Annotated in this window: 51 protein-coding genes and 3 riboswitches (1 of these 54 running past the window's edge); of the genes, 7 read left to right on the forward strand and 44 right to left on the reverse strand. The window is 39.9% G+C overall.

The features are described 5' to 3' along the window. The 9 genes from HNQ80_RS02070 to HNQ80_RS02110 form a co-directional block, all read right to left on the reverse strand. The coding region (locus tag HNQ80_RS02070) for a hypothetical protein (RefSeq protein ID WP_456298206.1) at positions 1-1,314 on the reverse strand (1,314 nt) is incomplete at its 3' end. 27 nt (positions 1,315-1,341) lie between these two features. Continuing rightward, the gene (locus HNQ80_RS02075) at positions 1,342-2,541 is read right to left on the reverse strand and encodes an S-layer homology domain-containing protein (RefSeq protein WP_184307696.1); all 1,200 of its coding nucleotides are present in this window, start codon (positions 2,539-2,541) and stop codon (positions 1,342-1,344) included. A 118-nt stretch (positions 2,542-2,659) separates the two neighbouring features. Next, the gene (locus HNQ80_RS02080; RefSeq protein WP_184307698.1) at positions 2,660-3,535 is read right to left on the reverse strand and encodes a SipW-dependent-type signal peptide-containing protein; all 876 of its coding nucleotides are present in this window, start codon (positions 3,533-3,535) and stop codon (positions 2,660-2,662) included. Between the two features lie 208 nt (positions 3,536-3,743). Then, positions 3,744-4,313: a signal peptidase I gene (locus tag HNQ80_RS02085; protein ID WP_184307700.1), complete on the reverse strand. Its 570-nt coding sequence runs from the start codon at positions 4,311-4,313 to the stop codon at positions 3,744-3,746. Between the two features lie 167 nt (positions 4,314-4,480). Further along, a riboswitch (cyclic di-GMP riboswitch) is annotated at positions 4,481-4,565 on the reverse strand. A gap of 164 nt (positions 4,566-4,729) precedes the next feature. Next, positions 4,730-5,578, reverse strand: coding sequence for a transglutaminase-like domain-containing protein (locus HNQ80_RS02090; RefSeq protein ID WP_184307702.1), 849 nt, complete (start codon positions 5,576-5,578; stop codon positions 4,730-4,732). Positions 5,579-5,593: 15 nt separating this feature from the next. Further along, positions 5,594-5,681: riboswitch (cyclic di-GMP riboswitch) on the reverse strand. A gap of 101 nt (positions 5,682-5,782) precedes the next feature. Continuing rightward, positions 5,783-5,868: riboswitch (cyclic di-GMP riboswitch) on the reverse strand. 109 nt (positions 5,869-5,977) lie between these two features. Continuing rightward, on the reverse strand, positions 5,978-7,987 hold the full coding sequence (locus tag HNQ80_RS02095) for a sensor histidine kinase (protein ID WP_184307704.1): 2,010 nt from the start codon (positions 7,985-7,987) through the stop codon (positions 5,978-5,980). A gap of 201 nt (positions 7,988-8,188) precedes the next feature. Beyond that, complete coding sequence (locus tag HNQ80_RS02100; RefSeq protein WP_184307705.1) at positions 8,189-9,256, reverse strand: toxic anion resistance protein; 1,068 nt, start codon at positions 9,254-9,256, stop codon at positions 8,189-8,191. Positions 9,257-9,407: 151 nt separating this feature from the next. Further along, a complete protein-coding gene (locus tag HNQ80_RS02105) occupies positions 9,408-11,015 on the reverse strand; it encodes an S-layer homology domain-containing protein (protein WP_207726821.1) in 1,608 nt (535 codons plus the stop codon). Between the two features lie 140 nt (positions 11,016-11,155). After that, positions 11,156-11,533, reverse strand: a complete 378-nt coding sequence (locus HNQ80_RS02110; RefSeq protein ID WP_184307710.1) for a DUF2500 domain-containing protein — start codon at positions 11,531-11,533, stop codon at positions 11,156-11,158. Between the two features lie 279 nt (positions 11,534-11,812). Between HNQ80_RS02110 and HNQ80_RS02115 the strand changes: the two genes are divergently transcribed. Beyond that, positions 11,813-13,159, forward strand: a complete 1,347-nt coding sequence (locus tag HNQ80_RS02115; RefSeq protein ID WP_184307712.1) for an S-layer homology domain-containing protein — start codon at positions 11,813-11,815, stop codon at positions 13,157-13,159. Positions 13,160-13,210: 51 nt separating this feature from the next. On the opposite strand, the gene HNQ80_RS02120 is transcribed toward HNQ80_RS02115, so the two are convergent. Continuing rightward, positions 13,211-13,516 (reverse strand): hypothetical protein, encoded by a 306-nt coding sequence (locus HNQ80_RS02120; RefSeq protein WP_184307714.1) that lies wholly within the window; start codon positions 13,514-13,516, stop codon positions 13,211-13,213. Between the two features lie 174 nt (positions 13,517-13,690). Here HNQ80_RS02120 and HNQ80_RS02125 point away from each other — a divergent pair, with 174 nt between their 5' ends. After that, on the forward strand, positions 13,691-14,059 hold the full coding sequence (locus HNQ80_RS02125; protein WP_184307716.1) for a hypothetical protein: 369 nt from the start codon (positions 13,691-13,693) through the stop codon (positions 14,057-14,059). A 105-nt stretch (positions 14,060-14,164) separates the two neighbouring features. On the opposite strand, the gene HNQ80_RS02130 is transcribed toward HNQ80_RS02125, so the two are convergent. The 3 genes from HNQ80_RS02130 to HNQ80_RS02140 all read right to left on the reverse strand — a co-directional run bounded on the left by HNQ80_RS02130 (position 14,165) and on the right by HNQ80_RS02140 (position 16,716). After that, positions 14,165-15,064 carry a hypothetical protein gene (locus HNQ80_RS02130; RefSeq protein ID WP_184307718.1) on the reverse strand — a complete coding sequence of 300 codons (900 nt, stop codon included), beginning with the start codon at positions 15,062-15,064 and terminating at the stop codon, positions 14,165-14,167. Positions 15,065-15,093: 29 nt separating this feature from the next. Next, complete coding sequence (locus HNQ80_RS02135; protein ID WP_184307720.1) at positions 15,094-15,468, reverse strand: VOC family protein; 375 nt, start codon at positions 15,466-15,468, stop codon at positions 15,094-15,096. A gap of 309 nt (positions 15,469-15,777) precedes the next feature. After that, positions 15,778-16,716: a M15 family metallopeptidase gene (locus tag HNQ80_RS02140; RefSeq protein WP_184307722.1), complete on the reverse strand. Its 939-nt coding sequence runs from the start codon at positions 16,714-16,716 to the stop codon at positions 15,778-15,780. Between the two features lie 213 nt (positions 16,717-16,929). Here HNQ80_RS02140 and HNQ80_RS02145 point away from each other — a divergent pair, with 213 nt between their 5' ends. Then, positions 16,930-17,541, forward strand: coding sequence for a superoxide dismutase (locus tag HNQ80_RS02145; protein WP_184307724.1), 612 nt, complete (start codon positions 16,930-16,932; stop codon positions 17,539-17,541). 83 nt (positions 17,542-17,624) lie between these two features. Here HNQ80_RS02145 and HNQ80_RS02150 read toward each other — a convergent pair whose 3' ends face one another. The 5 genes from HNQ80_RS02150 to HNQ80_RS02170 form a co-directional block, all read right to left on the reverse strand. Continuing rightward, positions 17,625-20,216, reverse strand: coding sequence for an ABC transporter permease (locus HNQ80_RS02150; protein ID WP_184307726.1), 2,592 nt, complete (start codon positions 20,214-20,216; stop codon positions 17,625-17,627). Then, a complete protein-coding gene (locus HNQ80_RS02155; protein WP_184307728.1) occupies positions 20,213-20,896 on the reverse strand; it encodes an ABC transporter ATP-binding protein in 684 nt (227 codons plus the stop codon). Before HNQ80_RS02155 ends, HNQ80_RS02150 begins: the two co-directional genes overlap by 4 nt. Before the next feature lie 101 nt (positions 20,897-20,997). Continuing rightward, positions 20,998-22,251 (reverse strand): HAMP domain-containing sensor histidine kinase, encoded by a 1,254-nt coding sequence (locus HNQ80_RS02160; RefSeq protein ID WP_184307730.1) that lies wholly within the window; start codon positions 22,249-22,251, stop codon positions 20,998-21,000. A 3-nt stretch (positions 22,252-22,254) separates the two neighbouring features. Then, entirely contained in the window at positions 22,255-22,965 is a 711-nt protein-coding gene (locus tag HNQ80_RS02165) for a response regulator transcription factor (protein ID WP_184307732.1), read from the reverse strand. 99 nt (positions 22,966-23,064) lie between these two features. Continuing rightward, entirely contained in the window at positions 23,065-23,946 is an 882-nt protein-coding gene (locus HNQ80_RS02170; RefSeq protein ID WP_184307734.1) for an SPL family radical SAM protein, read from the reverse strand. Between the two features lie 423 nt (positions 23,947-24,369). Between HNQ80_RS02170 and HNQ80_RS02175 the strand changes: the two genes are divergently transcribed. Continuing rightward, on the forward strand, positions 24,370-26,058 hold the full coding sequence (locus HNQ80_RS02175) for a methyl-accepting chemotaxis protein (protein WP_184307736.1): 1,689 nt from the start codon (positions 24,370-24,372) through the stop codon (positions 26,056-26,058). Between the two features lie 80 nt (positions 26,059-26,138). Here the strand turns inward: HNQ80_RS02175 and HNQ80_RS02180 are convergent, their stop codons facing one another. Next, complete coding sequence (locus HNQ80_RS02180) at positions 26,139-27,539, reverse strand: NAD(P)/FAD-dependent oxidoreductase (protein WP_334297380.1); 1,401 nt, start codon at positions 27,537-27,539, stop codon at positions 26,139-26,141. Positions 27,540-27,825: 286 nt separating this feature from the next. On the opposite strand from HNQ80_RS02180, the gene HNQ80_RS02185 reads away from it, so the two are divergent. Then, on the forward strand, positions 27,826-28,383 hold the full coding sequence (locus HNQ80_RS02185; RefSeq protein WP_184307740.1) for a nitroreductase family protein: 558 nt from the start codon (positions 27,826-27,828) through the stop codon (positions 28,381-28,383). 212 nt (positions 28,384-28,595) lie between these two features. Here the strand turns inward: HNQ80_RS02185 and HNQ80_RS02190 are convergent, their stop codons facing one another. Together HNQ80_RS02190 and HNQ80_RS02195 are read right to left on the reverse strand one after the other, a co-directional pair. After that, positions 28,596-28,841, reverse strand: coding sequence for a hypothetical protein (locus tag HNQ80_RS02190; protein ID WP_184307742.1), 246 nt, complete (start codon positions 28,839-28,841; stop codon positions 28,596-28,598). A gap of 145 nt (positions 28,842-28,986) precedes the next feature. Further along, complete coding sequence (locus tag HNQ80_RS02195; protein WP_184307744.1) at positions 28,987-30,945, reverse strand: endonuclease MutS2; 1,959 nt, start codon at positions 30,943-30,945, stop codon at positions 28,987-28,989. 724 nt (positions 30,946-31,669) lie between these two features. On the opposite strand from HNQ80_RS02195, the gene HNQ80_RS02200 reads away from it, so the two are divergent. After that, on the forward strand, positions 31,670-32,746 hold the full coding sequence (locus tag HNQ80_RS02200; protein ID WP_184307745.1) for a M24 family metallopeptidase: 1,077 nt from the start codon (positions 31,670-31,672) through the stop codon (positions 32,744-32,746). A gap of 44 nt (positions 32,747-32,790) precedes the next feature. On the opposite strand, the gene HNQ80_RS02205 is transcribed toward HNQ80_RS02200, so the two are convergent. The 22 genes from HNQ80_RS02205 to HNQ80_RS02310 form a co-directional block, all read right to left on the reverse strand. Then, entirely contained in the window at positions 32,791-34,977 is a 2,187-nt protein-coding gene (locus HNQ80_RS02205; protein WP_184307747.1) for a DNA topoisomerase III, read from the reverse strand. Positions 34,978-35,280: 303 nt separating this feature from the next. After that, entirely contained in the window at positions 35,281-36,006 is a 726-nt protein-coding gene (gene nagB / locus HNQ80_RS02210) for a glucosamine-6-phosphate deaminase (RefSeq protein WP_184307749.1), read from the reverse strand. Then, positions 35,987-37,156, reverse strand: a complete 1,170-nt coding sequence (gene nagA / locus HNQ80_RS02215) for an N-acetylglucosamine-6-phosphate deacetylase (RefSeq protein WP_184307751.1) — start codon at positions 37,154-37,156, stop codon at positions 35,987-35,989. Before nagA ends, nagB (HNQ80_RS02210) begins: the two co-directional genes overlap by 20 nt. A 47-nt stretch (positions 37,157-37,203) precedes the next feature. After that, positions 37,204-38,292: a DUF871 domain-containing protein gene (locus HNQ80_RS02220; protein ID WP_184307754.1), complete on the reverse strand. Its 1,089-nt coding sequence runs from the start codon at positions 38,290-38,292 to the stop codon at positions 37,204-37,206. A gap of 43 nt (positions 38,293-38,335) precedes the next feature. Continuing rightward, complete coding sequence (locus HNQ80_RS02225) at positions 38,336-38,644, reverse strand: PTS lactose/cellobiose transporter subunit IIA (protein WP_184307755.1); 309 nt, start codon at positions 38,642-38,644, stop codon at positions 38,336-38,338. Positions 38,645-38,664: 20 nt separating this feature from the next. Then, a complete protein-coding gene (locus tag HNQ80_RS02230; protein WP_184307757.1) occupies positions 38,665-39,972 on the reverse strand; it encodes a 6-phospho-beta-glucosidase in 1,308 nt (435 codons plus the stop codon). A gap of 104 nt (positions 39,973-40,076) precedes the next feature. Beyond that, complete coding sequence (locus tag HNQ80_RS02235; protein WP_184307759.1) at positions 40,077-41,348, reverse strand: PTS sugar transporter subunit IIC; 1,272 nt, start codon at positions 41,346-41,348, stop codon at positions 40,077-40,079. A gap of 54 nt (positions 41,349-41,402) precedes the next feature. Next, the gene (locus tag HNQ80_RS02240; protein WP_184307761.1) at positions 41,403-41,714 is read right to left on the reverse strand and encodes a PTS sugar transporter subunit IIB; all 312 of its coding nucleotides are present in this window, start codon (positions 41,712-41,714) and stop codon (positions 41,403-41,405) included. Between the two features lie 77 nt (positions 41,715-41,791). After that, positions 41,792-42,058, reverse strand: a complete 267-nt coding sequence (locus tag HNQ80_RS02245) for an HPr family phosphocarrier protein (RefSeq protein WP_184308042.1) — start codon at positions 42,056-42,058, stop codon at positions 41,792-41,794. Positions 42,059-42,272: 214 nt separating this feature from the next. Then, the gene (locus HNQ80_RS02250; RefSeq protein WP_184307763.1) at positions 42,273-44,978 is read right to left on the reverse strand and encodes a sigma 54-interacting transcriptional regulator; all 2,706 of its coding nucleotides are present in this window, start codon (positions 44,976-44,978) and stop codon (positions 42,273-42,275) included. Between the two features lie 404 nt (positions 44,979-45,382). Then, positions 45,383-45,646, reverse strand: a complete 264-nt coding sequence (locus tag HNQ80_RS02255; protein ID WP_184307765.1) for an HPr family phosphocarrier protein — start codon at positions 45,644-45,646, stop codon at positions 45,383-45,385. A gap of 31 nt (positions 45,647-45,677) precedes the next feature. Then, positions 45,678-46,163 (reverse strand): PTS sugar transporter subunit IIA, encoded by a 486-nt coding sequence (locus HNQ80_RS02260; protein ID WP_184307767.1) that lies wholly within the window; start codon positions 46,161-46,163, stop codon positions 45,678-45,680. A 51-nt stretch (positions 46,164-46,214) separates the two neighbouring features. Further along, complete coding sequence (nagB, locus tag HNQ80_RS02265; protein WP_184307769.1) at positions 46,215-46,979, reverse strand: glucosamine-6-phosphate deaminase; 765 nt, start codon at positions 46,977-46,979, stop codon at positions 46,215-46,217. A gap of 135 nt (positions 46,980-47,114) precedes the next feature. Further along, entirely contained in the window at positions 47,115-48,521 is a 1,407-nt protein-coding gene (gene nagE, locus HNQ80_RS02270; protein WP_184307771.1) for an N-acetylglucosamine-specific PTS transporter subunit IIBC, read from the reverse strand. 198 nt (positions 48,522-48,719) lie between these two features. Beyond that, positions 48,720-49,577, reverse strand: a complete 858-nt coding sequence (locus tag HNQ80_RS02275) for a PRD domain-containing protein (RefSeq protein WP_184307773.1) — start codon at positions 49,575-49,577, stop codon at positions 48,720-48,722. Positions 49,578-49,958: 381 nt separating this feature from the next. Then, the gene (locus tag HNQ80_RS02280) at positions 49,959-50,852 is read right to left on the reverse strand and encodes an N-acetylneuraminate lyase (RefSeq protein WP_207726822.1); all 894 of its coding nucleotides are present in this window, start codon (positions 50,850-50,852) and stop codon (positions 49,959-49,961) included. 22 nt (positions 50,853-50,874) lie between these two features. Further along, positions 50,875-51,636: a 2-dehydro-3-deoxy-D-gluconate 5-dehydrogenase KduD gene (gene kduD, locus HNQ80_RS02285; RefSeq protein WP_184307775.1), complete on the reverse strand. Its 762-nt coding sequence runs from the start codon at positions 51,634-51,636 to the stop codon at positions 50,875-50,877. A gap of 102 nt (positions 51,637-51,738) precedes the next feature. After that, complete coding sequence (locus HNQ80_RS02290) at positions 51,739-53,043, reverse strand: TRAP transporter large permease (protein WP_184307777.1); 1,305 nt, start codon at positions 53,041-53,043, stop codon at positions 51,739-51,741. A 25-nt stretch (positions 53,044-53,068) separates the two neighbouring features. After that, a complete protein-coding gene (locus HNQ80_RS02295; protein WP_184307779.1) occupies positions 53,069-53,563 on the reverse strand; it encodes a TRAP transporter small permease in 495 nt (164 codons plus the stop codon). A 39-nt stretch (positions 53,564-53,602) separates the two neighbouring features. Further along, positions 53,603-54,637: a TRAP transporter substrate-binding protein gene (locus HNQ80_RS02300; protein WP_184307781.1), complete on the reverse strand. Its 1,035-nt coding sequence runs from the start codon at positions 54,635-54,637 to the stop codon at positions 53,603-53,605. A gap of 64 nt (positions 54,638-54,701) precedes the next feature. Continuing rightward, entirely contained in the window at positions 54,702-55,544 is an 843-nt protein-coding gene (gene kduI, locus HNQ80_RS02305; protein ID WP_184307783.1) for a 5-dehydro-4-deoxy-D-glucuronate isomerase, read from the reverse strand. A gap of 42 nt (positions 55,545-55,586) precedes the next feature. Further along, positions 55,587-56,276 carry a GntR family transcriptional regulator gene (locus HNQ80_RS02310; RefSeq protein WP_184307785.1) on the reverse strand — a complete coding sequence of 230 codons (690 nt, stop codon included), beginning with the start codon at positions 56,274-56,276 and terminating at the stop codon, positions 55,587-55,589. A 353-nt stretch (positions 56,277-56,629) separates the two neighbouring features. On the opposite strand from HNQ80_RS02310, the gene HNQ80_RS02315 reads away from it, so the two are divergent. Next, positions 56,630-57,160, forward strand: a complete 531-nt coding sequence (locus HNQ80_RS02315) for a MerR family transcriptional regulator (protein ID WP_184307787.1) — start codon at positions 56,630-56,632, stop codon at positions 57,158-57,160. A 28-nt stretch (positions 57,161-57,188) separates the two neighbouring features. Here HNQ80_RS02315 and HNQ80_RS02320 read toward each other — a convergent pair whose 3' ends face one another. After that, positions 57,189-57,671 carry the 3' portion of an undecaprenyl-diphosphate phosphatase gene (locus HNQ80_RS02320; protein WP_184307789.1) on the reverse strand. 339 nt of this gene lie beyond the right edge of the window, so the window shows 483 of its 822 coding nt (coding positions 340-822); the start codon falls outside the window, past its right edge — the gene reads right to left on this strand; the stop codon is at positions 57,189-57,191.

Genomic DNA, 57,671 nt, shown 5'->3' on the forward strand with positions numbered 1-57,671 from the left:
TCCAGGGTTCTCTGTTCCAGGGTTCTCTGTTCCAGGGTTCTCTGTTCCAGGGTTCTCTGTTCCAGGGTTCTCTGTTCCAGGGTTCTCTGTTCCAGGGTTCTCTGTTCCAGGCGTCTCTACTCCAGAACCACCAGAGCCCCCAGAACTCTTGCTTGCCTGAATCTTCAAATGATCGATTTCACTTTCTAAATCTGCAACCTTTTCTTTCAATTTCATATTTTCATTATTTAGGTCGTTTATTTTATTGTTTAAAAGCTCTATCTCTTTTGCTTGGGCTTCATTTTTCCCTTGCAATTCTTTCATATCTGCCTTTAATTGCGCAACTTCTTGAAGTTTTTCATTCAATTGCACTACCAAATTTTCTACTACAGCATACACTTCCTTCAGATATTGAGAAGCTCCAGGGATAATCATATCTAGAATATCTCTTTGTTCATCAGTGATAGATAGGGCTCCAATAGGCATTTCTACTCTTTCCCCTTGAATTTCTGCCTTAGCCTCTTCCACCGATAACATTTCTTCCAAGATGTCAGTAGATCCTGCCACCATAGTTTTCTTTTGTATCAGACTTTGAGAAATTTTCAAGAATTCCTGTGTTTGACTAGCTGCTTGCCAATCTCTTTGGCTAGCTAAATATTTAATCAGGATCGTTATTTCATCGTTATACTCTTCAGGAAGAACTTGCGCTGCCTCGTTCATCATCCCTTGCATATCTGAAGATTGTGCGGTGGCACCTCTATCCATTTGGGAGTTTGTTCTCTGTATTTCCTCCATGAAGCGATCCATCAAATATTGCTTGGTAAAGATAATATCTTGCCCTTCATCTATAAATCCATTGAGATATTTGATATATATTTTGCCTGTGATTGTATTTTCTCTGCTAAATAGTAAGTTCATAAATTGTGCCATGTTCAAATTGGGTTGGATGGAAATTTCGTTCAGGATGGGTTCCTCTACTTGAGTTCCATCTGAATTTGTTTTCCAATTTGATGCCAATCGTATAGGATTGATATGCAGCACATAATTGGCAGCATCATTTTCTACAGAAAAATAAATTACAGGGTCATATCCCAATCCAGGCTGTTTCTTTAACAAAATAGCCGTTGAATTTCCGCCTACTTCTTTGATACTTCTTTCAGCCAAAATAGAATCTGTATTAACAGCCCTTACCTCTCCTTCAGCAGTAAATTTGTTACTGAGCCAGGAGTAGGTATCCATGGTCCCCATGAGTGCCATACTCATCAAGAGTCCTGATAACAGGCAGCACATCACCCGGAATGCAAGGAATTTAATGCTATTCTTTTCTCTGCTCACGTTTTCACCTCCTCATCACAAAACGTTCTATTCATTGCTTGTATGCTGGGTATGATATCCCAAAAGCTTGCAGATCATAACAAATGCCTCTGCCCTGGTGATGTCATCCTGTGGCTTGAAGGTATTGTCAGGATATCCTACAATGATTTCATTACTTACACCACTTTGTATATACTCTAATGCCCAATCAGATATTGTATCCTTATCGGTAAACGCTAAGATATTTTCTGCATTTCCTTTCTTCTCAAATGCTCGCATGAGCACAGTGGCCATTTCTTCTCTAGAGATGTTCTGACCAGGTTTAAATATTCTCCCTGGATAGCCTTTAAATATGTCGCTTTCTGTGGTAGCAATAATATAACCCCTTGCCCATTTTGGTATTGGGTCAATGTAGCCCGAGAAGAAATTATCTTGCTCCTGTAGTTGAAGGGCTTTTCCTATGAGCACCGCTGTCTCTGCCCTGGTAATTTTGTTATCCGGCTGAATGCTACCATCGGGATAACCCGTAACAATCCCATGCTCTACCAATGTCACAATGCAATCATGGGCCCAGTGGGCTCCGATATCTGGAATAATTACCTCAGGCTCTTCTACCAGCGGTTCCTTATCTTCTCGATCCCTATCTCTGTCATCTCCGTCATCATCATCATCGGGGTCCAAACTTTCTACCCCTACTGTAAAATCAATTTTCCCGTTAATGCCCGCGATATTAATTTGGGCTTCTTCATCCATCCATACTTCATAAACTAAATCTAAATCTTTCCCATTTGCCATATCAATAGTACAAGGCGCACCCTCCTTAAAACCGCGGAAATCTCCATCATATATGGAACCTTCCATAATTTTGGCAAAAGGACTTTTATAATCTACTTTTATTTTCATATACTTCATATAATCTAGCGCGTTTTGAGAATTAATTCCTATCGTCTCATTCCCCTTCTCCAGTGCAATATCCATCCCCAGTTTATTCAGGGTTACTTTTCTCCCATACTGATTTGAAATTCTCAAAACACTGTTTTTGGACGGTCCCCCCGGATACCACGGTCCTACACCATTGGACCCGTCACTCTGAAAGATCGGCGCTACCGTCGTCGCACCGCCTTCTTGAACAACAATAGTAGGTACATTATCATCGGCAAATATCTGGCTAGCAACCATCATACCCATGGAAAGACAAATGACTGCGGTTAAAAGCAAAAGCCCATAATACCTAAACCGTCTATACATTTTTTCACCTCCTTTACCACCTAAATAGAATTAATGATTTAATAAACTTAAATTTTTAAGTCCATTTAGGTGGAATAGGGGCAGGCTCCCGCCTGCCCCTATGGTTGTTATTGGATTTCTATTGTGGAATTTCTGGTTGAATCGGTGTAAGCGTTATTGTGACCTTATACTTAAATATGCTACCAAATTGTTTTTCGAATTCAAACGGCTCGCTTGATACTTGCTTGTATGAGCCATTGTAGCTTGACTGGGTAACTACAAGATCAGTACCATTCCAAGTAACTTTTCCAAAGCCACTAATTATATGAGTAAATGGTTTTAAATTTCCTTCATCATCAAGGACGCTCTCGATTTTGCCTATTTTTGTAGATTGTCCTGGTATTTTCACACTATAGTTCACATCAACAGGTTTTGGATCTTCTGGGTCTTCAGGGTCTTCAGGGTCTTCAGGATCTTCTACTGGAGTTGTATAGGTAGTTCCTTGAACTTGACGGGCTTCTACATTTACTGTCACTTTTCCTTCCTTGTTTTGGAAATCATTATCTACTACCCCGCTATTCTCCCAAGGCCAACTATACTCTATCGTAAAGCTATCAGTCCCTTGATTTCTACCAGAGGTATCAAACTGTGTTTCTGCTCCTAATGCAACTTCTTCCTCAGTTCCATTATAAGTTACAAAGAAATCAATAGGTCCTCCCTCTGTTGGGAATAAATCGCCTTCACCTGCAATCGTTACATAATACTCCACATCTACTTCTGTATTGTTCTTAGCAATATCAAAACTAAAATCATGGCTATCGCCAGGTGCTATAGGATTTATATCAAAAATTATCTGCTCATGCAAATCTCCATCATCACTTACTTCCCACTTAGCCGCTCTAATCTCATTCTCTGCACTCGTGAATGTTTGTGTGTAGTAAGCCAAAGTTCCCATACCTGCTGCAAATGCCAATAAACCAATCAATAAAAAACTCAATAAAACCCGTTTACTCATTAACAAACTCCTCCTCAAATCTTTTCTTCTCTTTCTTTTTGTGTTAAGATTTCATTAATAGATATTAAAAGAACTCTTTTTCTATAGGTTATCTTGGCAGAGATAACCTATTTTTCTTTTCTCTTTTTTGGCCCTCACCTCCATGTTTTTTCTTTGATCTGCTATAGCTTTGCAAGCTTACAATCATTAGTTCGTCTATGTATCCAAGCTAGACTCCCATCGGATCTTTAGGCTGAGAGCTGTCTTTTTTACCTTTACTCAGTTCTGTCCATATGGTTTTTAGCTCTAAGGCAATTAATAGGAAAATGGGTACCAGCACAAAGAGAATAAATCCTTTCCCTGTCTTAGCAAAGTCTGCGATTGCACCACCTTTTGGAATGTTAAAAGCCAGTGCCCCCACCAAACGTTCCTTAGGTACAAGATCCTGATCTTCGGTATTGTTGGCATCTCCTTTCGTTCGAAAGCTTAGCCCTCCTGCCTCATCAATAACTGCCACTACCCTATGGGTAACCAACGTATCTTGATCTATACGATATGTGATGATGTCTCCAGCTTTTACATCATTAGGGTCTTTTTCCCTTATGACAATCATGTCTCCAGGATCAAGTATAGGCTGCATACTTCCCGTTAATACGGTCAGCGGTTTATATCCCATGATTGAAGGTACATTGTTGGGATTCTTTTTTGCATGAAACATGGCAAATATGGAAAAAGTAATAAATATTACCAGTAATACCGTTAATATATTTCCTCCCCATCTTAATACACTTCTTATCATCTGTTCATCCCCCTATACCAAAGTCTTTAACCTATCTAAATTATTTACTTTGCTTTTCCTAAATATACATGATGAGCCACCATATTCCATGTATAATTCTATGACCCTTTACTTTTTCTTATTCTAAAAACAAAATAAAAAACCGAGCCTCTTTACTTGAAAATTTCAAGCATAAGGATCGGTTGCACTACTCACTCCATACATTCCAAGTGCCCATTTTGCGGAATGTACTTCCCAGTTTCCCTTACAATTTCTTACAGATTTATTATAAACAGGCTTCCAGGAAAAAAAAGTAAATTTTCGCTGTCGTTTACAATTATTTTCTGTCAAAAACTTTGTTATTTCTTCAACAATCGCCATAATTGTTAAATAAATTATTATTTAACAAATAAAAAGCGGGCAAATTGCCCACCAGCTTAATATTCTTCGGTTTTTGTATGGCTTGTATAAAAATCGACATTGTCGAAAAAATCTTTTCCCGTTGTATTGCCAAAGGTAGTATCCACAGGAATCCATTGACCTTTCTCTGGTATAAATATCTCGTTCCATGCGTGAAGTCCCTTGAAGCTGCCAAGTTTTCCTTCTCCCTTCACTACTTTTGTCTGGATCCCTACTGCCCTGCTTAAAGCTGCTGTCAATGTGGCATAATCATAGCAAACGCCTTTTTTTGTGGTATATGTATAGACAGCACCATAATTGTTGTCATAATCATTATTTTGATGCTTGTTGTACTTTTCATAATCGTAAGTTATATTCTCTACCACCCATCGATAAATGGCTTTTGCTTTATCTAATTCCGTATCATTGACATTTGTAATTTCCTTCGCTAACTTGATAATTTCTTCATCATCGCTCTCCACATGCTTCGTAGGAGAGAGATATTTATTGATTGCCGTCTTGTTTTCAATATTCAGTGTGGGGCCATAGCTATATTTTCGATCCTCCTCATGGATCATGATAGAGATGGAATAATCTCCCGTCCCTTGGGTAAGCCAGATATTTTCTTGAAATTTTCCATTCTTTACGTTTACATCCAACCAAGTGCTTGTGCTATCCTTTTTCACAAGGAGCTTAATCTTTTCTTTTTGAGTTTTTCCCTCCAGGCTTACACTGCCTTCTACCTGACGGGAGTCCAATTTTACCACCGAGACTCCGTTTTTGGTAATGTAATTTGTCTCTTCTGCATAGACCGCTTGTCCCATCATCATTATGAATGTAAAGGTTGTCCACAATAGCAATACATTAAAAAACAATTTACTCTTCATGGTTGATCCCCCTTTTTCGGTAGTCCGGCTGTCATCATGATTTCTCACCTTAGACCCGCTGACTTTGCGTCCCCGATTTTCATCGGGTTTGCCATTATCGAAAGGCACTGCTTATCTATCCGTATAAAATAAATAATCCCTATTTAGCGATTGCCAAATAGGGATAAATAGTTGATGTACAAGCTATGACTCTATTTCTACACCTTCGGCAACCCGGCTGCCATTGTCTATAAGACCTTAGGCCCGCAGCTTTGCGTCTCCATCTTTCGATGGGTTTGCTATTATCGGTATGTACGGTTGTAACCATATTGTACCACAAACTTATAGAATTTTCCATAAATTTATAGTATTTCCATTTCTTTTTTATAGTATACCTTTTCCTACATGCATTATCTATGATCAAGAGTAGATATCGGAAAACTCCACACTAATTCTTTCGATGGTACTCTGGCGCATGCTTCCCTCTCTTAGCGGTCCCTCCTCTTCTCCTAGAATGTTTATCGGAAACTCCATGATAAATCGACTCCCCTTTCCTTCTTCACTTTCCAGCATAATCCGTCCTCCCTGCATCTCCACCAGGGATTTTACTAAGGAAAGCCCTATACCACTGCCCTCATGCTTACGCGTAAGGGATTTATCTACCTGGCGAAATCTCTCGAAGATTATTTTCTGCTTATCCAGAGGAATTCCGATGCCTGAATCTGCTATGCTAATCTGTACCCAGTCTCCTTGATCATGAATATTCACCTTGATTTCTCCCTGGGGTTTTGTAAATTTAACAGCGTTGGACAAAATATTCAGGATAATTCTTTCCATACTGTCAGGATCGCAAGCCATTCTTTTTTCCTCCACATCGGTATCGAAGGTCAGAGTAATCCCTTTATTTTCAATATATTCAGCTACTGACAAAGCGATATTTTCTATGAGATTTACAATATTATGGTTTTCCAGATGGATTTTAAAATAGCCCGAGTCAATTTTTGTAATATCGATAAGGTTGTTCACCAATCGCAACAATCTGTTCCCATTTTGCTTCATAACATGTAAGTATCTGTGATATTTTTCTCTCTTATCTTCATCTATACATTGCTCTCCCATTACCTGTAGCAGTTGTTGCGTGCCTAATATTACATTCAATGGGGTACGCAGCTCATGGGATATGTTGGCAAAAAACTCCGTCTTCACAATATCATATTCAATCGCCTCACTAAGCAACTTTGTATTCTCCTCTACATTTTTCTGCAATGCTTCTGCTTGCTTTCTTTCGCTGATATCCCTCACAAAGGTGAGGAACATATGCTTATCCCTGTAGGGCACAGTGGTTATGGCCACCTCTACATCCACCATGCTGCCATCTACCCGTCGGAGTTTTCTTTCCCTCAAAGGTAAAAATCCATCTCGATGATTCAAAAGTACAGTGCTTTCCTTGATTATTTCTTGATCTCCTTCTTCAATAGGCGCAAAAATATTTCCTACCAATACCTCATCGACGGACTTAGCCCCCAGCAATCTTACAGCTTGTTGATTTACAAAGTCCAATCTATTTTTATCATGAATGAAAATTGCAATGGGGGAAAGATCTATCACTAGTTTATATCGTTCTTCACTTTCCCTCAAAGCTTGTTCTGCCTCTCTTAGATCTGTAATATCCTTTACATAGCCCAGATATCCTTTCGGGTCTCCATTTTCACCTGTAATCAGCGATGCATTTAGATATACCCATTTGATCTCTCCATGCTTGCAAATGTATCTTTTCTCTAACTCAAAAGATTTCATCTGCCCTTCCAGAGCTTGTTTAAACAATATAGCTTCTTTATGCAGATCATCAGGATGGGTAATATCTTTAAAATTCATCGTGTACAGTTCCTTTTCTGTATACCCTACGAGATTACAAAAGGCAGGCTGTACTTTTACTATTTTTCCATCTAATTTACTTTGTGTTGCCATCATCAACGCATGCTGCTCTGCACGGTCTAGGTCGGCTTGCATTGCCTTTAATGCTTTGTATTTTGTTCCAAAGAAATGGTGAAATATCCCTACGGAACAAGCTACTCCATGTAGGATAAACTGATTAATTATTGGAGATACCTGGGAATCTTTCCCTAAAGCCTCTGCTGCTCCAAAGTCCAATAAGAAGGAATAGACTAGGCTTAACCCTGCATTTAAACCTCCTATCAATAAACCCCCTGTATAAAAAGCATATATGATCAATAATGTCAGCACCCCTGTAATATCAATCCTTACATGGACTTTAAAATAGATGAACTGGGTCAGCATCATTGCAGCTATAGTAAGCATAGGTCCACTGGCACATCTTAACATCTTCCAAATAAAACCATAATTACCATTCTCTCTTTTATTCTTTTTTGCTATAAGCCGATGCCTTGATGTCTTCTTCAATTTGAGCATGTAGTTTAGCCACCACCCCATTTTTGTGCTATTTCATTATCCTAATATTCGATATTTTCCAGGACTTTCCTCCTAGTGCCTTTGGGTCTTAAGTCCTATCTTTCTGTTTTTTCTTAAATCAATAAGTATAGGCGAGACTAAAGTCCCGCCTACATAAATTAGAAAATATTTTTTCCAAAAACCAACGCCTACAAGATGATTCTACATGGACATCAGCTTATTCTTCAACGCTCTTTCAATATTTTGCAATTCAACTTCTGCTGCCTGGCGCTTGCTTCGACCTTCCTCTTGGACGTGAATGACCTCCTCAATAGTATGTAATAGATCCTCATGGACCTTCTTCAATGTTTCGATTTCTACAATACCTCGTTCGGATTCCCTGGCAACCCCAATGGTGCTATCCTTTAACATTTCAGAGTTCTTTATCAACATATCATTGGTAGTCTCTGTTACCTCCCGCTGAAGCTGCAATACTTTGCTTTGTCGGAGCAGCCCCAGGGCTATAATCATTTGGTTTTTCCATAGGGGAATGGTATTTAACACCGAACTTTGAATTTTTTCTACCATGACCTGATTGTTGTTCTGAATCAGTCGAATCTGGGGTGCTGTCTGGATCGCAATGGTACGGCTAAGCTGTAGGTCGTGGATCTTCTTCTCAAAACGATTGGTCAGCTGTGCCATGTCATTGTACTGCTGTATATCAAAGGCATCATTGGATTGCTCCCCTTTTTCCTTCAGCTTTGGCAGTACTTCCTCATATATTTCTCGGAGCTTTAGCTTTCCCGCTGCGATATATATATCTAGCTGTTGAAAATATTCTCCATTTTTCTGATACAAATAGTCAAACATGATGATGTCTCTCATCAGTTGGTCCTTGGCATACTCCAGCTCATTGACGATGCTTTCTATATCTCCACTGAGCTTCTGATATTTGGCGATGAACTTCTCCACCTCATCTACAGCCGACCCTAAAAGGGGAATTCTTGATAGAAAACCCTTTCTTTTTGGAGTGAGACCGTCCACATTCAACTCTCTGATCTTGAACATAAGGTTCTTCATGATCTCGCCCACATAGCCCGCATCCTTGGCTCGAACTTCAGAAAGCATATTGTCAGCAAAGCTGGAGATATTCTTCTGAGCCTCTACGCCATACTGTAAAATAAAATGATTGTCCTGGACATTGATCGTCTCAGTAATTTCTTTAATTTTCGCCTGCTGCTCCGATGTATAATTTTGAATTTCTCCCACATGAACCAACTGATTTTCCATCTCCTATGGCCCCTTTCTATATCATACAGTCAATCTTCACATATCAATTTGTTACATTATAGTTAAAATTTTCTATATTTTATTCTATCACAGTTCCCAAAAAATAATAAGCCTTCGGAAATTCTTCTTTCCTCTGGCTTATATCCTATTCCTATTTTTCTACGTATTTGGCGATACGGTTCATCAACGATGCCATCTGGCCTCTGGTGATGGCCTCCTTGGGACGAAAGTTCCCATCAGGGTAACCGCTAAATACATTATTCTTTGTCATTTTCATAATTGAAGAATACGACCAGCTGCTATCGATAACATCAGGAAACTTTTTTTCAGATTCCTTTGATGATTCTGTTTCCACAATAACTTTGTCCAACATAGCTGCCATCTGTTCCCTGGTAACGGGCTCATCAGGCGCAAACTTTCCGTTGCCTACCCCTTGGATCAAACCATATTGCTTGGCAGTCTCAATATCCTTCTTTGCCCAATGGCGATCAGACACATCCTGAAAACTGCTGGCACCTTCCACAGGCTGTAGTCCCATAACCCTTACCAAGGTTGACGCTGCCTGTGCCCTCGTTAGGGATGTGTTGGGTGAAAAGACTGTACTGGACATTCCCGTCATCCAACCTTTATTTTCTACGGATAAAATATCTTCTTGGGCCCAGTGCCCTTGGATATCTGAAAAATACTTACCATTGAGCCATAAACCGTAATAATCCCAGGTGGTACCTGACTCATTACCCAGGCTCCAGCTTCCTGTACCTTTCAGTCCATATTTTTGTACCAATCGAAGCTTTGCCTTTATGGATGCTTCATTCTCATACCACACCGTGTAAGTACCCGGCGACATTTCTTTTCCAAAGGCATATGCCTTTGGATCATTCGGCCCTATAGTGACCCTCGCCATGGGGGATTGGGCTTTCTGATCAAAAGTCACTTGACTGTTGTATTTACTGAGTAAATTATCTACGGTATTCAAACTGATTCCGTATCCCCCAAAGGACTCTCCATCCTTCCAATACCTTCCATAAAATGGAATACCAAGAACGATTTTTTCCTTAGGTACATACTCCAACGCATATTGTATGGATTTCTCCACAAATCCTATACTAGCCACAGGATTCACAGGTCCCCCTGTATAGCTTTCGTCGTAGGACATCACCATCAAATAGTCACTGTACTGGGCAAGGGCAGCATAATCGTAGGATCCATGCCAACCTTTTTTCAACCGATTTGGGTTTGCTGCCACTGCAACAGAGATGGACTTATGGGCAGGGAGTTTCCTTCTCAAATTTTTTACCAGACTTGTATAGTCATCCCGATCTTCTTCTGTGACATTCTCAATATCCACATTGATACCATCCAGATCATACTTCTGAATAGCCTCTACAAGGTCTTCTATCAGCTTTTCTTGATTCTCCAGCGCTAGCCTTCCTACTTCTCTATCCCAATGATTACTCAAAAAAGGAACTACTTTGACTCCTTTTTTATGCATTTCCTTGATAAATGAAGAATCCACCGCCCCTGTAAGCTTCAAGTTTCCCTCTTCAGTGATATCGAAATAACTGGGTGAAACTTCTTGCAGCGTATTTTTCGTTTTCTCCACAAGCGATGTGTACGTGTTAATATTCCCACCATAAAGGTAGGCCATGTTCATCTTGTTTGACTTTGCCTCCACAGGCATCCCCACCATTAATGAAAATGCGATGGTGCATGCACTGCCCAGGGCGACAATCTTTTTAAAGGTTTTCTTTTGTTTCATGGACATTCCTCCTGTATATACCTTAATACATGGGGGGATGTAAAAGCAATCTGTAAATTATGTAAACCACTCAAAGGGTCAAAAAATCAAAAGATCAAAAGACTTAAAAATTGTAATAATAAGTCTAATGATCTCAGTCTCTATCTTCTTTCAAAGCCATGATATCGGGTACCTTGGAAGGTCAATCTTCCATAATCTCCCTCGGCCAGCATTCCATATTCTGTGGCAGATACGTGGAACTCCATACGATCACCACTCTCCACTTCAAAGGTGACATAATAGCTTGTGCTGCTGGAAGAAGACATATGATTATTATGATTATGGGTATGCCTTGATGTATGGGCTCTTTTCGTAACGACTTTTGCCTCTACTGTCAACACAGGCTGCTTGTTGTTGTGACTCCACTCCTTTATTCCCCGGACTATAGCGAACAGAATCATTCCAAATACAAATAGAAAAAATATTGGCCCTATAATCGACATAAAGGAAAACATATCAAATGGATCTGGATTAAACATTTTATCCCTCCTTACACCAATATATTCGAAATCTTATCTTAAATCCCCTTTATTCCTTTCAATTTGTCATACTTTCTTAATATTAATATTTCCTTTTAAGGTAATCACATAAGAGACGTATTGATATTCTTCCCCACTCTCATTCATTGGTGAAACAAGGATTCTTTTCACCATAGGTCCTTTTTCCCATTGTGCCATTTTTTAGTTCTCAATTTATAGGAAGAGGGATATAATGGAAAGTGATTAAATAAATCACAGTTACTCATTGGAGGGGAAATTATGTACAAAAAACTTACAGCTTTACTGTTGGCAGCTTTACTCATCTTGGCGCTGCCATTGTCTGTCATGGCTCAAGGGGATAACCAAGCAATGGGCCGTTTAAACTTTCTCAAGGAGATTCTTCAGATTACCCATGTGGAGCTTCTTCAAAATCCAACTTCTTCTTTTTCAGATATAACAAACCCTACGGATATTGCCTATACAGAAACCGCCTATAAAAATGGTATCATGTCTGGAATCAATGGCCGCTTTGAGCCAGAAACTCCTATCACGAAGGAACAGGCCGTTATTGTGATGGTTCGTGCATTGGGAGGACAAGGAAAAGTAAATGCACTAACATCTGAAACCATCCAAAATACGCTGATTTTTACCGATAGCAGTGCAATTTCTTCTTGGGCTCGCCCATACGTTGCCTATGCCGTATCCCAAGGGCTCATTCAAAAGACAGCTGATGCCTTTTATCCAAAAGAGCCACTATCTCAAGATGAAGCAGAAAAAATGTTGGAGAACTTAAAATCTTTATACACCTCAACCTATACACGGGATGGATTCAATGCATTTCAATTGTTAGACGCTTCCAGTAACAAAATCAATAGTTTGTCTACCTATAAGTATGGTGGCGTCATGGATATGGAAGTAAAGACAACGGCTCCAGGTCAGGACCCGCAAACTATGAAAATGTCTATAAAAATCGAAGGTGCTTTTGAAAAACCTCAAAAGTCCTACGCAAAATCTACCGTAGTTCTATTGGATACTGCTGTTACTGAACAGAGTTCTGAGGTCTACACAGATGGTCAAAACATGTTTATACGCATGCCAGACAGTGATAAGTGGACAAAAATAGATATTCAACCTTTATTACAACAAATTCAAAGTCTTACAGGCAACATGAATATGAACAAAGTGGGCTTTTCTCAGCAGCAAATGGAGCTCTTGGGTATGTACGCAAGCTATGATCCTGATGCTGTCGTAAATGGAAAAAACCATTATGTCATTGACATCACCGTTGATAAGGATGCCTTCAAAAAGATGCTTACAGGGGTTATGCAGACGACCTTTGAACTAATGCCTCAAGAAACTAGCGATTCTACGGCTCAGCCTAGCAAAGAAGAAATGAGTCAGGTGCTGCAAACCTTGTTGGATAGCATGGATATCACTGTAACCTATAAATACTATATTGATCCTGAAACCAAGCTATTTAAAAATATGAAGATAATTGAAAATATTACCATGAAGCAAGGAGATATTCATAGTATTACCACTGCTCAAGGTACATTCCGATATTATGATTTTGATAAAGCTGTGGAATTCCCTGTCATTACACCTGAAAATATCATTGCCCAATAATTTAAACTGGCTTCCATATGTTGATCATGTGGAAGCCAGTTTTTTATAATGTTATTGTTTATTTCGTCCCATCCTTTTCCTATTTCTTATAGGGATTAGAAAATCAATCACTAAACCTGTAGCAGTGGCTGATAAGAATCCTACCATCATCATAACTCCAATGATGGCTCTTGCTAAATCTTGAAAGCCCTCAGCCGGCATTCGTCCCACTCCGTAGAAATTATAGATCCCCCATAGGAAAGCGAACATAGCCGGAATATATTTGATATATTTATTCTTAAAGAATCGATGTAGAAAATAGGTGATACCGGAAAAAATCATTAAAATGATCATTAAGATTCCAATAAGTCTAAGCATCCTTATGCATCCTCCTTTACAAAAGCCGTAAGCCCCATGTTCTTTTTTTGTATTCTCTATATATAAGACGACATCGCCACATAATAGTTCCACGATTTTAATATTACCAATGAAGGTTTAAAGCAAAACATTGCGAATATATATATAATAAATCCGTTGATAGGGGTGAAATTTATGGCATATAAGAGAGATGTATATTACGATCGTAGAAAAGGTCCTGACTTATGGGTAAGGCTGGTGAACTGGCTGGGTCTCTTGGCCTGGGGAATTATGTTTTTTATCATTGCCATTACAGACCGAGCCAAACCTCCTATGGAAACTTTTTTTGATAGATTGTTTAAGGTTAAAGTCCGCCAGACCTGGGACATTGGCCTGCTTCAATATGCTTTTTATCTCATGATCGCCCTTTGCGTACTTTGTGTCATTGGATTACTCATTAATTCAAGGAGACATCGCAGAAAAACTGACAAGTACAATATATCCTTGCTTTTGATGATGGGCCTAGGAATTTTCAGCATCATCATGTATTTCGCAAACTTTTAAAATCGCCCTTATACTTTCCGATTCTCTTGAATATCTACTTTCACTAATTTATTGTGATTCATACATATATGGGGGATAGTCCTTTTTAACTGATGCCTACTGAATTTATTGTATTGTTAAAAAACTTCTCATCTTTTCAAAAATTTGAGATGTAGTAACATTCTTTAATCCACCCACTAGCAGCGCAAAGTTTTCGGCGAGAATTTCCTCTACTTGATTGAAGCGCTCCATATCTTCTCCTACCTGCTCCAGAAGCCCTGACACATCTTCCAAATTTAAAATCAGTGGGTTCTCCTCCCTACACTGTACTTTCCATTCTCCCTGCTGTTCTTCCAACACAGCCAGCTTCATGGCAATACTATGGAATATATCCTCTTTCGCATTAATATTTTCGTAGCTTTCTTTCAGCAAAACAATGGGAACCACCTGAGCCTTCGCACCTTCCACGAATACCTCAATATAATTGTCATACAGAGGCGCATCTGGATTGGTAAGTATCCTTGATTCCAGTAATTTAGGAAAAGAAATCTCAGAAATAATTGTAAAGCCTAACATCTTATACAATTGTTCTCGAAGAGCAGGTCGCTTCCTTGATATGATATGAAACAACTCATGGGCTAAGAGCCTTACCAGTTTCTCTCCGCCGTAGTTTTTAAGCTTCTTTTCTGGCAAAATAATGCCGTTGGCTCTTGTATAGGCACTGTTCCATTCTTCTCTACCATCGGTTTTCACCAATAAAATATTCTCATGAAAATCTATTTCCAACTGGTCTAGCCGTTTTATCAGATCCGAGGAGCCCTTCTTCAACTTCTCCATTTCCTCTTGCGTCCAAGGCATTACAGAGGCTTTCAAGAAAGCACCAAACGCCGATTCCGGCACATATGTATTCGCCTGCATTTTCAACGATCGCTCGAAGGGCCTCATTACCCTTAAATAATCATCTCTTTGAACAAGAATTTCCTGTCCCTCTTTCATGCTGGCAAAAGTAAAGGTTAATGAACTCATTGCCCTGCCCCCCCTTTAGTAGAATATACTTACTTCACTCTTTCCATCAATTCAATCCGCTCTCCATTAGGTCCTTGAATGAACATTACCTTATACGCCATGACCTCCTTGACAGTATCCATTGTAAAAATAACATTCAACCCTTTTAACCTGCAAATCTCTTTTTCGATATCATCTACAAAAAATGCAATATGGTCTACTGGTCCTGCAGTCCGCTCCTCGTAGTCTTCCATCTTGGATTCTAACAATTCAATCTCTGTATCTCCTATTTTATAAAATGCAAATTTAAAACGTTCATTTTCATCATCCCGTGCATGCTGTAAACCTAGTACTTCTCCATAAAACTTTTTGGATTCAATAATATCCTTTACGCGGATGGATCCATGGGCTAAACTTAAAAACATTTTTATTCCCCTTTCTTCTTAAAAGACTTTATTCCATAGGTTTATCATACTGTTTTTTCTTCTAGAATGGAAGTCTATTCCATCCTTATCCTCTCATAAATCTTTATTCGTTTATTTTACATCCTCTGATGTTCATGAATGAATGATGGCGTAATAGATAAAGACTACAAATCGTAGGGGCGTGCATTGCACGTCTGTTTTGGTTGGCAATAACCCATCATTGACGCCCGATGGGCACCTCTACGGAAACATCTATGTCGCATTCACTATTATGATACAATAAATTCCATATCACATTATAGATTTCTGCTATTTCACAACACCATCAATATTCTCTATATATCCTCTTATCCTATCCTCCATATTATCTATTCCATCATACCAAGGCAGCTCTAGATTAGGTGCATTTGAGAAATATTTGGCCTTTAAAATCAACTCTGGGCGATACTCATAGTGAAGAATATCAAAATGTCCCCATTTGCCCCCCCATACAAAACCATGATTTTCAAATATCTGAACAACCTCTCTAGGATACATGGCCAGACGCTTTTGTCCCTCTTCCCTAGAAACCCACTTCCAATAATCCCGATTATCCCGTTTCAGGTCAATGGCTGTGCCAAAGGCATGGGGACTCAGTTGATTGGTTCCCGCAATGACACGGTAATTGTATGTTCCATTCACCGGAAAAACAAAGGGATAGATAGCAGGTTTCCTTTGAGCCAAAGCAGCGACTTCTTTCATAGCTGCTGCCAGGGAATCTGCTGCACCATTGTTTTTATTGAAGGAACAAGTCTTCCCTCCCATAGGGACACCTTTTAGATTCTTTTCTATCTGTTCCTTGGTACCACCATACACTTCCTTTAGAAAACCATATACCCTAACCCGTCCCGGATCATAATTCTCTTCCATCAAGTTTTGAATATCCGTTAGGGGATACATCTGCTCCATCCCATCCTGTAGATCTGCGTTGTTTAACTTTCCTTCGAAGCTCTTTGGCTTTTTATCATCGTATAAAATCCGCTTTCCTGATTTCATCACCATATATACAAAGCGATCTTCCCCCATTTCCACGCCTGTAATATCTTGAGGATATGCCATCATCAAACAAAGTAAATCTCTTTTCATCATTACATCATAAGCTGTTGCCTTCGGCGCATCTGTTGCCCTACTCTCCAGAGATTGTTTTTCTACACACCCACCTGCAAACAACAAAGCCAGGAGAATGATCCCAATGGTTTTCTTCTTCATATAGTCTTCATCCCTTCTATAACTTCGTCTCCTATAGTATTCTCTTTTTTTCCTTTCTTACTTCTTTTCCTCCACGATAATTTTGAGATAACTTTATAAATAAATTCTAAAAAAGTTTATTGATAATGATTATTATTATCTTTATCTGGGTAAGTATGTCTTAGATAAATAAGATCGGTTTGATACAAAACCATCCATAAGGAGGAAATAACTATGAAATATGAATTACCCCAACTAAAATACCATTATGATGCTTTGGAGCCTCATATCGATGCCGCTACTATGGAGATTCACCATACACGACACCATGCAGCATATACCAATAATTTAAATGCTGCTTTGGAAGATCATGAAGCGCTGTCCAATATGGATATCGAAACCTTACTCCAATCCCTAGACCAAGTGCCAGAAAGTATTTACTGGGCTGTTCGAAATAATGGCGGCGGCTATTACAACCATTCACTCTTTTGGAATATTATGAGCCCTCAAGGCGGTGGAGAACCTAATGGTCAGCTTGGCGCAGATATCCAGAAGACCTTCGGCAGCTTTGAAAAATTCAAAGAACTTTTCAACAAGGCTGCTGCAACAAGATTTGGCAGTGGCTGGGCTTGGCTTATCCTCAATAAAGATCATGAACTCGAGGTAGTTTCCACAGCCAATCAAGATAGCCCTATCATGGAGGGCAACAAAGTACTATTGGGTCTCGACGTTTGGGAGCATGCCTATTACCTCAAATATCAAAACAAAAGACCCGATTACATCAATGCTTGGTGGAATGTAGTGGACTGGGATTATATTGAAGAGAGATACAATTCATTTAGATAAATCTCCCCATAATAAATATAAGGCCCGAAAATAGTTACAGCTATCTTCGGGCCTTTTTCTTGCTACTATTTATCTATAGTTTTTTATTCTTCTCTTCCAATGGATTCAATAATATTCATCCTCGCTACTCGCTTCAGCGGAACTAAGGTGGCCAATAATGTAATGACGATGGTACCTATTCCTGCAATGAGAATAGCATTCGTTGGAAATACCCAGATCATACCTTCAATTTCAATGGCAAACTGGTATAGCAAATAGGATAATCCTGTCCCTATGATACTGCCCCAGAAGGCACCAATAATGCCATACAGTACCCCCTCCGTGATTACCATTCTCTGCATCTGATCCATGGTCATGCCCACAGCTCGCAGCGTTCCAAATTCACGGGTCCTCAAAATTAGATTTGTACTAATGGTATTGATAATATTCAATGCTCCAATCAGAGCAATGACCGCTACAAATCCATACAAAAGTACAGAGACTGTAATTCTTGCCTGCTCCTGAACACCAGCTTTTTCTCCATAGTCAATCAACGTACCGCCTCTCACTCGCTCTGCCATCTCCTTTAGTTTGGGTTTCAGAGCTTCCTTATCCGCATCCTTATCTACCTCCACATCAAAACCTGCATATTGACTCATGCCTGTCAAGCTTTGAAATACTTCTTCCGTAGAAATCACTGCAATACTGTCACTTGGATATGGATAGGATAGGGGTACTTTATCCAATATGCCTACGATCTTAACCTTTTGAAGCCCTTCCACCCCTGCATCTTCTTTATATAGTTCTTCTTTTACATCTATATAGATATAATCGCCTACCTTCAGATTGGCAGATTGAATAATAGCCTTATTATTGTCTTCATTTCTTCGGATCTCTTGATTTTGGACAATCAAAACACCCTTTTCATGATTGATTTCTTCTCGATCTGCAGTCCCACTTAACAGCACTTTCTTTGCCTCTGCAAGACCTATGTCATCATATCCCCAAAATAGCGAACTAGTTAGAGGTTTAAAACACTCGCTTCCCTTTAGGTTTTGTAATTCTCCCTGTCTGGAGATCAATTCCTTCTTATACTCTTCTCTCATCTTGTTTTGGGGGAAGGTTACCATCACCGATTTAAAATGATCCTTGTATACAGTTTTTACTCCAGATATTTCTTTCAGATCTTCATAATCCTTCTCGGTGAATCCCCTTGTATCATTGGAGCCCATTTGTACAATTTTATAGTCCTTTAAGAAGGCATCCTTGCCATGCATTCCTTGGAACATATAATGGACAAAGGCATTAAAGACGATAAAAATTACGATCCCAATACACATAGAAAAAACGGTAATGGCGAATCTCTTTCGACTCCTCCTTAGGTTTTTATAAGCCATCTCTCCACCAATGCCTAAGAATCTTCTAATCATCAGATAGCTTCTGGCTTTTTTAATGGCCTTTTTCTCCTTCTGGCGATTGGTAATGGCTTGAATAGGTGATACCTTTCCTGCCAAATAGGCTGGGCTCAAAGCCGATAAGATCACAGCAATCACACCCGTGACAGCACTGCCGAGCAACACCCTAGGGCTGATGATGACTTCTACTGTCGCCAGGATAGAATACTTGCTTAGATTGAGCAGCGCCAACACAATTTTTACCGCTAAAATCCCACTGGCTAACCCCAACGGTAAGGCTATTAGAGCGATCACCAAAGCTTCTCCCAACACGATTTCTCGTATCTGCTTTGGTGTGGTCCCCACGGATCGAAGGATGCCAAATTGTCGGATTCTCTCTAATACCGATATATGAAAGGCATTGTAAATCACTGCTGCTGTGGCAATCACGATCAAGCTCACCAAGAAAACAATAATGTTATTAACTGCATCGTTGCTTTTTTGATCTTGACTTTGCCCTATGAGGAAAAGCAATCGAGCATTATCCTTCACCTGGGTTTTATCCAAATTGATATTCTGCGCAATCTCATGGATACTTTTCTGGATTGGCAAACCCTCTTTGATGAGAATGAATCCATTATATCTGATCCCTTTGTTTTCTTTTAGCTTTTCTACTGTACTTGGTGTCACAACGCCCCTACTAATCCCTTTCATTTGGGAATCCGCATCGTTCTCCAGTATGCCTGTCAATACAAATTGGTGGGGCACACGCTTCACAACTGAATCCTCTTGATTCTCCTTATCTCCAAAAATCTGCTCCAGTACTTGCTGTTCCGATATCTCTTCTACATCTAAAACAATAGTTTCACCAATCTTGGGCTTGCCGGGCATCTCTTGCAGCATCCATTTTTCTAAGGCGATTTCATTATCCCCTTCAGGCATTTTGCCTTCCAGAAGACTTATATACATCATCTCCCGTAGATTGGTATCATAACCTTCGATCTTTATATACGTGTTTCTTAGGACCGGGGCCATGCCCCCCTCTATCTTGTAGCCTACCTGTTCCACTCTGATATGCTTTTTCAATATCTCCAACTGTTCTTTTGTCATATCTACCAGTTGGGTATGATAATAACCATTGCTTTTTTTTACATCTTCCAGATTCTTATGATTTAAGCTCTCCATCATGGTTCCGATGGCAGTAATCAAGGCGATGGAAAGGATTACTCCCAGGATCGTCAGCAGAGTTCTTTTCTTTTGATTTTTCAAGTATCGAAAGGTAAGTTGCCTATAACTTTTCATCGTCTTACCTCCCGATTTCGAGCGATCATACCATCCTCTATGGTAATAACGCGATCCGCTTGGGATGCAATTTCTAGGTCATGGGTAATCATGACCAAGGTTTGATTATATTTTTGAACCGAAAAACGTAACAATTCCAGTACTTCCTTACTGTTTTTGCTATCCAGATTTCCTGTAGGTTCATCGGCAAAAATGATGGCTGGTTTATAGGCCAAAGCCCGCCCGATAGATACCCGCTGTTGTTGCCCACCAGAAAGCTGATTGGGATAGTGATACTTTCGATCCTTTAAACCCAAAATCTCCATCAATTCTCCAAGGTATTTCTGATCTACATCCTTTCGGTCCAATAACAATGGCAGCGTGATATTTTCTTCTGCCGACAGGACAGGAATCAGATTATAGAACTGAAAGATGAATCCAATCTTCCTTCTCCTAAAAATGGACAATTCCTTTTCCGATAGGCTATAAATATCTACCCCATCTACAATAACCTTTCCTGATGTGGGGCGGTCCAATCCACCCAGCAGATGCAGCAAAGTGCTTTTGCCTGACCCTGAAGGCCCTACCACTGCCACAAATTCTCCTTCACCAATGGCAATATCCACATTCTTCAATGCTTCAACCTGAGTCTCTCCCTTTCCATAGGTTTTGCTCAATTCGATTGTTTTTAATATATCCATTTTCTATTCTCCTATCTTCATAATCTTGTAAGTATACTATACGGCTTCTACCTTACAATCCGATGAATGGATACCTTACAGTTTTGTAAGATAGGATAGAATTAGATAATTCCTTTTAAAAAAGTAATTATAAATGTGGTACCCTCACCCACCTTGCTTTTGACTGCCATCCTGCCATGGTGATTTTCAATGATCACTTTTGACAATGCTAGTCCGATACCTGTCCCACTGCCATGGACATTGTCTTTCCCTTTATAAAACCGCTCAAAAATATGGGGCAGGTCTTCTTCTCTAATACCCTCCCCATTATCGGTAATGGTTATTCTCACCATAACAGGTGTCTCTGAAATCTCGATTTCAATTTTTCCTCCATATCCTGTATGATCAATGGCATTCTTCACCATGTTGCTGATGGCTTCCGCGATCCAATTGTGGTCATGAATAAAGTGGATATCATGGCTGACACTTCTGATTTCCAGTTGCTGCCCTTTCACTTCTGCCCTTGGTCTTAAGGACTCCACCCCTTCCTTCACGGTCTCCAGAATAGAAGCATCTTCCTTTTTGAATTCAATGGCCTCAGCTTCAATTCTCGCCATTTTCAAAAGACTTTTGATCAGCCATTCCATCCGTTCCAGCTGTTGCTCACTCTTTATGAGAAATTGTCTTTGGGTATCCTGATCCATTCCTTCATCCAGCATTAGCTCATTAAACATCTTTAGAGACGCCAGCGGTGTTTTCAACTGGTGGGAGATATCGGAGGTAATGTTTTTCAGAAAAACCCTGTCTGCCTTTAATCGTTCCAGATTCCCTTCCAGCACCTTGGACATTTGGTTGAATTGATGGGCCAATTTTGAAAATGCACCTTCATCGGATTCTGGCAGCCTTATGGTAAAATCGCCTTCTACGATTTTCTCAGCACCCTCTGATAACAAGGCAATCCTTCTATACATAATCCGAATAAAAAACAAAAATGTTCCCAGAGATAAGAGAATACCCATCATGATTCCGCCTATCCCCATGCCCAGGAAACGCGAATAGTAGCGGCGGATAACTGGGATAATAGAGATAGGCATTTCCACTGTATAACCATATTTCTCAGCAGCTTCTATCCCGGTCAGCCGTTCATCTTCGGTACTCTCTTTTACAAAATCCTCTATGATTTCATCTCTGAGTTCCGGATGTCGTGATAGGATGTTCCCCATAATAGAAATATTCTTCTCCACCAATTCTCTGTTGAAGCTATCCCATAGAGAAAAGAATAGAATCCCTCCTAGAGCAAACATAACCATCAGCACCACCAGTAAACCTAACAACAGACCTTTGATTTCAGGATTTCTCAGCATATTCCCTTCCATCTCTTACCTCTTTTCCTGATGTTTCTTATTCCACTTGTAACCGATGCCACGCACGGTCACAATATATTCTGGCTTCGACGGATTGTCCTCCAGTTTTTCTCGTAACCTCCGTATATAAACAGACACCGTATTATCATCTACAAATTCCCCATCCATATCCCATAGCTTCTCTAGAATTATCTCTCTTCCCAAAGTCTGCATGGGATTTTGGATAAGAGCACTCAGCAGCTTGTATTCTGCTGGAGTCAATAGAATTTCTTTATTATCTCTTGTAACCTTTGTTTCTAAGGGGTAGAGGGCAATATCTCCGGATTTTATGCATACTGCAGCTGTCCTTGTATTTTCCTGATTGCCACCTTGGCGTCTCAGTACGGCTCGTATCCTGGAGATCAACTCTTTCACACGAAAGGGCTTCGTAATATAGTCATCCCCACCAATGTCCAACCCCAGTACCACATTGACCTCTTCATCGCAGGCTGTCAGAAAGATGACCGGTATTTTTGAGGTTTCCCGTATTTCTCTGCACAAATCGTAACCGCTGCCATCGGGAAGCATCACGTCCAGTAGTACCAGTTGATATCTCTCCTCTTGAAAAGCTTTCTTTGCAGCTTGTATATTATCTGCCACCTGCACTTCAAATTCTTCTTTTTTCAGGGCAAACTCAATGCCCATGGCCAGCGCCTGGTCATCCTCTACCACCAAAATTCTTGACATTTCCAGCTCACCTCTTTTATTTTCTCTCAGTACAACCTCACGATATCCCGTTTAGAATAATATAGCCACTCCCATTGCCAAGAGCGGCTATCACTTCATTTAAAGGAAATCTCCATCGAAAAAGGACATCTGTTTTGATGCCTCTTCCTGATAAAACCTCATCTTCCTTGGCAATCTTAGTTTGTCACAGGTCTCCTTGAAAATACTATAGAGTTTTTTATATTCTGGCACAGCGCAGCCGTAGGCATAACCATAGGTTCGCTTATACTTTTCCTTTAATTTTAGATCCTGTCGATCAAGCCCCCTATAAAAATACTCCCTCTGACCTTCTCGGAGGGTCATCCCAAACCAGGCGATGATATACTGGGTTCCTGCGATCTTACTTCTTCGAACGATCTCCCGGATATTTTCCTCTTGATCGGTGATGAAAGGGAGTACAGGCATGAGTAATACCCCCGTATAGATTCCGTTTCTGGATAGCCTTTCCATCGCTTCGAATCTTTTGCTTGAACTGGGCGCATGGGGCTCAATCCATGAAGCCAACTGATCATCTGCCGTTGTGATGGTCATAGACACCGCAGCATAGGTTTTGCTGATGTCTTCCAAAATATCTATATCTCGGGTAACCAAATCACCCTTTGTCATAATATGAACAGGAAAGCGGTGCTTAGCGATTACCTCCAATGCCTTTCTGGTCATCTGTACTTCTTTTTCTATGGGCATATAAGGATCATTCATGGCACCGGTTCCAATAGTTCCCTTTGTTCGCTTGGAGGGAATTTCCTTCTCTAGCAGTTCAATAGCATTCTCCTTGATTTGTATCTGTGAGAAGTTCTTGATCCCATAACAGGTACTCCGGGAATCACAGTAGATGCATCCATGCTGGCAGCCACGATATAAATTCATATTGTATCGCAATCCAAACATAGGGTCCTTTTTTACTGTAGAAAGCATTGTCTTTGCTTGAATGGTTTCTAGCATATTACTTCACCTTACTCAGTACAGTCGCTATCGTATACATATTGTCTTTTAATCCTATACAAAAAAGCTCCTTCATATCGATAAAATTGGTCCTTACTTTCATTTGAACTTTCACTCCTTTTCAACGTCTATTTACAATATTCTTCTCCATAGCCGATTCCATTCCTTTATATTTCCTCATGAACTTCATCCTTATCTTCGATATCCATAATAAAATTCATGGTCTTTCTCCATTCTTTATACTGTTTTCGCATCTTGAGATCAGATCAATTAACAATCTTTTAACTGAAATTCTACAAATCGCTCTTACATCGTCACAGGCTTTCTCGTATACTGTACATGTACCTAGAGTACTTAGTTATACATTAATCCGTAGTTTCAAGAAGCTAAGTTCATTATATAACTATTTAAAGGGGGATACACATGTCATTAAGTAAAAAAATTTCATTGGGATGCGTATTGCTAATCATTATTTCAGTAATCCTGGCATATGCAAACAATCAAGCGCTTAATGGTTTAATTGCCCACGTAGATGCCACCCGGCAAGATACTGAAAAAGGCATGTTTGTCGATGGAATCATCCTAAATCACTATTCCTGGGCAAATGACTTAAATTTAACCCTCCATACCCACGAAGCATTTACAGGTGAACTGAATTATAAAAAGTGTCCACTGGGCAAATGGATGGAAAGTGAAGAAGTGAAGAACATGAAAGATGAGAATATCATCGCCATCCTAAAAAAACTTGAACAACCTCATATGAGATTACATAATTCTGCCAAGGATATTCATAGTTATATCCAGGCGGGGTATCCAGAAAGCACCTTGAAAGTATATATGGATACGACGGTCCCGTCACTAAAAGAAGTTAAGAGCAATTTAGAAGAACTAAAAAAATATTATAATGCTCAAAGCAAAGCATCTATCATAGGCATTGAAGCAAAAACCAAAGCAAATAGGACATCCAACTTTATTTTAAGTTTTCTAGCAGTTGTTGCAGGTTTAATTGTCACCATCTACATCACAAACGAAACCGTTAAACCCATTAAGGCCACTGTAGTATACGCAAAATCAATTGCAAATGGAGATCTATCTGTCAACATAAATAAAAAGTTTTTATCCCGAAAAGATGAAGTTGGGCTGCTCATTACAGCCTTTTATGATATGGCAAATAATATGAAATTCCTCATTCAAAACATTCAAACAGCCACTTATAAGTCTCAAACTGCCTCGGAAATGATTGTGACCTCAGCAGATGAAATCAGTTTATCCAGCACTGAGATTGCCCATGCAATTCAAGAGATTGCCATCGGTGCAACAAACCAAGCCCAGGAAGCCAATGAGAGCTTGTACGTAACAAGCGTTTTGGCTGAAAAAATAGAAGAAGTTTCTAAAGAAACACAACTGACTATTGAAAATGCTGGCAGTATGAAGGAAAAAAATGAGTTTGGAATTAAAACAATTCTCGATCTGAAGGACAAGTTTAAGAGAAATACAGAGGTGTCCTTGGAAGTATCCACTAATTTACAGGAACTAGCAGCGAAATCCCATTCCATCGATCAAATTGTTACCACGATCAATGGCCTCGCTGAACAGACAAATCTTCTAGCCCTAAATGCTGCCATTGAAGCCGCCCGTGCAGGTGAATCCGGAAGAGGCTTTGCTGTAGTAGCTGATGAAGTTAGAAAACTAGCCGAACAGTCAGCAGCAGCCACTAGAGAAATCCAAGCTATTATTCAAGATTTTAGAAATGTTATCAAAAACACTGAAACCACCATGGACAATACAAATCATATTGTCCATGCAGCCAATCTATCTTTAGAAGACACATCCACAGCGTTTTATGAAATAAAGCTATCGTCTGATCACTTAATTAATCAAATAGATGCTTTAGGTAAATTTGTAAAAGACATAGATGCTTCTATGAACCAAGTAACCATGAACATAGAAAATATTTCTGCTATCACACAACAATCTGCGGCTTCTATCCAACAGGTCAGCGGTTCTACAGAAGAACAGACAGCCTCTATCGAAGAAGCGGCTGCTTCCATTCAAGAATTAGACAATATGATTAAATCGTTATCTGATTCTGTTAAAGTATTTAGGGTGTAATAAAACCAGATAAGCCTGAGAAATATACAAATGTATATTTCTCAGGCTTATCTTATAAAATCCTTGTATACGCCTTATCATTACTTTATCTTTCGGGCCATAAGGACTCCCATCACAGAGGCCATCATCAGTCCTCTGGTCCAGCCGCTGGAGTCACCTAAACAATATAGGCCTTTTATATTGGTCTCAAAGCTCTTATCGATATTGATCTTGTTGCTGTAGAATTTAATCTCTGGTCCATATAACAAGGTCTCCCTGCTGGCGAAGCCTGGTACTACCGTATCCATAGCCTTGATAAAATTGAGGATATTCATCATTGGTCGATAGGGAATCGCTGAGGTCAAATCCCCTGCCACTGCATCGGGTAAAGTAGGCCGCACGTTAGATTGATCTAACTCATGCTGCCAGGTTCTTTTTCCTTCCAAGATATCCCCATATCGCTGCACAAGAATCTTACCATTCCCCAGCATATTTACCAGTTCAGCCACCTTCTTACCATACTGAATCGGCTGATTGAAGGGTTGAGAGAAGTTGTGGGAGCTTAATATAGCTAGATTCGTGTTATGGGATTTTTTATCTTTGTAGGAATGCCCATTCACAATAGCCAAATCATTGTCATAGTTCTCCTGAGACACAAAGCCTCCGGGGTTTTGACAGAAGGTTCTCACCTTGTTTTTGAAGGGTGCTGGATATCCAATGAGCTTTGATTCATAAAGGGCTTCGTTTACCGTCTCCATGATCTCATTTCTTACTTCCACTCGAACACCGATATCCACAGTACCTGCACTATGACGAATATCATGCTTTAAGCACATATCCTTCAGCCAATCGGCTCCTTTTCTGCCCGATGCCACAATGATTCGGTCTCCCTGGATTACTTCATCTTCTTTTTTGGTCTTTGCATCAGCAATCAACACACCTTTTGCAGCGCCTTCTTCAATCAATAGATCCTTTACCACCGTATCAAATTGAATCTCTACGCCAGATGCCATCAAATCATTTTGTATCTTGAGATAGATTTCTTGGGCTTTCTCTGTCCCCAAATGACGAATTGGACAGTCCACCAGTTTGAGTCCAGCTTCAATGGCCTTTCTTCGGATAGCTTTTACTTCATCATTGTTCTCTATGCCTTCTACCTTCGTGTCAGCTCCATAATCCAGATAAATCTGATCCGTATAGCGGATAAATTCCTGGGCTGTATCTACGCCAATGATATCGGGTAAATCTCCACCGACCTCATGACTTAAAGAGAGCTTTCCATCGGAAAATGCCCCTGCCCCTGAAAAGCCCGTAGTGATATGACAATAAGGTTTACAGTATACGCATTGTTTTGTTTGTTCTTTGGGACAATGTCTTTTATCAATTCTTTTTCCCTTTTCAATGATTAATATTTTTTTGTCTGATTTTTGTCTCACCAATTCCAACGCCGTGAAAATCCCTGCTGGTCCTGCACCCACAATAATTACATCGTATCTCAACATCATCCACTCCTTCTTCGAAGTTCATATTTCGTATTTTTTTATATTTCATACATTTATAATTCGTATTATGTCGAACATTAATTTGATTTACATCATTATTGTACAATTATTTTCACCCTTTGACTAGCACTTTTTTGTTAAATCTAATTTTTGTGGTTATAATTGAAATATAGAGTTTTTCTCTTTTTGAATAAAATCCCAACAGCTATACGACCATGCAAATAAATGGTTCTCGATTGGTGGTATAATAGAAAGTACCATTATACATATAAGGAGGGTAAAACTCATGAACGAAACCATGAAAACCATATTGAGTCGGCGAAGCATCCGAGCTTTCAAGGATGAACAAATCAAGACCGAAGAATTACAGCTCATTTTAGAAGCTGGACAGTTTGCCCCAAGCGCCATGAATGGGCAACCTTGGCATTTCACTGTCGTACAGAACAAAGAGCTATTGCACAAAATCAATGAAGCCTGTAGAACTCTCTTGGCGAAGTCAGGAAATAAGATGTTTGAAGAAAGGGTGAAAGACCCAAATTTTAGTGTCTTTTATCATGCACCTACATTTATTATTATTTCCGGAGATGAGAAGGCAATGCTTGCTCAAATAGATTGTGCTGTGGCTTTGCAGAATATGCTTTTGTCAGCAGAATCCCTGGGCATAGGCTCCTGTTGGATCCATGCACTGGCCAGTCTGTTTAGCACAGAGGAGGGGGCAGCGCTGCGAAAAGAACTTGGTATTCCCGATCAGTATACACCATTTTGTTCAGGCGCCTTTGGCTACAAAGCCATGGAACCCACAGCACCTCCAAGAAAAGAAGACATCGTAAGCATTATAAAATAAATAAAAAAAGCGCCTAAGGGCGCTTTCGCTAGGGGAACCTAGTTCCCCTTCGACGGCTGCAAAGCAGCCTGAGCACCCCTCTGACTGCGGCAGGAGAATGTTTCCCCTGCACCCCTGCTTTTTATAGCATAAAAAAGTATCCTTTCTTATGCTATAAAAAAACCTCTTTTCCTACAGCCATAGGATCAGAGGTTTTTTTCATCGCAATAAGTCTAAAGTATTTTTTGTAATCGCTCCGCTTCAAATTGGCGGATGGATTTTGTATTTCCTTCATCCACACATAATAGCTCTAACATATTATTTCTTACATTCATCACTCGACCCTTAGTTTTTGTCCCAATTACATTTACTGGTGCTTTTTTTACGAGATCTTTTACGCTGGTGGAATTGCAATAGCTGCACTCTCCATTAAAACTAGCGATTCTTCTGCAATCAACGCAGTAGTGAAGATTTTTCATTCGTTTTGCCCCCTTTTTTTGTAATGAGATGAAAGTTTGCTCTTTATAAATCACAATCATGACTACTCTGTTTTATATTATAGAAAATTATGAAAATTCCTTCTAATTTATCAAATTTTTCATAATTTTTTCCTTATCCATCCAACTAACTATCTTTCTTTCCTTCCACTTCTATTCTCACGCCCTGGGTATGCCCTTTCTCCAGGAGCTTTTTCTTTTTTCTATTCTCCTTACTTTCCAGTACAATATCAAAGTCATAGTTTTCCGGGTATAGCTCTTGCCCTTCAATATAAAGAGATAGACGCTTATGATTGATCTTGAACTTTTTCTTCATGACCATGACTCCAACCTCTCCTCGACCATTTTCCATTTCGCACACAATCCCCGTTCGATTCATCGTGCTGATATGCACGCAGTCTCCTATTTGAAATTTGGGACGAGCTTCTTGCTTTTCTGCCATAGCGTTCCTTTCCTCGGCTTTTTTGCTTTTCTCCATCTGCTCTTGATGTCTCTCTATCATCCCTTGGTCTATCATAGATTCCTCATGTGTCCATTTGGAACTATACGTTCTCTCTTCCCTATAGGTCACCTGATGGGCCCTCTCAATCAATTCTGGCCTCATTCCAAGCCTGAGGGCAATGTAGAAGGCATTGCTTTCCCCAGCCTTTCCTATCCTCAATCGATACAATGGTTTTAATGATTTGGTATCGAAATCCATACAGCCATTGATAAAGCCTTTATGCGTCTGGGCAAAATCCTTGATCTCGCTGTAATGGGTGGTGGCAATGGTAATGGCTTTTTTGTTATATAGTTCCTCCAGAACAGCAATGCCTATGCCCATCCCTTCTCCAGGGTCAGTGCCTGCACCAATTTCATCTAATATGACCATGGTTTTCTGGTCTGCACAAGCCAATATACTAATGATGTTCTTGATATGGGAGGAAAAGGTGCTGAGGTTTTGCTCGATACTTTGCCCATCTCCAATATCCACCAAGATGCTCAAAAAGATGGCGAATTCACTTTCTTCTTCCACAGGAACATGAAGGCCGGATTGAATCATCATGGTTAAAAGTCCCACTGTTTTTAGTACAACGGTCTTGCCTCCTGTATTGGGTCCAGTAATCACTAGACTTTGATATCTTTCTCCGATTTCAAAGTCCAAGGGAACAGCACTGTTTCCTAGGAGAGGGTGTCTGCCTTTCTTGATGCAAATATAATTTCTGGTATTCAGCGCTGCATTTCTCCCATCTATGGCCTTGCTATACTTCCCTTTGGCGAAGAGAAAGTCACAATAAATCATGGTTTCCATATTGATGGATATTTCCTTTTCATGCTGGGATACATGGACCGTAAGGATGGATAATATCTTATAAACCTCATCTTCCTCATCATATCGCAGGCTATTGAGTTCATCCTGAAGCTTCTTAACCTCAGCTGGCTCAATAAATACTGTGGACCCACTGCCAGATGTATCCAACACGTTGCCTTCAACATTCTTTTTATATTCACTCTTCACAGGGATCACATACCTGCCATCCCGTTGACTGATCAACTCATTTTGCATATAACCCTTAAAAGCACTATTTCTCAAATAGGAATCCAGCTTTGCCTTAATTTTGTCTTCCACAAGGGCTATTCTTCTTCTAATCTTTCCAAGAGCGCCGCTGGCCTGATCATCCACTCTACCTCGAACAATACATCGGTCGATCTCCTCTGTCACCCCCTCCAATTCATGAAGTGATAGGACATAGCTGCTGACGGTAGGTGCTGCATATTCCTTGTCCTTCATAAACCGTTTTAGCCTTTTTCCCTCTTTCAGAAATCCAGATATCAGTTCAAGTTCTTCTGGAGATAGGATAGCTCCTTTTTCCAGGTTTGTTTTTATCTTCTTCATACCGCTCAAGCTATGGAGAGGAATGCTGGAGCTAATATTCACGATGGCCCTCGCTTCTGTAGTTTCTTTTAAATATCTCTCAATCTGCTTGATCTCCACATAGGGTTCCAGCTGATCAATCATTTCCTTGGCTTGCTCTGATACAGCAAAGCCTTTTAATCTTTCTTTAATTTTGTTGTATTCTAATATTTCCATGGTATGTTTGTTCAATTTGTACGCCTCCTATTTTTTAAATCTAATGCTTATAAGATGATCAAGATATCTGTCATCCTGAGCATTCGCGAAGGATCTTGTCTCTTTATGACTCTTCACTGCGCTCAGTATGCCAATTCAGCCTTTTATCCTCAATCTAAAAAATACCTACCGATAACAAGATAACACCTCCAAAAAAGTAAAGCTGCAGATAAATACACTTTATCTACAGCCTCAATCTTTCCATAATTATCAAATTTGCTTTTATCTATAACCCCATGAGAGATATCCCCAGAGAGTTATAGACGCAAAAATGCCGTGCAGAGCACGGCATCCAATAGCAAATAAATTTATACAGACCTATGTCAAGGTTTCTAAGACCATATGTCATAGGCTTGATGAGATGGGCTATTTCGTGTTCTTTATCTAACTTCATCTCAAGGCACAACAAATAAACCTGTCAAAGCAGGTATCTTCAACATTACCTTAAGATTACTTATGCAATTTGTTAGATAAGAACAAACTCACTCATCAAATAAACCCCTTTTTTTCAGAACTACCTACATTTTACATCAATAAAATATTATTATCAATATATTTTATCCCTATATGCCTAATATGTGCATTGATTTCACTATTCATTCCAGTAAAACACTATAAAGAAGGAAAAAATTGTATATGTATAGAATATCTACATCCATCAGCATAGAATCCTATTATTAAATATAGAGGAGTGAAAATCATGGAAAATCTTAGATTGAAAAAACTCTTAACAAAAATGGAGCAAAGTCACATTCCCCAAATGATCATATCTGATCCTGCGTCCATATTCTATCTTACAGGTAAATGGATTCATCCCGGGGAGAGAATGCTCGTTCTTTACCTAAATGTATGGGGTAATCATAAACTATTTATCAACGAGCTATTTCCAGTCCCTGAAGATCTGGGTGTGGAAAAAATCTGGTTTAAAGACACCGATGAACCCCTACAAATCTTGGCTGAATATGTAGACAAAGAAAAACCTATGGGCATTGACAAAAACTGGCCTGCAAAATTTTTGCTTCGATTGATGGAATTGAAGGGAGGCAGCACGTTTTTAAATGGCTCCTATATCCTTGATGAGATTAGAATGTCCAAGGATGAAAAAGAGGTTCACTTAATGGAGGAAGCCTCTATGATCAATGATCAGGCCCTGGATCGAATGGTAAATCTCCTTCTTAATAAGTATACCGAAAAACATATGGTTCAACTCCTTATGGAGATTTATGAAGATTTGGGTGCAGAAGGACCTTCCTTCGATCCTATTATTGCCTATGGTACCAACTGTGCGGCTCCTCACCATGAACCAGGCCATTCTCAACTCAAAGAAGGAGATAGTATCATCATCGACATTGGTTGTAAAAAATCCTCCTATTGCTCCGATATGACCAGGACTGTGTTTTATAAATCCGTATCTGACAAGGCCAGAGAGGTATACCACATCGTAAAGGAGGCCAATGAACGAGCCATCGCCACGGTAAAGCCAGGCGTGAGATTCTGCGATATAGACCAGGCTGCCAGAAGCTATATTGAAGAAAAGGGCTATGGGCAATTCTTCACCCACAGAACAGGGCATTCTATTGGTATCGAAGTCCACGATTTTGGTGATGTATCCTCTGTCAATACGGATTGCGTAGCACCAGGCATGATATTTTCTATTGAACCAGGCATCTATCTTCCAGGAGAATTCGGCGTACGGATCGAGGATTTGGTATTGGTTACGGAGGATGGTTGTAAAGTACTGAACAACTATACCAAAGATTTAGTGATTATTGAATAATTCGAATAAAATGACCCTATGGCATGCCATAGGGTCATTTTATTCTATAGTTTCAGCTTTGCCAGAGCATCTGCTAAGGCTGTATTGATGGGCTCTTCTTTGCCTTTCTTCTGCTGGTTGAGATACTTAGATACATCCTTCTTGGAAACCTTGTCTTTATCTTGTTTCCTTCTCTCGTTGAAAGCTGACAGCTTTTCCTTATGACCACAGCTGCATACAAATATTTGACCTTCTCCCTCACCCCGCAGCTCCAGTTTCTTATGACAGTTTGGACATCGGGCATTGGTCACCTTTGCAACACTTTTCCGATGGCCGCACTCCCGATCCTGGCAAACCAGCATTTTTCCTTTTTTTCCTTTTACCTCCAGCATATACTTTCCACACTCTGGGCATCGGTTCCTTGTCAGATTATCATGCTTAAAGGTTTCTTCACTGTTCTTGATTTCGTTCACTACACTTTTTGCATAGCCTCGCATTTCTTGAATAAACACATTCTTATTCAATGCGCCCTTAGCAATGGCACCAAGCTTTTGCTCCCATTGGGCCGTTAGTGCAGGTGATTTTAAATCCTCAGGCACCAACTCCAGAAGCTGCCTTCCCTTGGATGTAATAAAAATATCCTTACCCTTCTTTTCAATCAAGAAGCTATTAAATAGCTTTTCAATAATATCTGCCCGGGTAGCTACTGTACCAAGCCCTCCTGTCTCACCAATGGTTTTAATCAGTCCTTTATCCTCATTGGCCATATATTTGGCAGGGTTTTCCATGGCGGAAAGCAGGGTTCCTTCATTGAAGGGAGCTGGAGGCTTGGTCTCTCCCTTAGTCTGACCGATCGAGACGATCTTTAGGCTATCTCCTTTATTCACCCGAGGCAGGGTCTGGTCAGAAAGATGGTCTTGGTCTTCCTCCTCATCATATTGCCCACTGTAAACCTCTTTCCATCCTGGAGAAATCACCATTTTCCCCTTGGCCACAAAAAGCTCATTTCCGACTTGCGCCTTGATGATGGTCTGTTCATATTCGAAGGGTGGGTATAATACAGCTAGGAATCGCTTCACCACCAAATCATAGATCTTCCGTTCCCTATCATTTAAGTCCCCCAAGAAGACAGACTGTTCTGTGGGGATAATAGCATGGTGGTCCGATACCTTACTATTGTCTACAAATGCTTTGCTTTCCCGTATGGGAGATCTTAAAATCTTTCCTGCACTTCCAGCATAGGGTCCTACACCACAGGCTTTCACCCGATCCTTCAATGTTTCTACCATATCGGTAGAGATATATCTTGAATCTGTCCGGGGGTAGGTCAATACCTTGTGACGCTCATACAAGCTTTGCATAATCGAGAGGGTTTCCTTGGCAGAATAATTAAAAATTCGATTGGCATCCCGTTGAAGCTCCGTTAGATCATAAAGCTGGGGAGCATAACTCTTCTTATAGACCTTATCGATATCCATAACCTTTCCATCTTGATTCTGCAAAGACCGTAGAATTTGATCACACCTTTCCTTGTCAAAGGTTTTGATATCCTTCGTCCGGGCATCCTGCCATGTGAGCTTTAGCTCTTTTGTGGCAGCAGTAATACCATAAAAACTTTTCGGTATAAAATTCTTGATTTCCTCTTCTCGTCTTGCAATAATGGCTAGGGTTGGAGTCTGAACCCTGCCGCAGGATAGCTGGGCATTGTATCGACAGGTTAGGGCTCGGGTAGCATTAATTCCCACAATCCAATCGGCCTCCGCACGGGCTACTGCCGATGCATAAAGATTTTCATAGGCCTTTCCCTCTTTTAAATTTTTAAACCCTTCCTGAATTGCCTTATCCGTAACGGAGGATATCCAAAGGCGCTTGATGGGCTTTCTCACATGGGCCTTTTCCAAGATCCATCTTCCTACCAATTCCCCTTCCCGGCCGGCATCAGTGGCAATGACAATCTCCCCTACATCCTTTCGATTCAATTGTTCCTTTACCACATGAAATTGCTTGCTGCTCTGTCTGATCACCACCAGCTTTAAATGTTCTGGCAGCATGGGCAGATCTTCAATTCTCCATGCTTTGTATCGATCTTCATATTCCTCTGGGTCGGCTAAAGTTACCAAATGCCCCAGTGCCCAGGTAACAATATATTTTTCACCTTCTAAATAGCCATTTTCTTTTTTCCTGCAATGTAAAATCCTTGCCAAGTCCCTCCCCACGGAAGGTTTCTCAGCCAATACCAATATTTTACTCATATCAACATTCCTTTCCGAATCTCTATCCTTCATAGTATAACACATTTTCCTATGAACTTTTCAAACACCAATGAACGCATAAAAAAACTGCCTTGATTTGGGGCAGTTCTTGTTCTTATATCTCTACAGACATTCAGTATGAAGCCTATCTTTTTATTGGTAAATAACAGAGATTGTCATTCTGAGTGCAGCGAAGAATCTGATATTTAAAAGGCAGATTCTTCATTTCACTTCGTTTCATTCAGAATGACCGCATCTGGAGTAATACCCTTTCGGCACATTATTCCTTACAATGAACCCCTGTTAAAGAAGTTCAGCAGCTGCTTCATCCAGAATCACTGTGGCCTCAGGATGGAGTTGTAATATGGATGCAGGCAATTCTGGCGTTATATTTCCATGGATCATACCATATATGGTTTTGGCCTTTTCCGAACCGCTGGCCAGCAACATTATTTTTTTAGAGTGCATGATGGTTTTAATGCCCATGCTGATGGCTTTATGGGGTACATCCTTTGGATCATCGAAAAATCTGGCATTGGCATCTATGGTATCTTGGTCCAATGTTACCAAATGAGTAACCGCCTCAAACTTCACATCAGGCTCATTAAAGCCAATATGGCCGTTTCTCCCTATACCCAATAGCTGAAAATCAATACCGCCTGTTTTTTTAATCTCTTCTTCATATCTTTTGCACTCCGATTCAATATCCCTTGTTATACCATTGGGTATGTGGACATTTTCGTTCCGTATATTGATATGTTGAAATAAATGCTCATTCATAAAGTAGTAATAGCTTTGTTCATTTGATCGAGGCAGACTATAGTATTCGTCCAAATTGAAGGTAACAATCTCTTCAAAATCAATAATTCCCTCTCGATACATACGAACCAGTTCTTGGTAAGTTCCAATGGGTGTAGAGCCTGTGGCCAACCCTAAAACACTATTGGATTTCAGCAAAATCTGGCCTGCCAGGATACTGGCTGCTTTTTTACTGAGCTCATTATAATCTTTAGCAACAATGATCCGCATCTTCTTTCTCCCTTCTGAAGCACAATTGTCCTTCAACAATTGTGGTCAGCACCTCAAAATCTTTGTTAAAGATAATAATATCTGCATCCTTCCCCAAATCAAGACTTCCTTTTTGATTTTCTAATCCCAGGAGCTTTGCAGGATTCAGACTGGCCATATGAATGATCGCAGGCAAGTCATAATCTGTATTCTCTAGAAAATTTTTCACAGCATAATTCATAGTCAAGATGCTGCCAGCGAGGGTACCATCCTCTAATCTAACAGCATGGTCATCCACATTTACCGTCTGCCCTCCCAGATCATAGATTCCATTTTTCAAACATGCCGCCCGCATAGCATCGGTAATTAAAATAATTTTTTCCGCACCTTTCACCTTTCCCAAAATGCTGTAGATAGCTGGATGTATGTGAACATTATCTGCAATGGCTTCACAAAATATATCAGATTTCAGGATAGCTCCCACCACCCCAGGATTTCTATGATGAAAACCCGTCATGGCATTAAACAAGTGCGTTGCACTTCGAATCCCCATCTCAATAGCCTCCATGGCTTCTTCGAAGGTAGCATTGGAATGCCCGATGGATAGGACCACTTGAGGATGCTCCTGCATTTGATGAATAAACTTATGGCCGTCATCCAGTTCTGGCGCCAGGGTAATGACACGAATCACATCGAGGTAGTCTGCAATCAATCCGTAGTCTGGCTTCAAAATATAGGCTTCATCATGGGCTCCTTTTCGTTCAGGATGGATAAATGGTCCTTCCATATGGGCACCCAATACCCGAGCACCCCTTCCCCTTTTTCCCATGCTGCTTCTTATATTATCCAAAGCCGTATGGATTCTTTCCTTTGACATGGTCATCGTAGCTGGCAGATAACCCGTAACACCCCTTTCGCATATGCCCATACTGATATTGTCGATGGCTTCTTCCTGTTCATCCATCGCATCAAACCCATAGGCGCCATGGATATGAATATCGATAAAGCCCGGTGAAATATAGTTGCCCTTCGCATCCAGCCACTCTATTTCTTCTTTTGGATCCACCCCATCTACGATTCCAAGAATTTTTTCGTCATAGAGAAGAATCTTCCCCTCTAGAATTGCATTTGGCAAAATGATACGGCCGTTCTTTATAGCTTTCTTTGTCATGGTTTCGCCACCTTTTTCAAGCTTTCATGGATTCTAAGTATTTAAAATTATTTCTTCACAGCAAATTTGAATTTTTGCCATGGTTCTATCCTATCAATAAGATAGATTTCCTCCTCGGAAACTCTGCCTACTACATTGGTTTTTCCACTGTTCTCCATATCTTTTAATGCGATCTGTAATTCTCCAGCATATCGATCATATAGAGAGCTTTCAATTAAGATATCTCCTCTGCGAATGGGTTTTACGTGGGCTGCCTCAAAGTGATGGTTTTTATATTTTATCCTGCTTTGGGTGGAACGCACCATGTAGGCTGACACATCTCCCCGATTAAAATGAACCTCATCTAAAATGATCTTTCTTTCTATATCTGAAATACCAGATGTCATCTCTATGCTTAATGTGAGAAGCTCTTTATTCAATTCACTCAAAGCCCTTAATTCAGCTTCCGAGGCAAAGGCATTGGCAATGATCACATCGTCAATCAGATCGGTATGAAACAAGTCTTTTGCTTGTACTTCAATGGGCAAGTTCCTATGTTCTTCCAAGGTGCATAGTCCTTCGTTCAGGGGCCAAGGCCCAAAGTTTGCTTCCCTTGAAGATACGAAGGCAGCTGTTCGTATGCCATAATCCTTAAATTGTTTAGAGCATTTGATGAAGTGCTCCCTTGAAAGTCCTGTATAGCGATGGGGATAAAAGTTATGACATCCAATGATTTTCTCTTTATTGGGATGATAGGTTAAGATATTGTCCAAATACTTTGTTCCAATGCTCATGTTCAACTCTATCTTCAAACCATAGGGATTAAAGGTCATGATACTTTCTTCCATCCCACTAAATCCGAGATCGAGCCTTATCCCTGAAAGATATAGATCCTCGAAGAATTTCAGATCCCCATAGGATATGCCAAAGTCTTCAAAAACAGCAGGACTCACATCAGCAATAATCTCCATCCCCAAAGATCGGCCATGGTTCATAATTTCTTGAAACTCCCTCACAACCTTCTCTTTATCCCCCTTCACAGAGATCAGGCAGGTAAAAACTCTGGTGAATCCATATTGCGCCGCTAAGGATAGGTATGCTTTGTTCTCTTCCACTGTGGCGTGCTCAGGATATATAGAAATACCCAATTGTCTCATGATCATCCCTCCAAAATATTTTTTCGGTATACACCATTCCTATCTATTTATCCATATGCTTATAAAGGTCTACAAATTCCGTTGCCAAATCACGAAGGACGATGGCATTCATTAAATGATCCTGCGCATGAACCAGTAGTAAGGATACTTCAATTTTTTCTCCTTGTGCTTCTGACTGTATTAACTTTGTCTGTTCCCCGTGGGCTAAACTTAGTTTACGATTGGCGTCCTCTAGACACGCTGCAGCTTTCTTAAAATCTCCTTGTTTTGCGTGGGTAATTGCTTCCATACTGGAGCTTCTGGCTTCTCCACTGTGTGAAATGATTGTACAGATTATTACTTCAAACTCCATACCGAATCGCTCCTTATCCATTATAGTTTCGAAAACTGGGGTAGGTATCCTTTATTCTCATACAGGATGTCATGTAATATCCCCTTCGCTGCTTTGATAGAAGGTACTAAGGGATGACTGATAAGCGCCATTAGGGCATCCTCATAATCTCCAGAAATTCCTGCTTGTACCGTTAATAATTCATATGCCTTTACTGCATGGACCAACCCATGAATCTTAATTGGAAGCTTTCCAACAGCAATGGGCTTTAACCCTTCTCGATTTACTACTGCATTCACTTCTACGACAACATCGTCAGCCAGCCCTGAAATGGCCCCATTATTTCGAATATTTACCGTATGTATTTCCCCTTTGTCATTATAGATTGCACTGATTAAAGAAACCGCTGCATCGGAATAATAGGCTCCGCCTCGCTTTTCTAGTTCTGGAGGTTTTTCTTGAAGATTAGGATCTTCATAGCGTTTGAACAGTTCTTTTTCAATCTCCATCACCTGCTCTGCCCTGGTACCTTCTCCTGCATTCTTTTCTTCCTCTAGCATTTCGTCTGTCATATAGAAATATCTATGATATGGACAAGGCAGCATCCCCAATGACCGAATTAAATCTTTATCCCACTGAAGGTCTTTGATATTCTTCATGGTCAAGGAAGCGCCTTCGCCCAGTTTCGTCAAAACCTCACTGGTTACTCTTTCCCCATCCAGATAGATTTCTCGGCCGTACACCATATGATTTAATCCTGCAAAGTCTATCCTAATCCTTTTGCTGTCTACATCCAATATTTTCGCTACATTATTGATCATTCCTATAGGTACATTACATAACCCTACAACCTTTACTTGAGTATGTCGAAGCACCATTTCTGTAATAATGCTGGCAGGATTTGTGAAATTTATAAGCCACGCTTTAGGTGCCAATTCCTCTATATCTCTGCATATATCTAAAATAACTGGTATCGTTCGCAGTGCCTTGGCAAAGCCTCCTGCCCCTGTGGTTTCTTGCCCAATGGCATTATATTTCAAAGGGATTCTTTCGTCAGACGCCCTAGCCTTTAATCCACCTACTCTAATCTGAGTAATGATAAAGTCTGAATCCTTTATGGCTTCTCTGCGATCTAAAGTCTGATATACTTTGGTGTTCAGCCCGACTTTTGCAATCATCCGCTTGGTTAATTCTGTCGTAATATTCAGCTTTTCTTTACCTCTTTCAATGTCCACCAAATAGAGTTCTTCTACAGGTAATTCTGCAGTTCTTTTGATAAATCCTTCTATGAGTTCTGGTGTATAGCTACTGCCTCCACCAATAACTGTAATTTTTAGTCCTTTGCCCATATATACACCTCTTTTATAGAAAATCTCTCGTTTTAAAAACGATGAAAAATATCATAAGGTAAAGGGTATAATATACCCTTTACCCTTACCTAATCCTTGTGTCTTTACACGTTTCCTTGTTTTTCCTTGTCTTTTACTTGTCGATCAGCTAACACAACAAAAGGCAGATAAATGAGTACGGCCGCTGCAAAGTTCACCAAAGCCAATATTCCACCCGCTATACTTCCTCCTGTTGCTAGGAACCCACCTATTCCCACAGGCGTAATCCATGGCATCGCTACATAGGTAGGTGGTACCAGTCCAATGGCAGTTGCTGTATATGCAATAAGCGTTAATATTCCTGGTGTAAGGATGAATGGAATAAATAGTATTGGATTTAGAACAATTGGTAAACCAAACATAACAGGCTCATTGATTTGGAATATACCTGCAGGCGTAGACAGCTTGGCAACTTCTCTATACTCTCTTCTTTTCTTTGCAGCAATGTATATGGCTAAAATCAATGCTAAGGTTGCTCCCGATCCCCCTAAGTGAATATACGCATCAAAGAACACTCTTGTAACCACATTGGGTGCTGCCAAACCTTGCTGGATGGCACTGGCATTGGCCTCAAGGGCAGGCAGATAAAGGGCATTCATAATTGGATCCATGATGTTTGCCCCATGGAGTCCAAAGAACCAGAAAAGGTTGATCAACATTGCTGCGATCATGGCAGATGCTAAACCTTGGCTAAATCCTTGGAGAGGCTTTTGGATAAGATTAAAGATAAGATCATACAAACTATTGCCTCCCAATTTGGTAATCAAGTATCCCAGAATACCAAATACATATAAGACGATGACCCCAGGTATGACAGCTGCAAAAGCTCTACCTACTGCTGGTGGAACATTTTCAGGCATTTTAATCACAATATTCTTTTTCATCAATTTCACAAATATTTCTGTAGCAATAAGAGCGACAAGAATACCTGTAAATAGACCGGTTGCATTCAAGTAACCCCAATGGATATATCCCCAACCAGCTTCTCCATGGGCTTGGGGTGTGACGGAAATAAATGCACCGACGGCAATCAAACCGGCTGCCAAACCGTCAGACTGATATCCTTTCGCTAAATTATAGCCAATAGAAAATACAACCAACAATGTCATGATGGCGAAGGTTCCCCACCATATATTTCCATTAATTCCTGACAACTCGCCTAAGCCTGGTATCCATTGCAATAATGTATTGTTTAATAACACTGCGAAGGATCCTGCCAAAACAAGAGGCATAATGCTTACAAATCCATCCCTAATTGCAACGAGGTGCCTTTGGGCCCCAATTCTTGATGCGATTGGCACGAAGTGTTTTTCCATAAATCTTATAAAACCGTCCATATATATCCCCCTTTTTTCAAATTTTCCCTGCCTTTATGCGAGTCTTGCAAAATACTATTCCCCCTGTGGCATCATAGCCATGGCCTGTTTTACCACTGCTTCTCCATTCATCATGCCATAATGAATGCTTTCGATGACTGCCACTGGTACACCCATTGGTTCCATGATCGGCTGTAATTTACTCAATAGATATCTCACCTGGGGACCCAATAGTACCACGTCAATGTCCTCATGATTTATCACATCTGCCTCTGATACAGCAAATACTTCCACTTCTATTCCCTGTTTCTGTGCATACTCTGCCATCTTTTTCACCAATAAGCTTGTGGACATCCCCGCAGAACAAACAAGCATAATCTTTTTCATAATTCATCTCCTTTCCATCATTTTTCTTAAATGATCACGTTTTCCCCCTGTGCATCATCGATTCTTGCTGCCGTTCCCTATTCATGAATCAGCTGTGTTTCAAATAGGTCTCTGATTGCTCCAATAGCCTCTACTTCATCATGACCTTCCGCAACAATTTCCAGAGTATCCCCTTCGCTGGCTGCAATACTCAGAACTCCCATTATACTCTTTCCATTTGCGTACGTATCTTCTTTTCGTATGATCACCTTTGAAGCAAAGTTTTTTACGGTACCTACGAACATGGCCGCCGGTCTGGCATGTAAACCGGATTTGCTGTTCACCACAATCGTCAATTTCTCCATTATCTCTTTTATCCACTCCCTCCCTTTGTGATCTGCCTCATATTGTAGCAAGATAAATGCCAATTATATTCTCTTTCATTGTCATAAAGAATTTTTTTCTCCACTGGTTTTTCAGCCACTTTCATCGGGGCTTTCTGGGTTGAAAAGCGTAGAAAAGTGTGCAATATGGATTACACACTTTTCTGCACATTTTACACACTATGCACACTTTGCACTATTCCCTTAAATCATCCTGATTGGACAAAAACATCTTGCAGATATATGCCAAATCATGCTTTGTAATTTCTATTTTATATTTTTCCTCTAAGGGTTGTATCCTTGCCTTCACAAACTTTAACTCTCGACTGTATTGATCGCTATAAGCTTCTAAATCTCGAAAAACAACCTCTTTGCCGCCAGCTTTTAGCCTATCAATTAAAAATCCTATATGAAGAGCAATCCCAATCTTTACTTCATTTCTTATTCTCACTTTTAAGTGTTTTTCTATATCATCGATCACCCATCGAATTTCCTTGGCCACTGTTTCTCCATCAGCAGTGGTCATGTGATTTTTCAAGGATTTACTCACTCCGATAAACAATTGCTCTTCCTGAATGATTTGCTCCATGACCTGAATCCCATGGCCTTGTAGGATTTCCATAGCAGGAATAAAAGGTATCTCTTTCAAATGAATATCGATGGTACTCACTACAGCTAGAATTCTATACATTTCCTTATATTGATCTAGCAGTGCCATGAACTCTCTACGATTGATGATATTCAGGGGTATAATCTCCGTATCTTCATTTAGCGTTACCTTTTCCTCTAAAATTCTTTTCAATCGTTCCGACGCACCTTCTCCTGTAAAACAGGCAGTGATGATTAGATTTTTCTTCTCCAGGTCATTTCGAAGTTCATTGACCCTTGCCATGGCGGAAACCTCACTTCTAACTTCATAGATATCCTGAATTTCCCTTCCCAGCACAGCCTTTCTGCATGCATCGATAACCAAAGATGTAGTCACCATATCCACAGTCTTCACAATAACCCCAGTCTCTTCATAAATCATATCTCCGAAATTTGTTAGGGAACCCATATCCACCATCATCAGTACACCTTTCCCTCGGTCCAATTCGATCACCTTTTCTTTTGCAATCTCATACATGGCCTGAGGATTCATACTCAATGGCATATCTAGCGCCACTGCGTGTTCTTCACCAATGAGGGCATTGCAGACATCGACCATACTGCTGGCGGTTGAATTTCCATGCATAATTACCAATATCCCTACTTTTTCCTCTTTCTCGCCCACTACATCCAAAGGATTCGTTGCTAAAAACATGGTCAAATATCCAATTTCATCCAGTGGCGTTTGAACACCCAGCCTTTGATCCATATATCTTGCAATTTCCATGGCTACCAGGAACTCATCAGGATATTCTACACGGATAAAATTCAATTTGGGATGATAGATTTTCGTACCTTTGTTTACCCGCTCCATAAATCCATGGATATGAAGGGCCAATCCGAAATATATTTTCTCGTCATACTCCCTATAGAGCTTATTTTTGGCTAGTTCTAGCATCATTTCTACCATTTCCAGCACTTCCACATCTACAATTTTTGCCACTTCGTTTTTTCTCATATTCTGCGAAAAATTCCCAATGTATTTATGAAAATGGCTTTCAATATCCAGGTTGATAATCTGGTTAATTTCTTCTTCTTGAATGCCTGCGCTTTTTAAAGATTCGATTTTCGTTTCGATGATATCATAAAAATCTTCCCGATCTCGGTAAATATCTAGGCTATTCTGATTTGAGTTCTCTTTAAAATAAAATCTAAGGATATCGCCTTTTCTCTTCAAAAGTAGATCCATCTCATCTCGATATCTATGGATCTGCAGCATTCCTTTTTTCACATGCTGAGGAAGATCCGATTGACTAATCAAAATATAATCTTCTTTCTTTGATTTATAATTGGCAAAGGCCTTCGCACAAGCCAATTGAATATCACTGCGAAGCTGTCCAATATTATTGGGACAGTCATATAATAAAAAGGACACGAAGGAATTCTTATTGATATAGATACTTTTACCGATTCTTTTGGATTCCTGTTTGATAAAGGTTTCTATGAGATAATGACGTTCGGTTAAATCTCGCTCTTTTAGGGATGGCAACGTAATCATCATGGGTATTCTTCTTGTAAAGGTATTCAGCAGATAGGATTGAGGGTCTTCCGTGGTGGCCGCGATAATTTGGACATCTGCATACACCGATTTTTCTGTTTCTCCCAGGGGTTTAAAGCATCCCTTATCAATATATGTAAACAACATTTCTTGCCCTTGTGGAGACAGACGATGAACCTCATCTAAAAACAAAATTCCCTCATGGGCTTTTTTCAAAAGACCTTCACGGTCCCGATCAGCACCCGTATAGCTACCTTTTTTCACCCCAAATATTTGGGATATAAGAAGCTGAGGATTTTCAGCATAATCTGCACAGTTAAAACGAATAAAGGCAGCTTCTTCTTTGATTACTCCTGACTCCTTGGCAAATTGGTACATCAATTCTGCAAACATTGACTTCCCCACGCCCGTTTCTCCCAAGATCAAGGTATGTAGTCCCCTGGGAGGGTATAAAATTGCTGCTTTCGCTTGTTGAATAGGCACTTGCAAGCTGGATTGGCTGCCAATAATCTTATCCAAACTATTATTGCTATCAGAATTTTTTGTAGGAATTTCTAATCCTCGCATCACCCGAAACAGTACAGGTCTCCCTTCGAACTTTTCTACTTTCTTTTCCTCATACAATCGATTCAAATATCTACTTACACTGGTGCGATCTATATGCAGGACCTCACTGATTTCAAAGGCGGAAATTCCTCTTTTCATTCTTCCTTCTAACTCTTCCAACATTTGATATACATTGTCTATCTTTTTCATCCTATCTCCCCTTGAACAAATCCCTATGATTTCCATCATTATATTTTTACTTTTTAGAATATTCTTTATTATTTTATCACATCTAGTATACTTCGATTTGTTATGAAATTCAATCATTCAAAGGTTCACCTGCTGGCCTATGATGTATGCATATGTTCCCATCTGTAGAATAATGCGACGCAACGATATCGGTTGGACAGGGTCGTCCAACCCTACAAAACCATAAAAAATCATGTTTTATGTAGGAAACGATGCCCCCATCGTTTCGAAAAAGATAGGGATTCAAAACCACGGAACGGCAGAAGGTGCTGATCTTTACGGCTCATTATCCCATATCAATATATAGAATAAGGTATACCAACATTGATTTACTCGGTATACCTTATCCTTTAGAACGATTATCCTTATTCTAAAATTTCCTTATGAAACAACTCTTCTATGGCCTGAATGGCTTGGGCCGCATCTGTACCTTCGGCTGTGATAACCAGTTCATCTCCCTTTTTCACACCCATGCTCAGGATGCCCATGATACTTTTGGCATTACATCTTCGCCCGTTTTTCTCCAGTTCAATTTGAGATTGGAACCTTTCAGCCAACCGCATAAGCAAGGCTGCGGGCCTAGCATGGAGCCCAGTTTCATTTTGTACAATAAGCGTTGTTCTCTCCATCATTCTTCCTCCTGTTTCAATCTAATCTATTTTATAGCTTTACTTCTAGCTTCATGATTTCGTTCTCTCCCCGTTTGCAGCTTCCTTTTATTTTTGACATTTCATGAACCTTCTCCATGTTCGTAATGACAATCGGTGTGATCGTAGATTTTCCTGCTGCTTCGATGTACTCTAAATCTACTTCAACCAAAACATCTCCAATCTTTACTTTGTCCCCAACCTTTGCAATTCTTTGAAAACCTTCCCCTTTTAGTTCTACAGTATCAATACCAATATGAATAAGCACCTCAGCACCTTCATCGGTTTCAATGCCTACTGCATGATTGGTATCAAATATCTGCACTACTTTGCCATTGCATGGTGATACAACTAACCCATTGGACGGTTTGATAGCGATACCATCTCCAAGCATCCTCTGAGAAAAAACTGCATCAGGTACTTCTTGTAAGGAAATCACTTCACCATCCATCGGTGCTATTAACGTCACTATTTTATTCTTCTTTAAAAATCCAAACATTTTCATCCTCCTTTTATCAACATCTAGCTTTACTTTATTTTAAAACCGCTTTTAAACGGCAAATTCTCGAATTTCTTTCTCTTGGGCAGCAGTTAGAAGAGATGCGGCTTTTTCTTCAAGGATCATCGTTACATCAGGATGAAGCTGTAAAATAGATGCTGGCAATTCAGGAGTGATTTTCCCATAGATGGCATCATAAATGGCGCTGGCCTTTTCTATGCCTGCTGCAAGCAATAGAATTTTTCGAGCTCCCATGATAGTTTTGATTCCCATACTGATGGCCTGCTTTGGCACTTCCTTCATGGAAGGAAAAAATCTAGCATTTGCTGCGATCGTATCCTGATCTAATTCTACCATATGGGTTCTGGCTTCAAACTTTACATCGGGCTCATTAAATCCTATATGTCCATTTCTTCCAATACCTAAAACCTGTAAGTCGATTCCACCCGCTTTATAGATTTTCTCTTCATATCGGGCACATTCTATTTCTATGTCTGTAGACATCCCATCGGGAAGATGAATACGACTCGACTCTATATGAATATGCTTAAATAAATTTTCATGCATATAATAGGCATAGCTTTGAGGGTTATCTTGACTTAGGCCATAATACTCGTCTAAATTAAAGGTAGTGATCTTACCCGTCTCTAGACTGCCTAATTTATATAGATTTACCAATTCCTTATACATACCGACTGGTGTCTCCCCCGTTGCAAATCCTACAACACTTTCTGGCTTGAGAATTATCTGACTGGCTATCATATTGGCCGCCTTTTTTCCCATTTCTTTATAATCTTTTGCAATGATGATTCTCATGTCCATCCCCCAATCTATTGAACCATATTCATATAGATAGCTTTTGCCTTGTATTGTATCTGCATGGGGCACCTCAGAACAAAGTTGCCTCACGGCAATTTGTTTTCGCTAACACCCCATGCAGCATGCAATTTTTTATGCCTTTCTAGCCATTGCCTTTAAGCCGGTTTTGATCTCTTCTGCAATCAACTCGGCCTTTGTGCCTACAACAACCTGCATGTTCTTATTGTTAGGTCTTAATACACCAGAAGCACCTAATGCCTTCATTTCTTCATCCTTTACGATAGATGCATCCCTCAAGGTTATTCTCAAACGTGTAATGCAAGAATCTATTTCTACAATATTTTCAGGCCCACCCAGCTTCTCTATATATTCTCTGGCTAGTCCGGCAATTCCTTTGTCTGCAATAATTTCTGCTGCACTTCCCTCTTCATCGTCCATTCTTCCTGGTGTAGGCAAGTTCATTGCCTTAATGGCAAATACAAATACAAAATAATATACTGCCATGAACGCCAAACCTACAGGAACCAATAGCCATCCGTTTGTAGCGAATTTCATATTGAGTATAAAGTCGATCAAACCTGCGGAAAAGCCAAAACCATGTTTAATGCCCAACACATAGCATATGGCCATGGCGGCCCCTGTAAACAATGCATGGAGGGCATACAATACAGGTGCTAAGAACATAAACATAAATTCCAGTGGTTCTGTAATACCAGTTAAGAAGGATGTAAATGCAACAGAGAACAATGCCCCACCTACAGTTTTTCGATTTTCTGGCTTAGCTGTTGTGTACATCGCCAAGGCTACTCCTATCAAACCAAACATCATAATCGGATAGAAACCCGCCATAAAGCCACCTGCTGTTGGATCCCCTGCAAAATATCTGCCCAAATCCCCTGTGGCCACTGTGCCGTCAACCTTTGTGTATTCCCCAAATACAAACCACACAATTGTATTAATAACATGATGAAGTCCTACTGGAATCAATAACCTATTCAAAAGTCCAAATACAAATACACCTGCTGCACCTGCACCGATAATCCATTGTCCTGCACTATCAATGACCCCTTGGATAGGTGGCCATATTTTTCCAAATATCAAAGCCAACACAATCATTGCTAAAGAAGTAATGATGGGAACAAATCGCCTTCCTCCAAAGAAACCTAACCATTCAGGCAGCTTGATATCATGGAACTTATTATACATATTCCCTGCCAATATCCCTGAGATAATTCCTGCCAACACACCCATATTGATCGTAGCGTCAATGGCAGTGGCCCCTTTGGTCAATGTAAAGTATCCTACAGCTCCTGCCAATCCTGCTGCACCTGCATTGTCTTTTGCAAGACCTACGGCAATACCTATGGCAAATATTAATGCCAGATTTGCAAACACTGCATCCCCTGCTGCAGAAATAAAAGGCATATTTAATAAATCGCCTTGGCCTATCCTTAGTAGGATTGCCGCCACAGGCAGCACTGCCACGGGAAGCATCATGGCTTTCCCTAGTTTTTGAAGCTTGCCAAACAGATTACCCATAAATAAATCCCCCTTTTAAAATGGTATAAGGTAATAAGTAGATAAACAGATGCTCACGTCCTCCTTTCCTCCATTTTTTTTAGACTTATCCTTTGATTGAATAAAACAAAGGCATGAGTTTATACATAGGCAATGAATCTCCTGTCGGAGTTTCACCTATCCATAAGCTCATGCCTGATTGAACAGTAACACGCTTAACTATTTCAATTTTGTACCTTTTATTCTTTCTATATGAATGGCCATATATCCCAGTTCGCTTTCTGGAAGGACAGCCCCTTTACTCTCTTGAATATGTCGGCCTAACTTCTGAGCAATCTTAAAAGATTCTTTAAACTGCTTTTTTAAATCCTTTAAAAAAGGATTTTCAATAAATTTCCCTTCCTCCAACCTCGTGATCATTCCCCTCAAATGATTCATCAACCGCATATAGATTAAGCCTTGATCCCCTATGGAGATGGTCATTTCTCCTTGTATGATTTCGATTAATTCCTTGAGGAGTCTTGTATTCTTCATGGTTTCAGAGATCTTCTTATTCTGCCTTGCGGAGTGAAGGTGAAGGGCAATGAAGCCAATCTCTCCTTCACAAATATCAATATTTAAATTTTTATGTATCAACGCAGCAGCTGTTTTGCCCATGGCAAATTCCTCTTCATACAACATCTTGATTTCATATAGAAAAGGATTGTTAATTTCCATGCCCATGCGGATTCGATCCAAAGCAAACCCAATATGATCTGTCAATACAATATGGATATGGGAATTTAGTTTTCCTAGGGTTTCCTCTGCCTTAGCAATGATTTCCTCACTCACCCCGATTACCTTTCCATCTATTTGGTTCATGAGTTGAAAATACTCTTTTTTCATCTTCTCATCGAAAGCCAAAAATCTCTTCTCGATTTTTTCATCAGTTACTTGGATTACGGTATTTTCTTTCTTTCCAAAGCCAATTCCTTTGCTTACAAGGATCATCTCTTGATGGCTTTCTTTTTCAAGGGCTAGAATTACATTATTATTTAAAATTTTAATGATTTGATAATCTACAATTTGCTTCGACATTCTCCTTAGCCCCCTAGTGAATAGTAAAAATGCATACTTCGTATGCTTCGCTAGGGGATCCTAGTTCCCCTTCGACGGCTGCAAGGCAGCCTGAGCACCTCTGCGTACAAGAAAGTATGCCTTCTCCTGTACTATAAAAAAAGGCATACACCCAAATGCAGTCATGCTGTCAACTGCACTTAGGTTTATGCCTGCTTTACACAGTAACACACCTAAATGATTCTTTTGTGAAAACCTATTCTTATTTTCATATAAATGCTATCATAGATTTTATATTCTGTCAATTCGTTTTATACCATTTTTCTCTAATCATATTTTCATCCTTACAGTGAAAGGAAGAGCAACAACGAATACTCTCCCTCTCCACCCATAAAGTTAAGACTATCGAACGAGATTCAAATTAAGAATCTCTTCAATATATTGTTTTTGTGTTGTATCCAGTTCAAAGAATGGCTTCCTTGGAGCACCCGCGTCTATTCCCTGTAGTGTAAGGGCATATTTGATTGCAGATATTAGTCCTACACGACATAGTGCCTCCATAATATTGTTTGCTTTGGTCTGAAGTATTCTCGCTTCCTCATGCTTGAATGCTTCAAAGGCTTCTTGTATTTTTCTGTAATGGGGATACATAAAGTTAAATGTACTTCCTATAGCTCCGTCAGCGCCAATGGCGAGCCCTGCCACAAGCACCTCATCAAAACCGTTGTACATGATGAGTTCCTTTTTAATATTTTTTATCCTCTCCAATTGATATATATTCAGGTTTGTATGCTTTACCCCTACAATGGCATCACTTCTAAATAATGCCTTCATATCTTCATTCTGCAGATCAAACTCAACGCCAGTATTCCCCGGAAAGTTATAGAGTATGATGGGTAAACCTACATTTTCATAGATATCATAGTAATACTGTACAATGGCCTTTGGAGAAAATTTATAATAATAGGGTGCTGTAGCAGAAATCACTTCGTATCCCAATTTCTTTGCCTTCAGTCCATAGGCAATGGCTTCATCAGTGCTGATGGCACCTACATGCGCAATAAGTTTTGTTATATTCTTATATTCTGCAGCGATCTCGAAGATCCGCATCCTTTCCTCCTGAGATAGAAGGAAGCACTCTGCTGAACTTCCACCTATGAAAAAACCCGTTACACCTTCATGAATATTTCTTTCCATCAAAGCGAGCAGTACACGATCATTAATCTTATTTTGTTTATCAAAGGGCGTTATGGATGCAGCGAAAATCCCCTTCATATCTAAAGATAGTCCATTCATATAGGCATCTCCTATGCTCCCATTATCTTGCCAGCCAACCGCCATCCACTGCAATGGTATAACCGTTTACATAGTCAGCAGCAGAGGATGCAAGGAATACAACAGGACCTTTCAGATCATCTGGCAATCCCCATCTTCCCGCAGGAATTCTGCCAAGAATCTCTGCACTTCTTGACTCATCTTGCCTTAACGCCGATGTATTATCGGTAGCCATGTAGCCTGGCGCTATGGCATTCACATTAATATTATGTTTTGCCCATTCATTGGCCATGAGTCTTGTGATCCCCATTACCCCAGATTTTGAAGCAGTATATGAAGGTACTCTTATACCCCCTTGGAATGAAAGCATGGATGCAATATTTATGATTTTTCCCCCTGTATTCTGTTCTATAAATTTTTTTGCAACTGCTTGGCTTAGGAAGAACACCATTTTCACGTTAATATCCATCACGTCGTCCCAGTCTTTTTCTGAAAAGTTGATGGCATCCTCTCTTCTGATGATGCCTGCATTATTTACAAGAATATCAATTTTTCCAAAATTACTGATAGCAGCATCAATTACTTTTGGAATCGCATCCATCTCCATTAAATTGGCCTGCACTCCCACAAATCTTCTTCCTAGCTTTTCTACAAGGTTCCTTGTTTCCTCCATTTCCGTTAAGCCCACGCCAACGATATCTGCGCCTGCCTCTGCAAGAGCTAAAGCCATTCCTTGCCCAAGGCCTACTCCGCTTCCCGTTACAATGGCCGTCTTTCCATCTAATTTAAAGTTATCTAAAATCATATCTATTCTCCTTCCCTTGTTATAGTTTTTAAAAATAAAACCACGAAAGCCTGGAGCAAAATGCTTCCAATCATCGTGGCTAAAACCTTATCCACTGCAACCTTATATCAACTTAAGCAACTTCGGTATCGTAAGCGAAAGGGACGGTATATAAGTTACGATCAGCAACACAACTGCAGTTACTATAAAGTATGGTATAAGTTGTTTTATAACTTCCTCAATTTTTAAATTTGCTATTCGGCATCCTGTGAATAATATTGGTCCAACAGGAGGTGTAATGGTCCCTATACAGAGGTTAAAAACAAGCATAATTCCAAAATGCACTGGATGCATACCAAACTGTGTTACAATTGGCAGGAATATTGGTGTAAAAATCAATACCGCAGGTGTTGGATCCATGAATGTACCAACAACCAGAAGTACAATATTCATAATCAGAAGTATAATAATTGGATTATTCGTTAATCCCAGCAGCATGCTTGCAATCAAATTTGGTATTTGTGTGAATGCCATTACCCATGACATGATCGATGATACTCCAATCATGAAGATAACAATGGCAGTCATCTTTGCTGCTTCAAGGAATATATTGGGAAGATCTCTTACCTTTATGCTCCTATAGATAAACGATAATCCCAAGGAGTATACCACAGAAATTGCAGACCCTTCTGTGGCTGTGAATACACCACCGAGAATCCCTCCGATCACGATCACAATGAGAAGGAGACTTGGGAAGGCATCAATGAATACACTCAGTGCCGCTTTAAAAGTAGGTTTTTCTGCACTCTGATAACCCAGCTTCTTAGCGAAAATACCTGCTATCACCATAACTCCTAGACCCCAAAGTATACCTGGAAGATATCCTGCCATAAATAGGGCAGCTACAGATACGCCCCCAGCAACCGTCGAATAAACAATTAGTGTATTGCTCGGAGGAATCAGCATTCCCGTCGGGGCAGAAGCAATATTTACTGCTGCGCTATAGGCTTTACCGTATCCTTCCTTTTCCTGCAATGGTCCCATTGTTCCACCCACTGCAGCTGCTGCCGCAACACCAGAACCGCTTATGGCTCCAAAAAGCATATTGGCAACAACATTTGACTGGGCCAGTGATCCCGGTAACCTTCCACTCAATACTTTGGCACAGTTTACCAGCCTTCTGGCAATACCGCCATTGTTCATGATAATCCCTGCAAGGATAAAGAATGGAATTGCAAGTAGTGAGAATGAGTTCATCCCTGTAAAAACCCTTTGAGATGCAGTAATCATGGCATTGCCAAAAGGCAGGATAGATACCATTGCCAAGGTTGACCCAAGACCAATACTCACACTTATAGGAACACCTACCATGAGCAGAACAGGAACGGCAATCAACATTATAAGACCTGATAGTGTAGATAATTCCATTTCATCAACTCCCAACTGCTTTGAGTTATTCAGCCTTCGGGACTTCTCTATCAGAGAAGCCCTTGGCAATACTAACAATATTACATAAACTGTAGAATGTTATAAGCACGCCGCATATAGGAAGCATTGCATAGATAACACCTATTGTGATCGGTAATGCGGAGTCCTGTTGTGCCATCGTAAGAAGTACATTCTTATAACCACCAAATACGAGTATTCCCAGAGCAAATGCCATGACAATCAACTCAATGATCATGTCTACCACCATAGATATGGAGCCAGTAAACTTTTCTTTGATGAATAGAATGGACATGTGCTCTCTTTTTCCAAATACATAGGCTGATGCCAATAGCACGAGCCAGATAAACATATACTTTGATAGCTGCTCGCTAATTGCACTAGGCGCTTTGAAAAAATATCTTGTGATGACCTGCCAACTTACAAGGCCGGTCATGATCCCGACAAAGGCAATACATATAAACTCTAGAACCTTGTCTACAATTTTTCTTATTGCTTCCATTTTATTCACTCCAAGTCATACTGCCCAAAATCAGCAGGATTATTTCTTTACCGTTTCAGCCTTCGCTCTTATAGCATCGTAAAGCTTTTTGAATTCTGGATCTTGTGTAAGCTCATCATGAAGAGGTTTAACGCTCTCCTGGAACGCTTTAATATCTGGATATACAAACTGTGCACCATTATCTTGGGCAGTTTTCTTTGCCACTTCTGCATCTACTTCCCATAAGTCAACTTCTGCCGTTGTTGCATTTTTGATTTCCTCATTGAATATCGCTTTGTGTTCTTCTGACATTCCTTCATAAAGGGCTTTATTAATGATTAATAAATCTGGAATCATCAAATGCTGTGTATAGGAATAAACTTTTGCAACTTCGTAGTGCTTCATGTTTGCATAGATTAACTCGTTGTTTTCGCCGCCATCAATTACGCCTGACTGGGTCGCAGTATAAACTTCCCCTTGCCCCATAGGTGTACCTACACCACCCATATATTTCATCATTTTAATGTTTGTGTCACTTTCCATGATTCTGATTTTAAGTCCCTTTAAATCAGCTGGTGTATTGATGGCCTTGTTTGTATATACATTTCTTGCACCCGCATGGAATGCTGTAAGAACTATGAAATTGTTGTCTGCTGTGGATTTAAATAGATCCCCTACGATGGTATCGTCTGTAAATACCGCATTCTGGTGTTCTTTGCTGTCGTAGATGTAAGGAAGTCCTAAGATGGAGAACTTCTTATTAAAGTTTTCTACAAGACTGTTGGCTACGATAGACATACCGATTGCACCTGTTTGAACCAGTTCAACCGTTTCACGCTGAGGTCCTAGAAGTTCATTAGGGAAGATCTCAATCTTATAAGCACCATTTGTTCTTTCGAAAACCTTTTCCCCGAACTGCTGCATAGCCTTATACTGAGGATGGTTCTCTGGTTGGTTAAATGCAACTTTAATCACCTGTGTCTTTACAGCCTCCGTTCCCTCATTTGTTTTTGAAGGCTCCGTTGTTTTTCCAGCACAACCGCTGAGTACTACCATCAAAACGACTAGTAATAAAGCAATAATTCTTTTTTGCATAATTTGTCCCCCTTTAATTATCTAATATTTGTTGAATTTATATCTTGTAAAGTTAGCGATATACTTATCGTATATCACTAACTTTCACATGATCCATATCTGTAAACGTTCTGTTCTCACCTGCCATAGACCATATAAATGCATAATTGCTTGTTCCACAACCGCAATGAATAGACCAGCTAGGAGATATGACTGCTTGCTCATTTTGTATAACAATATTTCGAGTTTGCTGTGGCTCTCCCATGAAGTGGAAAACCACGTTATCTTCAGGTAAATTGAAATACATATAAACTTCCATTCTTCTCTCATGGGTATGGCAGGGCATGGAATTCCATACACAACCCGTATCTAAAATTGTACAACCCATAGATAATTGACAGGTTTCTAGGACTGCAGGGTGAATAAATTGATAAATCACACGTTTGTTAGATGTTTCTATACTTCCCATCTCCACCTTGTTGGCAATATCAAGGGTGATTAATTTTGTTTCAAACTTTGTATGGGCAGGCGTAGAGGACATATAAAACTTTGCAGGATTTTCGGAATCCTCACTTTTAAGCAATACATCCCGACATTCCTTTCCTACATATAGGCCATTTAATCTTTCAAGCTTATACTCTACCCCATCCACCACAACAACTCCAGGTCCACCGATATTGATAATGCCAAGTTCCCGGCGTTCAAGGAAATAATCTACGCCAAGATTTTTCTGACAGTCTATATTCTTCTCAAGGTTTATTACTTGGGATACAGGCATTGCCCCCATTGTAATGATTCTGTCAATATGGGAGTATGTGGATAGCACATCGTCTGCTTCGAAAAGTTTTTCGATAAGAAATTCTTCCCTTAATCTCTCTGTATCGTACGTTTTTACATCAATCTGATTGGCACCATACCTTATATCCATGATTACCTCCAATGATAAAATAATATTTTTCAAACAACTGCCCTATCTTTTTTGAATGAAGTAGTCCTTTAGCTCATTGTATATCTTATCTCCAAGCCTGTTTATATTGCCGTGAAGATGACGATCCATCATCTCATCCAACTTGTCAACCCTACCATTCTTGATGATCTCAAACAACTCGCAATGTTCTTCATACAATCTGTCAAACTTACCTACAGCAACAATATCTAACATTCTAAATCTTGTGTAATATACCTGAAATTCCTGGATAATCTCCCAAAGCTTCGTTTTCCCTGCAAAATCAAACAGAATACCATGGAACTGGCTGTCTATACGATAAAACTCCGTAGGATCTATATCTGGTTTGCTCACCAGTGCTCCCTGCCTTTTTAGATTCTCTTCCAATTTGCAAAGGATTTCCTCAGGAATATTCCCAATGACACCTTTTATAACTGTACTTTCAAGGACATTCCGCATATAAATGATTTCCTTAATCAATTCCATATCCAGCAATGTAACATAGGTACCCTTTTGAGGGACAATTTCTATAAACTTCTCACTGCTAAGTCTTAAGAACGCAGTCTTTACAGGCGTTCTAGACACATTATATTTTTTTGAAATCTCATTTTCACTAATGAGCTGACCTGGTTCAAGTCTAAGATTCAGAATGTCTTCCTTTAATGCATAATAAATCTCGTCACTGTTCATACCTTTAAAATGTGAATTTGTCATGCTACCACCTACTTATCAGATTTTTAATTGGGACTCTCTTCTTCCAATGAGAGTTCCAACTAAAATAATAAATCTATTCTATGCAAATAGCAAGACTTACATTCTTGATCTCTTGAACTCTTGAATTCTTGCATGCAAGTTGATAATGTAAGTTTAGCACATCCTCATTCCATTTGTAAAGATGCTTTTTATATAAAATTATCTATCCTTTTTATGGATATTGAGCTCTACATTGGTTACATTCATCATTACATCCGTATCATTAAAAAGACCCTTCCATTTTAGAAAGGAATCCTGTAAAATGTTTTGAATACGATCTCTTATACATCTCTCATAGAAAGGGTGTGTCAAATATGTATACCATCGGCCAAATTGCTAAAAAGTTCAATCTCTCCAGAAGTACATTACTCTATTATGATGCCATCGGCTTGCTCAATGCCCATGATCGAACCCATAGCAACTACCGAATCTATGGCGAAGATAGTATCCGAAAGTTAGAATTAATATCCATGTATCGAGAGGCTGGTGTTCCTTTAGAAGATATCAAACTGATTCTCGATTCTTCAAAAACCAGTCTGGATAATATATTAGAAAAGCGGCTGATCACATTAAATCAAGATATAAAAAAACTGGAAATGCAGCGTCAGCTCATCGTAGGAATGCTAAAAAACAAAGCTTCTGATGAACCTTCAACACCAAGTAAGAATAGTTTTGTTTCTGTCCTGCGCAATACCGGGCTCAACGACGCAGAAATGGATAAGCTCCACAGAGAATTTGAAAGACTTTACCCCCAAGAGCATCAGAACTTTTTAGAATTTTTAGGGATTTCTGCTGAAGAAATTCTATCCATTCGAGAACAGGCAAGGAAGCTTTCATCAGAATAAATCCCCAAGTTTGTTTCTAAACTTTTGCTTATACTGCTATAAACTGAAAATATATCAGAACGATGATTCCAAGCACAATCCGATAATATCCGAATACTTTGAAGTCATGTTTCTTGATATAGTCCATCAAAAACTTGATGGCAAATATCGAAACGATGAAAGCAACCAATGAGCCTGTCCCTAAGGCTATCCATTCTAAGCTGTTGAAGCCTAGACCCGCCTTTATTAATTTCAAAGTACTTGCCCCCAACATAATGGGTATAGCTAGGAAAAATGAAAACTCTGCTGCGATGTATCTGGATGTCCCTAGCAAAACTGCCCCTATGATGGTGGCACCAGACCTGGATGTGCCCGGCACCAATGCCAATATCTGAAATAGTCCTATTCCTATGGCTGTTCCATAGCTTAGCTGTTGAAATGTGTTGATTCTAGATCTTTTATTCAAATTTTCTATAACAATAAATAGTACACCATAGATGATCAATGTTAAAGCTACAGTCACAGGATTATA

This window comes from Anaerosolibacter carboniphilus, assembly GCF_014205875.1.
In the GTDB taxonomy this organism is placed as follows: domain Bacteria; phylum Bacillota; class Clostridia; order Peptostreptococcales; family Thermotaleaceae; genus Anaerosolibacter; species Anaerosolibacter carboniphilus.

Excerpts from the sequence above, each read along its gene's own strand:
- HNQ80_RS02075 (WP_184307696.1), bottom strand. The coding sequence starts at position 2,541 with ATGTATAGACGGTTTAGGTATTATGGGCTTTTGCTTTTAACCGCAGTC.
- HNQ80_RS02080 (WP_184307698.1), bottom strand. The coding sequence starts at position 3,535 with ATGAGTAAACGGGTTTTATTGAGTTTTTTATTGATTGGTTTATTGGCA.
- HNQ80_RS02085 (WP_184307700.1), bottom strand. The coding sequence starts at position 4,313 with ATGATAAGAAGTGTATTAAGATGGGGAGGAAATATATTAACGGTATTA.
- HNQ80_RS02090 (WP_184307702.1), bottom strand. The coding sequence starts at position 5,578 with ATGAAGAGTAAATTGTTTTTTAATGTATTGCTATTGTGGACAACCTTT.
- HNQ80_RS02095 (WP_184307704.1), bottom strand. The coding sequence starts at position 7,987 with ATGCTCAAATTGAAGAAGACATCAAGGCATCGGCTTATAGCAAAAAAG.
- HNQ80_RS02100 (WP_184307705.1), bottom strand. The coding sequence starts at position 9,256 with ATGGAAAATCAGTTGGTTCATGTGGGAGAAATTCAAAATTATACATCG.
- HNQ80_RS02105 (WP_207726821.1), bottom strand. The coding sequence starts at position 11,015 with ATGAAACAAAAGAAAACCTTTAAAAAGATTGTCGCCCTGGGCAGTGCA.
- HNQ80_RS02110 (WP_184307710.1), bottom strand. The coding sequence starts at position 11,533 with ATGTTTAATCCAGATCCATTTGATATGTTTTCCTTTATGTCGATTATA.
- HNQ80_RS02115 (WP_184307712.1), top strand. The coding sequence starts at position 11,813 with ATGTACAAAAAACTTACAGCTTTACTGTTGGCAGCTTTACTCATCTTG.
- HNQ80_RS02120 (WP_184307714.1), bottom strand. The coding sequence starts at position 13,516 with ATGCTTAGACTTATTGGAATCTTAATGATCATTTTAATGATTTTTTCC.
- HNQ80_RS02125 (WP_184307716.1), top strand. The coding sequence starts at position 13,691 with ATGGCATATAAGAGAGATGTATATTACGATCGTAGAAAAGGTCCTGAC.
- HNQ80_RS02130 (WP_184307718.1), bottom strand. The coding sequence starts at position 15,064 with ATGAGTTCATTAACCTTTACTTTTGCCAGCATGAAAGAGGGACAGGAA.
- HNQ80_RS02135 (WP_184307720.1), bottom strand. The coding sequence starts at position 15,468 with ATGTTTTTAAGTTTAGCCCATGGATCCATCCGCGTAAAGGATATTATT.
- HNQ80_RS02140 (WP_184307722.1), bottom strand. The coding sequence starts at position 16,716 with ATGAAGAAGAAAACCATTGGGATCATTCTCCTGGCTTTGTTGTTTGCA.
- HNQ80_RS02145 (WP_184307724.1), top strand. The coding sequence starts at position 16,930 with ATGAAATATGAATTACCCCAACTAAAATACCATTATGATGCTTTGGAG.
- HNQ80_RS02150 (WP_184307726.1), bottom strand. The coding sequence starts at position 20,216 with ATGAAAAGTTATAGGCAACTTACCTTTCGATACTTGAAAAATCAAAAG.
- HNQ80_RS02155 (WP_184307728.1), bottom strand. The coding sequence starts at position 20,896 with ATGGATATATTAAAAACAATCGAATTGAGCAAAACCTATGGAAAGGGA.
- HNQ80_RS02160 (WP_184307730.1), bottom strand. The coding sequence starts at position 22,251 with ATGGAAGGGAATATGCTGAGAAATCCTGAAATCAAAGGTCTGTTGTTA.
- HNQ80_RS02165 (WP_184307732.1), bottom strand. The coding sequence starts at position 22,965 with ATGTCAAGAATTTTGGTGGTAGAGGATGACCAGGCGCTGGCCATGGGC.
- HNQ80_RS02170 (WP_184307734.1), bottom strand. The coding sequence starts at position 23,946 with ATGCTAGAAACCATTCAAGCAAAGACAATGCTTTCTACAGTAAAAAAG.
- HNQ80_RS02175 (WP_184307736.1), top strand. The coding sequence starts at position 24,370 with ATGTCATTAAGTAAAAAAATTTCATTGGGATGCGTATTGCTAATCATT.
- HNQ80_RS02180 (WP_334297380.1), bottom strand. The coding sequence starts at position 27,539 with ATGTTGAGATACGATGTAATTATTGTGGGTGCAGGACCAGCAGGGATT.
- HNQ80_RS02185 (WP_184307740.1), top strand. The coding sequence starts at position 27,826 with ATGAACGAAACCATGAAAACCATATTGAGTCGGCGAAGCATCCGAGCT.
- HNQ80_RS02190 (WP_184307742.1), bottom strand. The coding sequence starts at position 28,841 with ATGAAAAATCTTCACTACTGCGTTGATTGCAGAAGAATCGCTAGTTTT.
- HNQ80_RS02200 (WP_184307745.1), top strand. The coding sequence starts at position 31,670 with ATGGAAAATCTTAGATTGAAAAAACTCTTAACAAAAATGGAGCAAAGT.
- HNQ80_RS02205 (WP_184307747.1), bottom strand. The coding sequence starts at position 34,977 with ATGAGTAAAATATTGGTATTGGCTGAGAAACCTTCCGTGGGGAGGGAC.
- nagB (WP_184307749.1), bottom strand. The coding sequence starts at position 36,006 with ATGCGGATCATTGTTGCTAAAGATTATAATGAGCTCAGTAAAAAAGCA.
- nagA (WP_184307751.1), bottom strand. The coding sequence starts at position 37,156 with ATGACAAAGAAAGCTATAAAGAACGGCCGTATCATTTTGCCAAATGCA.
- HNQ80_RS02220 (WP_184307754.1), bottom strand. The coding sequence starts at position 38,292 with ATGAGACAATTGGGTATTTCTATATATCCTGAGCACGCCACAGTGGAA.
- HNQ80_RS02225 (WP_184307755.1), bottom strand. The coding sequence starts at position 38,644 with ATGGAGTTTGAAGTAATAATCTGTACAATCATTTCACACAGTGGAGAA.
- HNQ80_RS02230 (WP_184307757.1), bottom strand. The coding sequence starts at position 39,972 with ATGGGCAAAGGACTAAAAATTACAGTTATTGGTGGAGGCAGTAGCTAT.
- HNQ80_RS02235 (WP_184307759.1), bottom strand. The coding sequence starts at position 41,348 with ATGGACGGTTTTATAAGATTTATGGAAAAACACTTCGTGCCAATCGCA.
- HNQ80_RS02240 (WP_184307761.1), bottom strand. The coding sequence starts at position 41,714 with ATGAAAAAGATTATGCTTGTTTGTTCTGCGGGGATGTCCACAAGCTTA.
- HNQ80_RS02245 (WP_184308042.1), bottom strand. The coding sequence starts at position 42,058 with ATGGAGAAATTGACGATTGTGGTGAACAGCAAATCCGGTTTACATGCC.
- HNQ80_RS02250 (WP_184307763.1), bottom strand. The coding sequence starts at position 44,978 with ATGAAAAAGATAGACAATGTATATCAAATGTTGGAAGAGTTAGAAGGA.
- HNQ80_RS02255 (WP_184307765.1), bottom strand. The coding sequence starts at position 45,646 with ATGGAGAGAACAACGCTTATTGTACAAAATGAAACTGGGCTCCATGCT.
- HNQ80_RS02260 (WP_184307767.1), bottom strand. The coding sequence starts at position 46,163 with ATGTTTGGATTTTTAAAGAAGAATAAAATAGTGACGTTAATAGCACCG.
- nagB (WP_184307769.1), bottom strand. The coding sequence starts at position 46,979 with ATGAGAATCATCATTGCAAAAGATTATAAAGAAATGGGAAAAAAGGCG.
- nagE (WP_184307771.1), bottom strand. The coding sequence starts at position 48,521 with ATGGGTAATCTGTTTGGCAAGCTTCAAAAACTAGGGAAAGCCATGATG.
- HNQ80_RS02275 (WP_184307773.1), bottom strand. The coding sequence starts at position 49,577 with ATGTCGAAGCAAATTGTAGATTATCAAATCATTAAAATTTTAAATAAT.
- HNQ80_RS02280 (WP_207726822.1), bottom strand. The coding sequence starts at position 50,852 with ATGAATGGACTATCTTTAGATATGAAGGGGATTTTCGCTGCATCCATA.
- kduD (WP_184307775.1), bottom strand. The coding sequence starts at position 51,636 with ATGATTTTAGATAACTTTAAATTAGATGGAAAGACGGCCATTGTAACG.
- HNQ80_RS02290 (WP_184307777.1), bottom strand. The coding sequence starts at position 53,043 with ATGGAATTATCTACACTATCAGGTCTTATAATGTTGATTGCCGTTCCT.
- HNQ80_RS02295 (WP_184307779.1), bottom strand. The coding sequence starts at position 53,563 with ATGGAAGCAATAAGAAAAATTGTAGACAAGGTTCTAGAGTTTATATGT.
- HNQ80_RS02300 (WP_184307781.1), bottom strand. The coding sequence starts at position 54,637 with ATGCAAAAAAGAATTATTGCTTTATTACTAGTCGTTTTGATGGTAGTA.
- kduI (WP_184307783.1), bottom strand. The coding sequence starts at position 55,544 with ATGGATATAAGGTATGGTGCCAATCAGATTGATGTAAAAACGTACGAT.
- HNQ80_RS02310 (WP_184307785.1), bottom strand. The coding sequence starts at position 56,276 with ATGACAAATTCACATTTTAAAGGTATGAACAGTGACGAGATTTATTAT.
- HNQ80_RS02315 (WP_184307787.1), top strand. The coding sequence starts at position 56,630 with ATGTATACCATCGGCCAAATTGCTAAAAAGTTCAATCTCTCCAGAAGT.